A 57,671-nucleotide genomic window follows, 5' to 3' on the forward strand; every position below is an offset into this window, starting at 1 on the left:
ACTGTATCACTGATTGGACCTGCAATCAGCTGTCCAAGCGCAAGTCCAATCAAACAAGCCATGAGACTTAACTGAGACAGCGCCGTGCTTGCTTCAAAGTCACGGGCGATATTAGGTAAAGCAGGTAAATACATATCCATTGCCAGCGGTGCCAGGGCTGTTAAAGAGCCAAGAAGCGCGGCAAGGAGGAATCGATTTTTTTTCGATTCTTGGGGATAAGATAAAGAATTCATATGATGCCACTCCTCGTATACGTCCTCAAATCAGCATAATGAATCAAGCTTTCCATTTCAATCAAAATTTTCAAAGAAGTTTTCGTGCAAAATCATTGATCTTTCGAAGGAGACTCTTTACATTGAATGAGTAGAGAAAAGAATCAGATCATCGGCATGCAATGATTGCATGATTCGTATATCCATTCATAGACAAACAGGAGGTGCTGGCATGGAGCAACAAGAGTTGATCATTCGTCAAGCGGTGAGCGAAGATCATGAGGCGATCACACATGTGTTGATCAAATCATACGCACAGTATGAGCCTCAATTTACAGAGGAAGGCTGGCAAAATTATTCTGCAGCGCTGCGAGCGGCTGTAGATAACCCAAACATGGAGTTGATGCTCGTGGCCGAGCTTGAGGGCAAGGTCGTGGGGACCCTTCAAATGTTTCGATCATCAGAACAGGCATATGACAAGCCGGAGATGGGCATTACTTCAGCGATTGTCCGGTTTTTAGGGGTAGATCCTGATGTGAGAGGAAAAGGCATTGCAGAGTCATTGTTGCGTAAAAGTATAGAACTAACGCAATCGTGGGGCGAGAACGTCCTGTACCTTCATACGTCGGATAAAATGCAGGCCGCCATTCGTTTATATGAAAGAATGGGCTTTGAACGGGCACTTGATAAAGAATTTGTGAATCAAAATGGGACGCATGTGAAGAGCTATCAGTATGTGATCAAAAAAGAACAGCCGGCTGGCTCATAACACGCTGTATAAGAAGAGGAAGAGCATGTCCTGCATGGACGGGGCTCTTCCTCTTTCTCATGATACCCATACGTTCAGTGCCATATATGAAAAGCACCATGAGATTAATCCGAACATGACAAAGAATTTCAACACATGTTCATAAGGGGTCAGCTTTCGATCTCTTTTCGTTTTCACAAGCCGCCAGTAAAGGGCATAGCCACAAAAAACCAAGATGATTTGTCCGAGTTCTGCTACGGTTTCGATGATTGTGATTCCGTTCATTTGTTTTCACCTCACCATATGTCTTCCATAGGCAGCAGCAGTGAACCTTTATTTCTTCAAAAGAAAGCAGTGTATACTAGAATAAGAAGTAGATGCAGAAGGGGTTGTGACCGATTGTTTCCGCTATATGCAAATTCTTGGGAGGACGTCATTGAGAGAAAAATCAAATATGATGATCAGGTTGTGGAACATACGTGTCAGCTGTTAGATGCACAGGAGCAGCAAGTCGTGTTGTTTCATAAAATTCAAGAACCATTTACAATGGTTGCTGGTGATGGCACTGTCACGATTCCAAAAGGGAGTTATACGACCGCCTATTATTGGACGGACCGGCCTTACAATGTCTATTTTTGGCGGGATGATCAAGGCAATGAACTTGGCTCTTATTTGAATATCGTCAGACATACATGGTTTGAAGAACGGGTGGTGATATTTGAAGATTTATTGATTGATCTACTCGTTCTTCCGAATGGTGATTTCTTTGTTTTGGATGAAGATGAACTGCCGGAGAGTTTAGCTTCCTTTGAACACGGCTCGGTTCATCGAGCACTCCGTGATGTCATCCATTCGTTAGCGCACATCCTCGATCAAGTGAGGCTGGATGCGAAAGGGAAGTATCATCACACCCTCTTTCAGAAGATGTTGAAATAGAAAAAACGATTCCTTGCTGAAAGGAATCGTTTTTTTATCAAACCTTGATCCGGTTTAGTCGTTTTTGTAAAGCAGTTTTTGTTTTAGATGCTTTTAGTTGTTTGACCGCACTTTGAGCGGTTGCTTTTGTTTTCTTTGTTCGTTTGGCTTCGGCTTTTTTGACTTTTTGTTTGGCATCTGTCACTTTCTTTTGATAGGCGACTTGTTTTTTGACTTTGTCGAGCCGGTTTTGCAGGCTTGTTTTTTCTTTGCCTTTGGATAGCTTTTTAATGGCCGTTTGGGCACTTTTAATCGAGCCTTGGGTTTTACTTTTTTCAGCTGATTTGACCTTCGCTCGTGCGTCACGAATATCAATGGCTGTTTGGACTTTTTTGACTCGGTCAGTGAGTGCAGTTTTTTGTTTACTAGCAGTCAGTCTGCCAATTTTCGTTTTGGCTTGATCAACATCTGTCTGTTTTTTAGATGTTTCGGCTGTCTTGACTGCGCTTGTCGCAGCCTTTAAAAAGGTTGACTGCGGCACATATTGCACGCGGCCATAGCCGAATTGTGGATCTTTTCCTTTTGCACCAAGATCCACTGTATAGCTGCGCAATAAGGTGCGGAGCTGAACATTTGTTTTCTTAGGATGTAGCTGTTTTAACAGCGCAAGCATTCCTGTGACATGTGGTGCCGCTTGTGATGTACCCGTGGCATACCAATATTCATTTTTCAAATAGGTACTGATGACGTTCTCGCCGGGAGCGGAAAATTCAATTCCTTTCCCCGTATTAGAGATGGAGGCGAGTTTGTCTTTGTCAGTCGTTGCGGAAACAGCAATGACGCTATTGTATGCGGCAGGATAACTAATCCCATTCTTCTTTCCATCATTTCCACTTGCAGCAACGACCAGCAGTCCTTTTTTGTATGCTTCATCAACTGCTGAACGTAAAATCGGAATGTTATCTTCAAAACCTAGACTTAGGTTGATGATGTCCATCTTATTGCTAATTGCCCAATCAATGCCTCGGAGCAGACTGTATAAGTCGCCTTCTCCTTTTCTATCTAATACTTTTACAGCATACAGCTTCACACCAGAAGCGACACCGACCGTACCGTAATCATTATTGAGCGCCCCAATTGTACCGGCGACATGTGTTCCATGTCCTTCATCATCTTTGTAAGAAGACGTGTAATCGACGAATGATTTACCACCGGCTACCTTTAAATCTTCATGTGGGAAAATACCAGTATCCAGAACGGCTACTTTCACATTTTTCCCTGTCACGCCTTCTTTGATTGCTTGCTTTACATTGAGCTTCTGCAAGTTATAAGATTTTTGTACCAAAGCATCCTGACCAGTAGCAGCAGCCGTTTTTTTCACGGTAGAAGCAGCGAGTTTGACCCTAACGTTTTTTGAAACATAAGCGATGTTTGGGTCTTTTTTAAGTGAGGTGACAGCTTGCTCATCTGCTGTCACTGCTACAGCTGGAAGATGTATGTATTGAGCGTTCACTTTTTCACTTTCTTGAATAGCCGTTTGTTTTCCTTTTTGATTTTTATAGACGATGATGACATCTGTTTCTTTTGGTGGTGCAGCTGCCTGCGAATGGAAGGGCAAAGCAGTTGTCAAAGCAAGAAGAAACGCGATGACCACGACGATTTTCTTTTTCAAGGCAATGGCTCCTTGCATATGAGGTGACCTCCGTCTTTTTTTCTTTATTATATCGGAGAAATAAGATAGATGGTTAGAAGAATCATAGTCTAGAAAGAAAGTTTTTTTCACACGTATCCCGAAATTGAATTTCATAGAATTCTAGTAGACAATAGAGAGATCATGATATGAGAAAGAAGGACATGCCGATGAATGTAAAAGAGTATATGACGTATGATGCGACAGGACTGGCGTCACTTGTGCAGAAAAAGCAGGTCACGCCCGAAGAGCTTGTACAAGCTGCATTTACTAGATTGGAAGAAGTGAATCCAGTACTAAATGCGGTGATTCATACTAGACGAGATCAAGTGTTCAAAGACATGAAGTCACTAGATGCGGATCAGACGTTTGCTGGTGTTCCGTTTGTGTTGAAAAATATATCGCAGGGGCTGGAGCATGAACCTTTGACGGCGGGTGCTTTGCTGTTAAAGGATGTAAAGGCGCAAACAGATTCCCACTTTGTCCGTCGATTGAAGCAGGCTGGGCTCCTCATGATCGGTCATACGAACACACCTGAATTCGGATTGAGAAATGTGACAGAACCCTTTTTATATGGTCCGACGAGAAACCCTTGGAATGCTGACTATTCTCCGGGCGGTTCAAGCGGTGGGACGGCAGCAGCTGTGGCAAGCGGCATCGTACCTGCGGGTGGAGCGAGTGATGGCGGAGGGTCTATTCGGATTCCGGCATCCTTTACTGGTTTATTTGGACTCAAGCCAACAAGGGGGAGAACACCGGTCGGCCCGGGTGCAGGAAGGCAGTGGCAAGGAGCTTCCATTGACTTTACGCTCACAAAAACAGTTCGAGATAGTGCAGCCCTGCTTGATTTGCTTCAAGTCATTCAGCCAGAGGCTGCGTTCCAAACGCCATTATATGACGGCAGCTATCAGGAGGATTTGGTGAAACGAACCTCTTCTATGCGAATTGCTTACAGTGTAGACTCTCCAGTAGGCACGAAGGTGAGTGAGGAAGCAAAGCAGGCAGTCTTGAACACTGTGAAATGGCTGAGTGAACAAGGGCATCAAATAGAAGAAGTGAAGCCGGACATTGATGGTGTCCATCTGATGCAGCAATATTACGTCATGAACAGCGGTGAAATGTCTGCCTTATTTACCTCTCTGGCTCGTTCATTCGGGCGTCCGGTGAAGCCGGAGGAGACAGATATTGTGGCATGGGTACTGGCGGAAGCAGGAAAAAATGTGACGGCGGCTGCTTATACAGAAAGTCTTGATGCATGGGATATGGCCGCTGCAAAAATGGCCGCATTTCATCAAACCTACGATCTATATGTGACCCCAGCTACTGCCTATTCGGCTCCAAAGGTTGGCGAGCTGATGCATAACGATCAAGAAATTGCTGCATTGTTACGTGTGTCATCCCTTTCAATGCAAGCACAGCAGGATCTGATTTATGAAATGTTCCTCAAGAGTTTGACCTACACACCATTTACACAGCTGGCTAACCTAACCGGCCAGCCATCTATGAGTGTGCCAGTTCATCTCACAGAAGCAGGCATGCCTTTAGGCGTACAGGTGACAGCACCAAAAGGAAAAGAGGACTGGCTGCTCAGACTGGCGTCAGAAATAGAATCATCCTCATTATGGAAAGGAACGCATCCATTACTGAATCAATAACAATGGCATCGACGTTGGTCTATGGAGGAAAGGAGTGTCACACGTGAGTACGAAGGACAAAATCATTCAAACGGCCGCACTTCTTTTACGTAAACAGGGGTATCATGCGACAGGGTTGAATCAAATCATTAGAGAGAGCGGCACGCCGAAAGGATCTCTTTATTATTACTTTCCAAATGGAAAAGAAGAGCTAGCCATAGCAGCCGTTGAATATATTAGTCAAAGGGTCATCGATCAAATTGAAGAAAGCTTTGCCTATTCTGATGACCCATATGTCGCCGTCGATCATTTTATGACAAATATCATTCGGGGTTTTATGGAGCAAGAAAGTGAAAGAGGGATACCGATTGTCTTACTGGCGGCAGAGTCAAAACCTGAACATACAAAACTTCATGCTGCATGCAAACAAGAAATGATCCGCTGGCAAGAGCTTGTCAAAGAAAAGCTGATGAATAGCGGATATGATGAAACAAAAGCAGATGAGCGGGCATCTCTCCTTCATTCAATGGTCATCGGCGGATTATCAATGACTACTGCATTAAAGCAAACGACACCTTTAGAGCACGTAAAATGTTACCTTAGACACTTATTTATGCGAGAAGAGTAAAATCTCTCGCATATTGCCTATCTATTATATCAATTGGTCTATATAATAAAGATAGTCAATTAGTCATGAGGAGTGATGGGATGTCGGAGCAACCACAATCGATCAAGCAATCCGAAGATACCTCTTTTTATACCGTGTCCGGTTCGGGGGAGCTGTATGGTTTGGAAAATCAGCTTGTACATGTGCTGGCAGAAGCAAATCAAACAAATCAACTGTTTGAGCTTGTCTTAATCACAGGGGGGAAAGGTGCTTACTTTCCGCTGCATTGTCATGAGACGCTATTTGAAACCATCTTTGTGCTGGAAGGGAAGCTGGAAGTGATACTGGACGGTAAAAAGTATATGGTGACGGCCTGTGATTATATTCATATTCCGCCCAAAACAATTCATGGCTATAGAATGCATAGTCACAAAACACGGTTTATTTCTTATGCACTGGGCGGGCAAATGACAGATGTCTATCAGCAAATCGGAAAGAGCCTGTTGCAGAATGAATGGCCGATGACTGATCACCCATTTGATGCAGACAGCTTTCATCAGGCTGAAAAAGAAAGCGATATCATGTTGATGCACGGCATTAGGGAGCTATCCAATACAACCAAGCCAGCTGTTTTGTTTCATAGTCAGCTCCCGCGCGCAGTGCAGCCATATGTGCTGGAGGCTGGTGAAGGAAAGCAATACATGGTCGAAGGTCAGCTTCATGAGCTGATTGCGACAACAGAAACAACAGGAGGCGGATTCAGTTATTTTGTGATTGAAGGGACAAAGGGAAAAGGCTTACGTCCGCATTATCATGAAGTGCATACAGAAGCACTTTATTGTGTTGAAGGCAGAATGAATCTTCAGTTAAACGGAGAAAATATTTGCTTGATGCCGGGGGATTTTACTTATATTCCTCCGAATACCGTTCACTCGTATGAATTAGTGTCTCATTCAAATAAAATGTTGGTTTTGCTGCTGCCTGGCTATATTGAGCAAGTGTTTGAACAATTTGAAGAAGCACAAAGTCCAGGTATGTGCCCTTATTTTATACAGGAAGGGAACATGATGGAGGGTGGGGAGACCTCTGCTCAGTATGATTTGGTGTTTGTCGAAGAAAAATAGCTGTGTAACGCGTTACACATATTGAAGTAAACAACCTGCTGAATCAATCGGCGGGTTATTTTGTTTTCCCTTGTGGAACAGCATCCCTATTCATATGTATGAACCATCCATTCAAGGTGAAGCTATAGACATGATGACCTTAGCTAAAGGAGGAAATGCAGATGAGAGCTGTCACCTATCAAGGGAAAAGCCGCATTGCGGTAAAGGAAGTAGCTGCACCATCTATTCAAGATCGTGAAGATGTCATCGTTCGAATTACATCTACAGCTATTTGTGGGTCAGATTTACATTTATATCAAGGGAATTTCCCGCTTCCTATCGGCTATGTGATTGGGCATGAACCGATGGGGGTGGTAGAGGAAGTCGGGCCGGATGTCACTGCGGTGAAAAAGGGAGATCGTGTCGTCATTCCATTTACCGTGGCGTGTGGTCAATGCCAGTATTGCCATCACCATTTAGAAAGTCAATGCGATCACTCAAATCCCCATTATGATTCAGGCGGACTTTTTGGATACAGTGAGAAATATGGGAATTACCCCGGAGGACAGGCTGAATATTTACGTGTGCCCTTTGGAAACTATACACCATTTAAGGTGCCGGATGATTGTGAGTTAGAGGATGAACAATTGCTGTTTTTATCAGATGTTCTGCCAACTGCTTATTGGAGTGTAGAACACGCAGGTGTAAAAAAGGGGGATACGGTCATTGTGCTAGGATGTGGACCTGTTGGGTTAATGGCACAGCAATTTGCTTGGCAAAAGGGCGCAGAGCGGGTCATTGCTGTTGATTACATAGACTACCGCCTTCACCATGCAAAACGAATGAGCGGCGTAGAAGTATTTGATTTTACAGAAGACCCTGACATGGGAGAAACCCTAAAAGAGCTCACAAAAGGTGGGGCGGATGTTGTCATTGATTGTGTGGGGATGGATGGGAAAAAGTCACCGCTTGAAAAGATTGAACAGAAGCTCAAGCTGCAAGGCGGAACGATAGGGCCCATTCAAATTGCCACAAAAGCCGTGAGGAAATGCGGGACTGTTCAGCTGACGGGTGTGTATGGAGGTCTTTACAATATGTTCCCATTGGGTGCTTTTTTCGCAAGAAACGTCACGCTGAAAATGGGACAGGCGCCAGCGAGAGGGTACATGTCAAAGCTTTATCAAAAAGTGACAACCGGGGAAATTGATCCTAGAGCGATCATCACACATCAATTGCCGCTAGATGACGCAGCTCATGCGTATCACATATTCAATGAAAAACAAGATGATTGTATAAAAGTCATCTTAAAGCCATAAAAAGAAGGCTTAGGATATTTCCTAAGCCTTTAATGTGTACTCGTCCATCATTTTTTCGATTAATTCAAAAAATGTTTTTTTATCTTCTTCTGATAGGTGATTGAACAGTTGATTGACAAGCAGCTGACGATTGTCGATCATTTGTCTGGCGATTTGTTCACCTGATTCAGAGAGTGTAATCCATACCGTACGGCGGTCATTGTTATTTCTAGAGCGGATAATCAGCCCTTCATCTTCTAAGTGATTGAGAGCGGTTGTTGTTGCGGAGGGAGATAATGAAACTTCCTGCAGAATATTTTTCACAGTACATGATTGATGGCGGTAGATGATGCGTAAAATAAACCCTTTTACATTCGTGACGTTTTTCGGGATATTCTCTTCATCTATTCGTTTCGTCGCTTTTAAATACTTTGTCAGTGCATGGTCTAACAAACTTGCCTCTAGCTCGAAATGTTGCATTCTCCATACCTCTTTTCCTATTGCATTCGCATTTTCCGATCAATTACTAGGTCTATCTTATCATAATAAGCATCATCATTTAAACCAAAATGGAAGACGGCTATAAAATTACCTATATTATCAATTAATAAAAGGAACAATTCCAAAATGAAATGATTTTACTTTCACCTTTTTTTATTTTAGAATGTGAATGAGATAAAATCTGCCAATCCAATTCACTGGAAATTGGCTATTGGACATCAAACGTTTGGAGATGAAGATATTGAATACTTTACAGGCATTACTAAACGACAGAATGGAACGCTCTTCACAAATTGAAGCGGTAACTGGCGGAGGTGTGTCTTATACATTTGAAGAATATGCAAAACGCATTGATCAGCTGGCACATTACTTACACCGTAAAGGAATTCGAAAAGGTGACCGGGTGTGCTTTATTTGTCAAAACCATCATCACTTTTCTACGATTATGCTGGCAGCCATTAAAGCAGGTGCAGTCGCCGTACCGCTTAGCTGGCAGCTTACCTCTTTTGAGCTAGAAGGTATCTTGAAAAAAGCAGAGCCAAAGGCTTTATTTTTTGACCGTGAATTCCGTGACATCATTGCGGCAGTGAATGTGTCTTTAGAAGATTGTCTCATGGTGGAATCTGGTGTCAATGCGAAAACAACACAGCTGTTTGAAGACATATTGGCGTCTAATGATGGAAGTGATCTTGCTGAACAGGTATCAGAAGAAGATCTGGCCATGATTTTATTCACCTCAGGTACAACAGGTAATCCAAAAGGCTGTATGGTCGGACATGGACGAATCTATCAATTTTTAACACGACGTGGGAATCGAGGATTTGATCTGAAAGGAAAACGGTACTTGGCAAGTCATCCGCTGTATCATATGAGTTCTATTAATCACTTGATTGCAGCTGCAATTGAAGGGTATACGTTAGTCTTCTTACATGATGCAACACCGAAACGCATTTTAGAAACGATTGAGAAAGAAAGAATTACGTTTATGATGGCTTTCCCATCAGCTTATACGTACATGCTAGAAGAAATGAAGCGTGGTTCGTACGATCTCTCATCTTTTGAAATTGCGATTTCTGGTGGTACGAAGGTACCGGTACGCTTAATTAAAGATTACAAAGAAGTAGGCATTCAGATGATGCATGGCTATGGAAGTACGGAAGCGTGGGTTGTGAGTGCGTGGCATCCAGCGATGGGCGAGGATAAGATGGGCTCTGCTGGTAAAGTGGATCCGGATGTAGAAGTCAAAATCGTGCATCCTGAGACAGAGGAGGCGCTGCCAGCTGGAGAAATTGGCGAGGTCGTCATGAGAAGCCCATTTTATTTCTTAGGCTACTATCATCAACCTGAAGCGACAGAGAAAGTGCTCAAAGATGGCTGGTTCCATATGGGGGATGCAGGCTATCTGGATGAAGACGGTTTTCTTTATATCACAGGGAGATACAAAGATGTGATTCTATACGGTGGGGATAATATTTATCCTGACCAAGTGGAAGAGGTCATTGATCAAATTCCAGGTGTAATTGAATCTGCTGTCATTGGGGTACCAGATGACTTATATGGTGAAGTACCAAGTGCGTATATCGTAAAAGACGAATCTGTCGATTTCTGCGAAGAAGATGTGGTGAATTACTGCAAGGAACGTTTAGCAGATTACAAAGTGCCATCCATTCATTTCACGCAGGATCTGCCAAAAAATAAACTTGGTAAAATCATGAAGAAAGATTTACGTGAATTGGTTGTGAATGCGTAGGACCTATTCTGCTATAATGAAATTTGAATGATTTTTTGTTTTTCTAACGTTTTGGAGGGAAAGGGTTTGCGACATATACTTCGTAAGAAACACATTCACGATTTGTTAGAACAGAGCAGACAGCAAAAGGTAAAGAAAACACTGGGCGGGCTCGATCTCACGCTCCTGGGCATAGGGGCTGTGATTGGGACGGGGGTCATGGTGTTAACCGGAATTACAGCAGCTAAGGATGCAGGACCGGCTGTTATTTTCTCCTTTGCGATCGCAGCGATTGTGTGCAGTTTAGCAGCACTTTGTTATGCAGAAATGGCTTCCGCGCTGCCTGTGTTCGGCAGTGCGTACATTTATTCATATACCACAATGGGTGAACTCGTAGGTCATCTCATGGGATGGACGTTATTATCTGTTTATATGCTGACTGCTTCAGCTGTAGCGAGTGGCTGGTCGAGTTATTTTAACAGCCTGCTGGAGGGGTTTGGAATCTCAATTCCACATCAATTTTTAGCTGGTCCAGAACAAGGCGGATATATGAATTTGCCAGCAATTATCATTGCTTTACTCATTGCGTGGATCCTATCTAGAGGAACGAAAGAAAGTAAAAAATTCAATAATATCATGGTGTTTGTGAAACTTGGCATTATTGTTCTTTTCATTGTAGTAGGTGGTTTTTATGTAGAGCCAGCCAATTGGCAGCCGTTCATGCCGTTTGGTACGGAAGGGATTATTGCTGGAGCCGCTGCTGTGTTTTTTGCCTTTTTAGGATTCGATGCTATTTCGGCTTCTGCAGAAGAGGTGAAAAATCCACAGCGGAACCTGCCAATTGGTATCATTGGTTCATTGCTCATTTGTACGATCATTTATATTGTCGTTTGTTTGGTCATGACAGGCATGGTGCACTATACGAAGTTGAATGTGACAGAGGCAATGTCTTATGTATTGCAAAGTGTCCATCAACATAGCGTGGCTGGTATTATTTCTGTCGGTGCTGTGATTGGATTGATGGCTGTGATTTTCGCCAATAATTATGCGGCAACTCGAATTGCTTTTGCGATGGGGCGGGACGGGCTCTTGCCTAAAGTGTTTTCAAAAACAAACAAAAGTGATACACCTGTTGCGAGTATATGGGTGATTGGCGGGATGACAGCTGTTATTTCAGGGTTTATTGATTTGAAGGATCTGTCCAACCTAGCCAATATTGGTGCATTATTAACGTTTGCGATGGTGAGTTTATCCGTACTCATTTTGAGAAAGACACATAAACAGCTGGAAAGGGGATTCCGGGTTCCGTTTGTACCGGTTTTGCCAATTATCTCGATGGGCTGTTGTGTGTTTCTGATGCTCAATTTACCAGGCCGGACATGGCTGTACTTCGGGGTTTGGCTGATGATCGGTGTCGTCATGTACGCAGCGTATTCTAACAAACACAGTGAATTAGCGAAATCTGCTTGAGAAAAAGGTGCAAATCCGTTGACGATTTGTGCCTTTTTTCATACGATTTGGGATAAGCTATATAAGAGATAATGAACGGAACAAGAGGAGGATGAGGGAAATGATCAGCGTTAGTCCTTATATTGTTGTAGAAGACGTCAAAGAATCTCTTCAATATTATCAAGGAATTTTTGGCGGAGATATTCGTATCTTAAATGAACATCAAGACCGTGTATTGCATGCTGAGCTGCACCTTGGAGAATCACTGCTCCACTTTTCAGATACATTTGGCCGCACACCAAAACCGAAGAATCTTCGATTGATCATGCAGTTTGACAATGAGGAAGAGTTAAAGGCTGTATACGAGGCGCTTGAAGCTGACGGAGATGTCCTTGTGGAATTACAGGATACGTTTTTTGGCGCACTTCATGGACAAGTACAAGATCGGAAGAATGGGCTGATATGGGTGCTGAATTATATGAAATAAATAAAGACCTTCACCCTTGTGAAGGTTTTTTTGTGAGTGTTTTTATTTTCTGAAAAATGGAAAATATGCTATGTTGGAAGAATGATAAGACATGGGGAAAGGGTGGAAAAGGAATGGATCAAGTTGAGTTTCAATATATTCAAACAAACGGCATAAAGCTCCATACGGCAATGGCTGGTCCTGAAGATGGCCCACTGCTGGTTCTGCTGCATGGATTTCCTGAGTTTTGGTATGGTTGGAAAAATCAAATCCTCCCCCTGGCTGAGGCGGGGTATCGTGTCGTTGTTCCTGATCAAAGGGGATACCATCTGAGTGACAAACCGGAAGGAGTCGAATCATACGTCTTAGACAAATTAAGAGATGATATCGTGGGATTAATTAAGGCGCTGAGCCCAAATCAAAAGGCTATTGTCGGCGGACATGATTGGGGCGGAGCGGTTGCTTGGCACCTTGCTTCAACCCGTTCTCAATATGTAGAGAAATTAATCATCGTCAACATGCCGCATCCTCGTGTGATGATGAAGGTCCTTCCGTTTTATCCGCCGCAGTGGAAGAAGAGCTCTTATATCGCGTTCTTTCAGCTTCCAAATGTACCAGAGGCAGCCCTTCAAGAAAATCACTTTCAAAGACTGGATGAAGCCATTGGACTGTCTGCTAGACCTCATTTGTTCACGAAGGAAGATGTCTCAAGCTATAAGCTGGCATGGACGCAGCCGGGAGCCATTACGTCCATGTTGAATTGGTATCGAGGTATTAAAAAAGGCGGCTTTGAAAAACCGATTTCCAAACGAATTCTCGTGCCTGTCCGCATGATCTGGGGAATGGAGGACAAGTTTCTAAGCAGAAAGCTCGCAAAAGAAACGATCAAGATTTGCCCAAATGGACAGCTGATTTTTGTCGATGATGCCACTCATTGGATCAATCATGAGAAACCAGATGTCGTGAATAAGCTCATTCTCGAATTTTTAGCATAAAGGAAAAAGCTCTGATCAGAAGACCAGAGCTTTTTTGTTTTACCCAATTTGATTCTTTTTCAAGGAAACCGGTTCGTCGTCCCAGCATTCAATCTGTTCATTGTTCGGAACGGCGTTTTTATAGAAAACAGGATCTTTGCCTTCTTTTTTCTGTCTCATGTAATCCTTCAGTGCTGCAAAGGCGACTTTGGACAACATGGTAATGGCAATGAGGTTGACGATGACCATGAGACCCATGAATAAGTCGGCTAGACCCCAAACGAGAGGAACAGTCGCAACAGCTCCGAAAAGAACCATGCCAATGACAGCAACACGATAGATGTTGAGCCAAATTTTATTCGCTCCCAAGAACTCAATGTTCGTTTCACCATAGTAATAGTTACCAATTAACGTACTAAAAGCGAATAAGAAAATCATAATGGCTAGGAATCCAGAAGCCCAAGGGCCAATGTGCTGACTTAATGAAGCCTGAGTTAACTCAATTCCTTGCAGGTTGGTTGTTTTATACGCATCAGAGAACAAGACAAGAAAGGCTGTACTTGTACAAATAATTAACGTATCTGTTAATACACCAAATGCTTGGATTAATCCTTGTTTGACTGGGTGGCTCGTGACAGCAGTTGCTGCTGCGTTAGGTGCACTACCCATACCGGCTTCGTTTGAGAAGAGACCGCGTTTAATCCCTTGTAACAATGCTCCACCTAGTGTACCGCCGGCAAACTGTTCAAATCCGAAAGCATGCTTCACAATCGTACTGATGACACCTGGCAGTTCAGTAATATTTGTGACAATCACAAAGAAAGCAATCCCGATGTAAGCAACGGCAAGGACAACGACAATATATTCAGATGCTTTTGCAATCGCTTGGATACCTTTAAAAATAATGGCGGCAAAAATAACAGCCATAATGATGCCGACAGTTAGGCGATCTAGACCAAAAGAGTTTTGAAAAGCAACGGTGATGGTATTTGATTGCACTGCGTTAAAGACAATCCCAAAAGAGATCGTGATCAGAATGGCAAATAAAATCCCCATCCAGCGCTTGTTTAACCCTTTTTCCATGTAATAAGCAGGTCCCCCGCGGAATCCTGTTTTATCTTTTACTTTATACACCTGAGCTAATGTACTTTCAACAAAGCTTGAGGCAGAACCGATAATCGCGACGATCCACATCCAGAAGATTGCACCAGGTCCACCGATCGCAATAGCGATGGCAATCCCTGTGATATTCCCTGTTCCGACACGTGCTGCCATACTGATGGCAAATGCTTGGAACGGTGAGATTCCCTCTTTTTCTTTTCTTCCTTCTTTTAGAACACGCAGCATTTCTTTCAGCATTCTGACTTGCAGGAAGCGTGATCTATATGTGAAGTAGACCCCTACTCCAAGTAACAGAGCAATGACAAGATAAGTCCAAATAAAATCATTTGTAGTTGTTAAATAAGATAGCAAAGCTTTTTCGTTCATAACATCACCTCTTCGAATTCATCACTGTTCTTTTTAAAAAATACTGAGATCCCACTCTTTGGCGAGTTTCTTCAGCATCATGACACCGGTAATACTATTTCCACAATCGTCAATGGCAGGACCATAAATGCCGATCCCGCAGCCTGTCTGAAATGGGAATTCTCTTCTTGCGCTTGGCGGAACGCAAGCCATGATTCCTCCAGACACACCACTTTTGGCTGGAACACCTACGAATGCAGCAAAATTACCAGACGCATTGTACATGCCGCATGTCAGCATCAATGCCTTTGTTAGTCTTGCGATATCTTTTGGGATGACTTGGACTTGTTTAAAGGGATGGTAGCCATCACTTGAAATAATCAGTCCAATCAAGGCGATGTCCTCTGTTGTGACCTCAATGGAACATTGCTTTAAATACACTTCTAACGTGTCCTCGACATCTGATTCTAAGTAATTGGTTTCTTTTAAATAATAAGCAAGTGCCCGGTTGCGGTGTGCAGTTGCCCATTCTGATTGATAAACCTCTTCATTAACAGAAGGACGCTTCCCTATTAAGTTTTCGATTAAATCGAAAATATATGCTAGCTTTTCTGTAGAAGTCTTTCCAGGAAGGATGGAGGATACGGTAATAGCTCCAGCATTAATCATTGGATTAAAGGGCTTCCCTGGTTTATGCATCTCAAGGCGGTAGATGGAATTAAATGCATCACCAGTTGGCTCTACATCTACCCGATCCAAGACGTACGGAACGCCTCTTCCTAAACAGGCAGCTATAAAGCTGATGACTTTTGAGATACTTTGCAGGGTAAAGGGAACGTCCCAATCACCATAACGTACAGATGATCCATCTGGGCCTATCACGCTGATACCAAGTTGAGAGGAATTTACTTTTCCGAGTGCTGGAATGTAGCCAGCGTTCTGCCCGTTTTTGTAATACGGACGTATTTCTTCTGCCCATTGATCAACAGAAGACTGGCATGCGTGTTGTGTATTATTAGAAATTGCTGTTTTCATACGATTCCTCCAATCAAAAATCAAAAAGTACCCTATTGAATTGGCGGATGACAAAAAATGCGATCAAATAGGCACGAAAACATGTTACACATCTTCAAAGAACTTGTCATGCGCTGCTTGTACCACTCCTTTACACCTAAATATATGTTCAAATGAAGGCTTTGGCGGCGAAACAACAAAAAGGGTTTTTAGTGAAAATTCAGAAAACGCTTACATATAGTTTCACTAAAATTGTTCATTCAATTTATCTTGGAAACTACACAATCTGACGAAAATCTACAGAAAAACTTACAAATAAAAATCAGTCTGCATGTAATTGTCTAAACAATTCCCATTATTGTAGACAATCTCCAAATCGTAGAATAGCTGAAAGGTCACCATGCCTTCTCGGAGAATAGTCATAAAAAATGATTTTGAAGAGAGAAGTAGCCGTGAAAATAATTTTTTTGCTCATTGTGAAGCAAAGAGTCTCCTTGTATACTGTGGCTATGTAAACAGGGGAAGGGATGTCAGTCATTTGAGTTTAAACCAGCTTGTCAAAAAAGACGCATTTATTTTGATTTTTATGATCGTCATTGTGCCGCTTGCGGGAGAGCTGAAGTTTTATCCTGTGAATGAAACATTTCGTATTAGTTTTGGGGCACCTGCGTTTTTCTTTTGCTTATTACTTTTAAGAAAATCAAGACCATTGCTGCCAGGGTTTTTAACAGGCGCAGCCATTGTCCTATTTCGGGTAGGTTTAGATCTTATTCAGCAAAAAGCTGATCTGGCTCTGTCATTTTATCAGCAGTTTCCGAGCTTCTTTTTTTACTTTACTTATGCTTTTCTTTTCTTTGTTGTCCGTACAGGACGTTTCAAGCAGCGTTCCATTTTTATTGGGCTGATCGGACTGATGATTGAACTGCTTGCTGATTTTGTTGAGCTGTTTGTACAATTTTTAGTGTTTGATACAACCATGACTTTCTCAAAGCTGAGTGATATGATCCTCATTGCATTTGCTCACAGCTTCGTGGTCATCAGCTTTTTTAATATGATGAGGCTGTATGAGGCACAATCAAGAGAGAAACAAATCATGAAGCAAAATGAGCATATGATGATGGTCATTTCAAATTTATATGAGGAAACAGTTCATTTAAAGAAAACGTTAAATCATACAGAGCACATAACGCAAGAATCCTATCGGCTCTATCGTCTGCTGAATGAACATGAGGCAGGAAAGAAAGTGAGTCAGGAGCTGCTGAAGCTTGCAGGGGAAATACATGAAGTTAAAAAGGACAATCAGCGTATTTACGCTGGGCTTTCAAAGCTGATTTCAAAGGAAAATATGCAAGATTATATGAGGGCAGAGGATCTTGTTCAAATCGTGATTCGCATTCAAGAGAAATATGCGCTATCTCTCGGGAAGAACATTTCCTTTACATCTAATATAAAAGGCATTCACTTGCATGAGTATCATGTGTTCATTTTCTTATCGCTGATTAATAATTTAATGGCAAATGCAGTTGAAGCAATCAAGGATGATGGAGCCATCTCACTCGTATTAAAAGGCAGTCATGATAAAATAGAGATTCGGGTTGAGGATGATGGACCGGGTATTCCTGAGAAATTGAGAGAGATTGTATTTGATCCTGGATATACCTCAAAATTTGATGCATATGGAACACCGTCAACTGGGATTGGCTTATCCTATGTGAGAGAGCTGGTTCAAGAGCTGGACGGTCAAATCCAGATTGAGCAGAAAGAAACGAAAGGAACAGCTTTTCTGCTTGTCCTTCCGATAAAAAATTTAATACAGAGAGGGTGAGTGTATGCGATTTTTCATTGCAGATGATGATCGTGCAATACGCTCGATTTTAGGTCAGATCATTGAGGATGAGGATCTAGGAGAGGTCGTGGATGAAGCTGATGACGGCATTGGATTAGAAGCGCATTCATTGAACCTGAAAAAAGTAGACATCCTTCTGATTGATCTTTTAATGCCAGCTAGAGACGGCATTCAAACCATACGTCATATTCACCCTGAATTCAAAGGCAAGGTCATCATGATATCTCAAGTAGAAGCAAAAGAGATGATGGCAGAAGCCTATGAACTTGGAATTGAATATTATATTCATAAACCCGTCAATCGAATTGAGATTGTCAGTGTCATTCGAAAGGTCATGGAGCGGATCAAGCTCGAAAAATCAATTTACGATATTCAAGCTTCTCTTCGGCATGTGCTGCCATTAGAGCCAGTGATTTCTCATGAGACAGGTACTGGATCAAAGCGAAGAACGATGAAAGAGGCAGGGGAATTCCTCCTATCTGAATTAGGAATTGTCGGAGAGAGTGGCTCTAAGGATTTACTAGAGATATTGATCTACTTACATGAAACGCAGACAGCCAATTCTCATGAGGTGAATTTTCCGCCATTAAAGCAGCTATTTATCAAAACGGCGGAACGAAAGCTTGGTCGTGGTGCGGCGGATGTGGAAGTGATGCGGGAAGTGAAAGCAGCAGAGCAGCGAATTAGACGAGCCATCCATCATTCTTTAAATCATTTCGCATCACTTGGGCTCACAGATTTTTCAAATCCTAAATTTGAGCACTATGCGTCGAAGTTTTTTGATTTCACTGATGTCAGCCAAAGGATGAAAGAAATGCAGAAGACTTCTTCATCTGCAGGGTCAACAGGCAGAGTCAATACGAAAAAGTTCGTGCAAATCTTTTATTTTGAAGCAAAGCAGCTATTCGAAGGGATGAGCTGAGGGAAATCTATTGGAATGATTGGAGAAAATAAACAGAGACAGAGTGCTTTTGACTATGAGTCGCCTTGCTCTTTTAGACGTCTTTGTTATTTATCTGATCATTCTGATTTTTCTTTTTTCTTGAAAATAAAACTCTCCTGTGCAATCGTTTGTTAAAATAGTGAGGTTAGACTAGAATGTCGGAGGTTTTATTTTGGGAAAAATTAAACGAAATGCGCTCTGCCCATGCGGAAGCGGAAAAAAATATAAACATTGCTGTGGTCAAAAGTCAGGCGGAGAACAAACGTCTGAGCTTGTGTTTAAGGAAGCTGTACAAGTTCAAAAGGATTTAATGAATTATGCGTTCTCTAAGCATCAGAGAGCGATCAATCAATTCATTAATGAGTTTTCTTTCCTAGCAGATATGGATAAAGAAACGCAACAAATCTCAGTCTTTCATTTGAGTGTATGGGGCATTTTCTTCCGCCCATTAACAGATAAGAAAGAGACTATCTTCCAAGAATTCCTGACAAAAAAAGCAGAAGATATTACCCGTCCTAAAACAAGACAAGTGGTTGAATCTTGGACAGACATGGAGCCATCTTTGCTTTTATTAAATGAAAAAACGGACGAGTCTCTTTACTTTGAGAATATGGTGACAGCTGAGAAGGTTGAAGTTGATGTGAAGCCGGATCAAACCGTGCTGCCAGAGAAAGGTAGTCTTGTTCTAGGTTTCCCTGTTCAGTTTGAAGAAAAAGCAGAGTTTTTCATTCAATATACGATGTTCGCGAAAGAGTTTACTGATACGCTTCTTCTTCAGGTTCGCCAGCTCGTTGAAGCACATGAGGCAAACGGAGGAGCACGTAGTACATTTATGAGAGAAGCCTTCCCTGAAGTGCTGAAGTGTATGTTTGCGAAGCAAGAAGTTGAAGAAACAGAAGCGCCTGCTCAAACAGAAGGAAGTACAGTAGGACTATCAGCAGATCGGATGGACTGGGCTAGTGACGTTCAGCTGGAAACAGCCAAGCTGATTGAAGACGGGATGAAAGAGCACGGTGACCAAAGCCTGACAGATGGCGCTTTAACCGTTTGGAAAGCTTACTGTGATCAGAAAGCACCTGTGATCCGTAAAGCGGCGTCATTTGCTGCAGGAATCGAATATTATATTCATTCACTTGCAAGCGATGCCCCGCTTTCTCAAGCACAAATTGCTAAAAAGTATGGCATTAGTGCGTCTACTGTATCGAGCCGATTTAAAGATATTGAAAAAGCGGTCAAAGAAGAGCAAGAGACGACTGTATCATAGCATGAAAAAAGACGCGGTACCTTTCAAGGAGCCAGCGTCTTTTTTTCATCATCTTGTTTTAATAAAACCACTCATGTATTGCTCTGTATTATAATCATTGAGGTCAATTTTCCACTGACCATCTCCGTTACGTTTCATTTTCACTTCATACTCAGCAGGGCTTGAGACTGGAGGAAGCTTTTCAAACTCAGATGCGTACATATTCAAGCTTTTCTTATACAATTCTTCTTTCGAACGGATTTTGCCGTTGTAAAACTCATCTCTTTGTTTGTCTAGTTTGTCTTTTAAGTTAGAAGCATCAATACCGGTTACTTGAGCGACAACCTTCGCTTCGTCATCTGAGATGGTTTTCACACTTGTTTCCACTTTCGCTTTATCCTTCATTGTATTTTGCATGCGTTTGTACATGGATAAAATATCGCGGTCACTGACTTCGTTTCCATATATGCCTGCACTTCTCTTAAAGTCTTTCACAAACATTTCGTGATATTTATTAACGACATCTGATTGATTGTCACCTGTTAATTCTGAGAATTGATCATTCTTTTTGTCAAAAACAATGAGATCTGTATAAGCAGATAGTGCTTTTGCTGGGTTATCTAGCTTTTTCGCTGTATCCAGTATCTTTTCGCCATCTAGTTCAATTTCGATCGAATCGCTGTTTTTCTTGATGCTATCTTGGTACACGAACTGATATTTTTTTCCTTTATCTACTAGGAAATAAAGAGCTCCTGATAGTGATTTCCCTTTGTTCAATGACCCAAGATCAAGGCGGTCTTTACTGCCGTAGAATTTTAAATCAGAGACTTTGGCATCGTCCTGATAAAGGGTGAAATCAGAGTTATATAGTGAAAGGGCTTTGTCACCTTTGTTGGTGATCGTCAGGTTGACTTTTAACACCAATTCATTGTCTCGCAAGGTAGTTGTTGAGTCTTCTGGTAACGTATATTCGTAGCTATTCACTTTTACCTCTGCTGTTTTTGTTGATTTTTGGTCAGCCTTTGTTGATTTTGCTGAGCTCTGGCAGGCTGCAGAGATGATCATCACGAATGAAATCATGAGGAGTGCACTTATTTTTTTAAGATTCACAGTTGATGCTCCTTTGCTTTTCTTTCGTCATTTTCTTCCCGCTATCTGACTGAGAAAAAAGAAACAGATAGAATGGTATATTCGGGTGTTAAAGGGGAAAATCTCCTAATGACGATTTGCACTATTCATTCTATCGAATTTCATTCGTGATGAGGAATAGGTTGTATTCCCTATCTTTGATAGATTTTTACACAAATACCTATAAAAAACGGAATTTAATAAGTAAAATATACTAGTTAATAAGAATTAATTTATCTATTTATCATGAGTTTTAAATGTTTTGTGTATAAAAATCTTGAAACAGAGGTAGTTTTCATTTTAAAAGATGTGTTAGGATTCACATCGCAAAGCTTTTCGTTTAAGTATATCTTCATCATACGAATCTTTTTCTTTCAAAGCGTCCACCTCCAGATTGATTTTCAGAGAGCAGAATACTTGAATGTTGAAAATGATTCATGGGAAAATAAGGATGATTAAGCAGATAAGGGGGATGAGCTTTTGAAAAAAGTAACGCTTGGACGAACTGATTTACAGGTGAATCCGATAGGGCTTGGAACAAATGCAGTAGGTGGCCATAATTTATTCCCGAATCTGAGTGAAGATGCAGGGCGGGAGCTAGTAGAAACTGCTCTTGATCATGGTGTCAATTTCTTAGATTCTGCTTTTATTTATGGGCTGGGCCGTTCAGAAGAATTGATTGGTGAGATCATTGCCAAAAGAGGCGGCAGAGACGAACTGGTTCTTGCGACAAAAGGGGCTCATAAAGAAGTAAACGGACAAATCGAACTGGACAATAGCCGTGATTTCTTAAGACAGCAGGTCGAAGACAGCCTGAAGAGGTTGCAAACCGATTATATTGATTTGTACTATATGCATTTCCCAGACGGCCGCACGCCGCTGGATGAAGTGGCAGGTACTTTAAAGGAATTGAAGGATGAGGGGAAAATCCGGGCAATTGGGGCATCAAACCTTGATTTTGAACAGCTTCAAACCTTTAATCGAGATGGACACCTAGACGTGCTTCAATCAGAGTATTCTCTGCTGAAACGTCAGGCCGAGCAAGACCTTCTCCCATACTGCGTGGAGCATGGGATTTCCTTTATCCCTTATTTTCCATTGGCGTCAGGCCTGTTGACTGGGAAGTTTACAAAGGATGCGACATTTGATGATATTCGAGCAAAGGACCCGCTTTTCCAAGGCGATGCTTTCCTTCAAAACCTCGAAAAAGTAGACAAACTGAAGACCATTGCGCAATCAAAACATGCCGAAACAGCCCATGTAGCGCTGGCGTGGCTGTTGGCGCAGGATGGCATTGATGCCATTATTCCTGGTGCAAAACGAGCCGAGCAAGTCTTACAAAACTTGAAAACAAACGATGTTCAATTAACAAAAGAAGAAATCAACGAAATCGATCAGATCTTTTCATAATATAAAAAATAAGGTGCCAAGTAGCACCTTATTTTTTATGCCATTGTGAGAGGAATCTTGATTACGAGCCTCAGGTTTGGAGAACGATACGTAAAATCAAGCGTGCCGTCTGCCTTTTCAACAAGCTGATGAATGATATAAGTACCCATACCTTGATGATCACCGCCTTTTGTCGAGCGGCCAAACGTCTTGAACAGATGATCTAATACGTGTTTTTCCATGCCCTTAGTACTGTTTTCACAATGAATCAAAAAGAGCCCGCTCCGGATGGAAGTCGTGATCGAGATGTTTCCCTCGTTCCCAGCTTGCTTCGCTTCAATGGCGGCATCTAATGCGTTATCAAGCAGGTTGCCAGTAAAACTCACCTGATCCGCCTTAGAAAAAGGAAGAGAAGAAAAGGGTGCTTGAAGATCTAGTGAAAGGGCAATCTCCTCTTTTTCAGCCCGCTGGAAAAAGGAATGAAGGGTGGAGGCCAAATAAGCATTTTCCCCTTTGATCCAAGGGAAATGTTTCACGTATTGCTGAATCAAATCTTTGATCTCATGCTCGTCATTCGATGCGGAAAAGGCATTTAAATGTCTAGCTGTTTCATGGTGTTTACTTCGCAGCTCAAGCAGCAAGTCATTGGTCCTCGACTCAGCATGAATCAGCTCTTGAAGCCGTCCATTTAATCGTTGCTCCGTTTGCATCACCTTGAAGGAAAGGAGATCGGCTGTCAAAATGATGATGACAGTTAAAAGATGGCTTAGTCCATTTCCGTGCGTGAGAAAAAGTGAAATGCCTGAACAGGTGATGAGCACAAAAGCGCCTAATATCACGTAACCACTCATACCTAGCCAAAACCTTTTGTAAATGAAAAAGGTGTAAAGGCACAAGATGCAAAAGGTCAGAAGCCACACCATGCTTGATGACAAAGGCAGAACAGCTTTAGCAGCAGCTTGAACTGCAAGACCGAGCCAGATGAGCGTATATATGCGAAATCCAAGATAGAAAGCGTTCACGTTCGTTCTCCTTAAAAGTAGTATTTCTTAAAGTATTCTAATTGCTGCTTCGTCATCATGGCTTTTTTATCAGTCCCTTCAAAAGACACGATAAATGAATTTTTGGCATACGCCGAAAAGTTCTTAATGTAATGAATATTGATGATAAACGAGCGGTGGGAGCGGATAAAGTCTTTCTCAGCTAAATCACCTTTTAACTCGTTGAGAGTTTGGTATGTTTGAATATCTCCTGTTGTTGTGACAATGGTCGTCGACCTGCCAGTACGTTCAACAAAGATGACATCCTTTTTTTGCAGTACATGGATATTTGATTGCTGCTTGATGAGAAGCCGTCCGTGAATGCTTTTCTCCTGCTTGGTGGACATGTAGCGCTCTAAGGATTTGGCGATTCGATCAGCTTGATAAGGCTTCATAATATAATCATGGACATTCAAATCAAAGGCATGGACAGCATACCCACTGTTTCCCGTCACAAATACAACATCCACATTCAGTGCATGAGAGTGAATAAGGTCTGCTAATTCATAGCCTGACATGCCAGGCATCTCAATGTCTGCAAACAATAGATCAATGTCGCCCTGTTTGACCTTCTCATATGCATCCTCCGCTGACTGCGTCACAAAAACGATGTCAACAGCATCCATTCTGCCGACAATGGCATGCAGCTTTTCTAAATCCACTCGGTAATCATCGACAAGACCTACTTTTATCATAAAAATCACCTATGACTCTTCTTATTATTTGTCTATTTTACCATTTGTTTTTTAAAATGGATCATTTCAAGACAGAAAAAGGACGTTTCGCGACATTTTTATGTCAGACAGGCGGTATTTTTTCTATCATAGACGTAGATAGTCGAAAGGGGCGAACCAAATGATTACTCTCAGCGATTGTAGTTGCTGGTTTACAGATAAGAAAAAAGTCGTAAAGGCGATGAAACATATGACATTCTCCGTGAAGGAAGGAGAAGTCGTCGGCATCTTAGGAGAAAATGGAGCGGGGAAAACCACATTACTACGCGCCGTTGCCACATTATTAGAACCTACGCACGGATCAGTCACTGTCGCAGGCTTTGATACAGTCAAAGAAGCAACTGAAGTGAAGAAGCGAATTGGGGTCTTATTTGGCGGTGAGACGGGACTTTATGACCGTTTGACGGCTCGTGAAAACCTTGAATACTTTGGGAAATTATATGGCTTAGATCAGCATGAAATCAAAGCAAGAATTGAGGATTTGGCAAAGCGATTCGGGATGAGGCAGTACATGGATCGCAAGGTAAAAGGATTTTCAAGAGGGATGAAGCAAAAGGTGGCGATTGCCAGAACATTGATTCATGACCCTGACATTATTTTGTTTGACGAACCGACAACAGGTTTAGATATCACATCGAGTAATATTTTCAGAGAGTTTATTCATCAGTTGAAACAGCAAAATAAAACGATTCTATTTTCAAGCCACATCATGGAAGAAGTCAGCCTGCTTTGTGACAGTGTCATGATGATACATCAAGGGGAGCTCGTGTACAAAGGAACGCTTCCAGAATTATATGCACAGGAACAAAGTGAAGACTTGAATTACATCTTTATGTCGAAGCTCGCAAGGGGGAATGCATAATGTGGAAAACCGTCTTTTTAAAAGAAATGACAGATTCGCTCAGAGATAGGAAAACGTTGCTCTTAACAGTGTTGATCCCTCTTTTGACGATGCTCGGACTCGTGTTTTTCTACGAAAGCATGATCGCTGATCCAGGCGATAAAACGTACACAGTCGCAATCAATGAAAAGCTTCCGTCCGATATGAATGACATGATCAAAGAAGTGAAAAACCTGAAACTTGAAACATTTGATGACCCGCAGCAAGCCGTTAAAGACGGTGAGGCAAATGCTTATCTAGAAATGCCAAAAGATGCAGGCGATATGCTTCAGCATCAAACATCGTTTGCCATTAAAGTCCATGGGTATCCAACAGATGATGATTCAGTGATTGCGGTTCAAATGCTGCAATCGTTGCTGGAGCAATATCAAAATCAAGTCGTAGAAAAGCGTTTGGCACAGGATCAGATCAAATCGTCAGTGATTCATCCGTTTGAGGTACAATCGGTTGATGTGCAAGAAGGAGAGGACGGGGATGGAGAAAACGGGGTGACCACCATGCTGCTGTCGATTCTTCTTCCAATGATTTTAGTGACCTCTGTGATCTCAGGTGCTTTGCCAGCTGCGCTTGATATCGTAGCAGGTGAAAAGGATAGAAAGTCAATTGAAGCTTTATTCCTGACACCGGCCAGCAGACTTCAGCTTTTAATTGGAAAATGGCTAGCTGTTTCTATGTTTGGTATATTAAGTGGCATTGTGGCGATTGGTATGCTGCTGCTCTCTACATTGCTCTTTACAGAAAAACTGAAACAAGCGCTGAACTTCGGAGATCAAGTGTGGAGCATCATCGGTGTTATGTTTGCGGCATTAATTATTTTCTCAATCATGGTATCCATGATTGAACTGCTGCTCAGTGTCGTTTCAAGCTCAGTGAAAGAAGCACAATCGTACATGTCCATGATCATTACACTAGGTGTGATTCCGATGTTTTTTACCATGAGAGCAGGCGCTACGCAGCTAGATACGTATTACTTTGCGATCCCATTCCTTAATATTCATGCACTATGTAAGCAATTGATGTTTGGCATCGTTGACCCAATGTCAATTGCCCTGACGCTCGGCTCCTCGGCGCTGACAGTGATGATCTTGTTTGTCATCGTGAGAAGTTTGTTTATGAAAGAGAAATGGATGCTTGCGAAATAGAAAGAACATTTCATTGATAGAAATGAAGAACTTGTAGATTTTTTCTACAAGTTTTTTGTTTTGTATATTTAAGTGAGTGATAAAAAAGGGATCACAATGTGAATGAGGTGATAGAATAAAAATGCTCAGTCATGTAAAATTGACTTCATTTTACTTAAAAGGGGTTTTGTATATGAGTGATCAATTAGAATATATATGCTCAGCAAACACATCATTTTGAAGCTTTCATTTTAGGGAATAAAAAAGGGCTGATAGAATTGAGAAATGCAATTGATAGAGCTTTAGAAACAGGTAGTTCTGTTGCACATTTATTCCAATCTGACTATGAAGGCGATGAGCAAAGGTTCGAGAAATTAATCACTCCTTATGTAGAGGAATACATACAAGAAGATGATGCAGTTGATCCGATTGACATCATAAAAGGATATGATGCTGAAAAGGGGAATTCATCTTCATAGTATATTGTATCCTTTTGTCAGTATACGCCTTACAATAAGGAGGTGCGAAAATTGCCCGCAGCTTTCAGTTATGGAATCACCTGTTTCATCGCTTTTCTACTAATCATTTTTGTTCTCACCCATAAAAAACTAGAAAAAAAACTAGATCTCACAATTTTGATCGTAGTAGCCACCACAATATTGATGGTGAATGTCTTGTGGGTGTGGGTCACCATTTTCTTCCTTACTTGCTTGTATGTCGGAATCAAATATAGACATCAATCAAAAAAAGACTAAAGAAAACCCCCGGGAACCGGGGGTTTTCTTTAGTTCTTGATGAACTTTTCAACCAATGAGCTTGTTTTGTAGTCGTTCAAATCAAGTTTCCATTGGTCGATATCGTTTTTCTTCATGTTCACTTCTACTGTTTCTTCAGAAGATGATGGTCCTAATTTTTTAAATTCATCTGGATAGATAGAAAGTAGATATTTCTGTGCATCATCATAAGATGCTGTACGGTTTTTGCTGTAGAATTCAGTTGCTTTTTCTTTTAAACGATCGACAAGCGGGCTTGCATCAATTGGTGTAAGTGTCACAGTCACGACAGCTTTATCACCGCTGATTGATTTTGTTTTCGTTGATACTTTTGATTTTTCAGCTAATGTTTCTTTCACAGCTTTTAGAAGCTTATCAAGGTTTTCGTCTTTTGCTGAGCTAGATGAAATACCAGAAGAAGAAATGTAGCCTTGTTTGAATGATTTATCAAATTCGTTTACGACAGTTGATTTGTTATCACCTGTTAGTTTTTCGAAATCGTCATTTTTCTTACCAAAGATCATGACATCAATATAAGAAGAAAGGGCTTTTGCAGACGCTTGAAGTGTATCTGCCTTTTTCATCAAGTCTTTTCCTTTAATATCGAATTCTAGTGTTTTGTCATCTTTTTTCGATCCAGTACCAGGCTCTGTGTAAACCAATTGATAGTCTTTTTCTTTATCAACCACAAAGAAAAGACCACCTTTTGATACTTTACCTGCATTTAGAGAGCTTGAAGATAATACTTCGTTGTAGTCATCAGGAGAGATGGTAGACACCTGAGCGTCATCTTGGTAAAGCGTAAAGTTGCTTTTATCCACATTCAATGGTTCTTTGCTGATGTTTTTTACAGATACATTCACTTTTAGGACATATTGATCATCCTGAACAGATGTATCGTATTGAGGTGGTAAAGTGTACTCAGCACTTTCTACTTTTACTTCAGCTGCATCAAGAGATTTTTTTGTATCGCTTTCTTTCGCAGCAGTTTTGTCTTTTCCACCACTACAAGCAGCAGCGACAACAGTTACACACAAAATCAGAAGAAACAGGGATAATTTCTTTTTAAACATGAGATGTTTTCCTCCTCGGGTTTTATGGTGAATTTCATTGGAAAGCTTTAGTTCATATCGTTCTTTTTGCACAAAAAGAAAAATACTGTATGTTTTTTACTGTAGAATGAAGCGAAAGTACTGTCAATACCTCAGTGCGTTCGAAAGGTTCATCCACTTCAAGTAGTAAAAATGACACTATGTTGAGAGGAGAAATGTGTATTTTATTGTTTGAAATCTCCTGTAAAAACTCAACATTTTATATTTTAAGGTTTTGAGTCGGATTATTGAATAGGTTCAAATGACTGTTTTTGAAGAAGATGTAGCAAATAGAAGGATTTTTATGACTTGTAAATGAGTCGTTAGTAATGAATATTTTTTCCTGTGATGTGTATGATCACTAGGTTTGTGTGTTGTTGACACAGAGACACTTGTCCAGCGAAATGTTGAGGTATTTAGACAGGCTCTCGACACGGAATGTGTCTTTTCCCTTCAAAATGGCAGTCATCTACACAGAAACCCTACATAAAATAAAAGAGAAATGAATGGGAGGTGGATGTATGGCAGTGGTAAGAGCGACAAGCTCTGATATTGATTTAATGGCCAGACTGCTGAGAGCCGAAGCGGAAGGTGAAGGGAAACAAGGGATGCTGCTTGTAGGAAATGTAGGCATCAATCGTTTGCGTGCCAACTGTTCTGACTTTAAAGGGCTGCGTACGATTCCACAAATGATTTATCAGGAGCATGCGTTTGAGGCAGTCACGCATGGCTATTTTTATCAGCGAGCACGAGAAAGTGAAAAGACACTTGCACGGAGGAACATTAATGGTGAACGATTTTGGCCTGCGAAATTCAGTCTTTGGTATTTCAAACCGCCTGGAAATTGTCCATCCACTTGGTACAATCAGCCGTTTGTGGCAAGGTATAAATCACATTGCTTTTACCAGCCCACAGCTGAAACATGTGAGAATGTTTATAACACCTTTTAGCTTGATGAACAGCACAATCCTTTGTATTCAAGAGGATTGTGTTTTTCTTTTTTTCAAAATGGGTAACCATTGTGTATCAACAAGATGAAGCACGTGATTGGAGGAAATGAAGATGTATCAAGATTTAAAAGGGAAAACAGCCATTGTGACAGGTTCTTCTAAAGGAATTGGACAAGCCATCGCCTTGAGATTTGGACAAGAACAAATGAACGTGGTTGTGAATTATAAAGGTGATGAAGAGGGTGCTGAAGAAACAGTACAAGCCATTCAACAGCATGGAGGTAGGGCGGTGAAAGTACACGCAGATGTCTCCAAAGAGGAAGGAATTCAGGCGTTAATGGATGCCGCGCTGGAGAATTTTAACGCACTAGATGTGTTCGTCAATAATTCGGGATTTAATGGTGAAGAAGCAATGCCGCATGAAATGACGTTGGAACAATGGCAAAAGGTCATTGATGTGAATATCACAGGCTCATTTTTAGGAGCAAAGGCAGCGATTGCCTATATGATGGAGCATGATGTGAAAGGATCAATCTTGAATATATCCAGTGTCCATCAAGAGATCCCGCGTCCGTTCAATGTTCATTACTCTACTTCTAAAGGAGGAATGAATATGATGACGAAGACGCTGGCTCTTGATTATGCCGAAGCGGGTATTCGGGTCAATGCGATTGCACCAGGTACAATGGCAACGGAATCAAATGACGACCTTCAAGATGAACAGAAAAAACAAAAGCAGCTTGAGAAAATTCCAATGAGAACGTTTGGCGATCCAAAGGAGATTGGATCCGCCGCTGCATTTCTCGTATCGAAAGAAGCGGCCTATATTACAGGTACTACATTATTTGTTGATGGAGGAATGACACTTTATCCATCTCAATTAAATGATGAATAATAGAAAAACATCCGCCCCATTAGCCGGCGGATGTTTTTTCTTTGTAGCGGTGTGCTGACTTTGCTGGTTTGCCGAGCAGCATAGGATACTTGCTCAAGAAAGAGATACATGGCACCATGAGCAGCAATGTACCGATCGTATAAAAGAGCGTCCAAGAAAGCTGCGTTGTATCAGAGATATTGATGCCTAGTCCGTAATAAACAAATGCCTTCATGATATCGATACCGGCAAATTGCAGGACGAGAATCACAATGGAATGACGTCCGAGATACGTCAATATCGTGGACGTTTTCAATTTGAAGCTTAAATAAATAACAGCAGCTGAACCGAGCAGTGCACAAGCATAAAAAATGAATAGATCCCCATAGTCATTGACCCGCATATCAATTCGTGAATTAAAGCTTTGCATATATGCAGTCAGTACAAGCAGACCTGTACATAACAGAAGGGTAGGATCTGTTTTTAATTCCACAAACCATTGTTTTGCTAAAAATCCGATTGAATAAAACACAACAGCCGTTAACGCAACGTTGGCATTCCAAGGGAGACTCTGGTTTAACAATAGCGTGGAAGCATATCCGGCTCCGCCGCAAAGGACGGTCAGTAAAATCAATACAGCTGGTTTTCCTTTTGTCAGACGATGCATCAAGAAAAACAACATTTCCACTAAAAAGAGCGTCGTTAAAAACCAGATGGCTGGGTTATGCGTCAGTCTTGCTTCATCGGCATTTGAAATGAAAATCCCTGTAAAAGGAACGAAGGGATCAATATCTGTTTGCCCCTTAAAGGCGAAAAATCGGGTTACCGTGAACCAGAAAACGTACGTAATAATGGAGAAATAGAGATAAGGTAAGAGCAAGCTTTTTGCTTTTTTCTGTATAAATGACATAGCAGGTTGTGAGGATGATCGAAACATCATACCTGATAGTAAAAAGAAGAGTGGCATATGAAAAGAATATATAAATTGCTTGAATGAATCAGGAATGGGTACATGTGCCATAACGACGAGCAGAATGCCGATTCCTTTAGCCGCATCCACCCAGTCGAGTCGCTTATTCAAGGCCAGTCATCTCCTTCCTTCTCAGCATTGTAAACCGTTACTTCATATGTACCTCTACTATATAAAAGGTACACCTACCATGCGTTTACAGTTCGCTAACGATTAGAAGACACATTTGCGATCAGATGACAGAAGGAAGCTTTTTGACATCTCGATGTTACATTTCCCATTTTTTATAACAATGTAAAAAAAGAAGCCAATGAAAGATTGGCTTCAAAATAGTTCTGCGATTCGTTCAAAGGAACGCTGTTTTTCCATTGGATCAAATGAATTGTTTAATATCATGATCTCGTCCGTTTGATAGCGGTCCATTAAGATTTGTAGCTGTTCTTTCACTGTTTGCTTTGAGCCAACAATCATTCGCTGGCGGTTTTGTAACAATTTTTTCTTTTCTTGCTCAGTGTAATGATAGTTCTCTGCTTCTTCTATAGAAGGAACGCGACTGTCCAGCCCTTTTTCAACCCGAAGTAGCCATAAATCTGTACTGGTGGCAATGCGGCTTGCTTCCTCGTCTGTGTCTGCGCAGATCACAAAGACAGCAAACATAGACTGAGGCTGACGTGAGAAAACGGATGGAGAAAAGTGTGACCGATACGCTTCAAAAGCTTGCCGGCCTCGTGCAGGATGAATAAAATGTCCGAAAATATAGTTGATTCCAAGTGATGCCGCTTGGATGGCACTGTTTTCCCCGAGTCCAAGCAACCAGACTGGCGGATAAGAATCAACGAGCGGAGCCGCTTTCACTCCTGCATGCCGATGACCAGAAGGCAGGCTGTCAGATAAGTAAAAAAGAAGGTCCTCCAGCTGGCGGTCAAATTGAGATAGTTCTTTCTTCACGCCGTCTGTCAAAGCGAGTCTCGTCCGTTCAATTCCGCCTGGGGATTTACCAACCCCAATCTCAATTCGTCCAGGGTAAAGGGCTTCAAGCTGGCGGGTGACTTCTGCTACTTTAAAAGGGCTGTATTGCGGGAGTAAAATCCCCCCAGAACCTGTGCGCAAAGTCGATGTGTGTGAAGCAATATGTGCCATTAATATTTCAGGCGCTGTACTCGCGAGTCCTCTCGTGCTGTGGTGTTCAGCAAACCAATATCGCTCATACCCCAGTGTTTCCGCAAGCTTGGCCAGCTCTGTCGTATGAACCAATGTTTCTTGTGCGGATTGGCCTTTAGGGATGGCGACTTGATCTAATATATGAAGTGATGGCATCATCAACACCCTTTCATCAATACGTTGAATTCTATTCATAAGTATAAAGAAAGTCATGAACGGAAGGAAATGAAAGGGTTTATCACAGCTATGTACATGAATTTTCTATATCAACATATGAAGTGGATGCGCGCCCTGTTTTTAAGCGAGAGGCTGTGTAACGGGAACATTCGACAATGTTTCACATGAAACACTTCTTTTACGACATGAATCATTTTTGTCATGGATCTTTCTTTAAAAAAATATCATCATATTGAAACCTCTTTTATACATAGATCGTATATACTAGTAAATAGAAAAAAGAGTAAGAGGCTCCAATGTCATTTCATGAATTTTGTCGAATTTTCATGTATGATGATTTTAATAGGGTCCATCGCTTAATAAATAGATTTTTATTATGCTGGAGGAGTGATTGATTTGGCGATTACATTAGAAAAAGGTCAACGTATTGATTTAACAAAAGGAAAAGCAGGACTAACCAATATTCTAGTTGGACTTGGCTGGGACCCTGTGTCACAAGGCGGCGGTTTTTTTGGAAAGCTGTTTGGCGGCGGAGGCGGCGCTGATATTGATTGTGACGCTTCAGTGCTGATGCTGAAAAATGATAAGTTTGTTGAAAATAAAGATTTGATATACTTTGGTAACTTGAAAAGCAAATGCGGTAGTGTTGAGCATACAGGTGACAACCTGACAGGTGAAGGAGACGGAGATGATGAACAAGTCCTCGTCAACTTAAGCAAGGTGCCAGGCAATGTGAATAAATTGGTGTTCGTTGTGAACATTTATGATGCACTTAGAAGAAACCAACACTTTGGTATGATTCAAAATGCTTACATCCGAATTGTTGACCGTTCAAACAATCAAGAGTTAGTGAAATATAATTTGAAAGATGAATATGCAGGTAAAACATCATTAATCGTTGGAGAGCTTTATCGCCACGAGAATGAGTGGAAGTTTGTAGCTGTAGGAAATGGTACAAACGATGCGAAGCTTGCCGATATTACGAGAAACTACATTTAATTAGAAGGGAGAGGTTCCTAGTGGGAATTTCTTTAGCGAAAGGTCAAAAAATTGATTTAACAAAAACGAATCCAGGTTTAACAAAAGTAGTCGTAGGTCTTGGCTGGGATGTAAACAAGTATGATGGCGGACATGACTTTGATCTAGACGCAAGCGTATTCCTTTTAGATGCAGCAGGGAAAGCAAACTCTCCATCTGACTTTGTCTTCTACAATCAAACAACTGGCGGTGGCGGAAGTATCGTACATACAGGCGATAACCGTACAGGTGAAGGAGACGGAGATGACGAGCAGGTCAATGTTGATCTTTCAACTGTACCAGCAAGTATTGAGAAAATCTCCTTCGTCATTACAATCCATGATGCAGAAGCACGCAGCCAAAACTTTGGACAGGTGTCTAACGCTTACGTCCGTATTTTAAATGCGGCATCAAATGAAGAGCTCATTCGCTATGATTTGGCAGAAGACTTTTCAATTGAAACAGCGATTATTGTAGGTGAATTATACCGTCACGGCGGAGAGTGGAAATTTTCAGCTGTTGGATCAGGCTATCAAGGCGGACTTGCCCGCATTGCAACAGACTTCGGCTTAGATATCGGGTAATGCCCGTTTTCATATTTTCAGGAGATAGGAGAGATACGAATATGGCGATTCAGCTTTCAAAAGGACAACGTGTCGATTTAACGAAAACCAACCCAGGGCTGACAAAAGTGATGATCGGACTTGGCTGGGATACGAATAAATATTCAGGCGGAGCCGAATTTGATTTGGACGCTTCGGCTTTCTTAGTAGATGCAAACAATCGTTGTCAACAAGATACAGACTTTGTGTTCTATAATAATCTGCAGCATCCAAGCGGCAGTGTCACTCACACCGGTGATAACCGTACGGGTGAAGGAGATGGAGATGACGAGCAAATTCTCGTTGATTTCTCGAAAATTCCTGCTAACATTGATCGTATCGGAATTACAGTTACGATTCATGAGGCAGAGGCGCGCAGCCAGAATTTTGGACAAGTCTCTAATGCATTTGTTCGTGTTGTAAATGAAGAGGGCGGGGAAGAATTGATTCGTTTTGATTTAGGGGAGGACTTCTCAATTGAAACAGCTGTCGTCGTATGCGAACTATATAGACACGGCAGCGATTGGAAGTTTAACGCAATCGGAAGCGGATTCTCTGGCGGACTTGCAGCTCTTTGTCAAAATTATGGGTTAGAAGTGTAAAGAGAAGAAACAACTTCATTCAAGAGGCGCTGCCAATGACTCATATGAGGGTATTTTCCAAAGTGAGAAAGAAACAGCGATCAAGAATAACAGCAGGCGAAAGCCTGCTGATGCTTCTACACTTATAGGAGGAAAACCAGTTGGACATTTTGAAACATATGTTGGACACGTATGCTTCGTTTTTTGATTGGCATATGTGGGCAGAGGTATTAACAGACCCTGTCTCTTGGGGGCTTATTGGGACCCTTGTCGTGCTTGAAGGTTTGTTGTCAGCGGATAACGCACTTGTATTAGCTGTTATGGTGAAACATTTGCCTGAAAAGCAGCGTAAAAAGGCATTAACCTACGGATTAATTGGCGCTTATTTCTTCCGTTTTCTATTCATTGGCGTAGGGATGCTGCTTATTAAGTTTTGGTGGATTAAGGTACTAGGCGCTGCATACTTAGCTTGGCTGGTCATTAAGCACTTCTGGTTAGGTGACGGAGATGACGAAGCGAAGGAATTGAAAAAAGAAGGCTGGATGATTCGTGTATTTGGCGTCTTCTGGGCAACTGTTATTTCTGTAGAAATTATGGACCTTGCCTTCTCGGTAGACAGTATTCTTGCTGCATTTGCTGTATCTGAGGAAGTATGGATTCTTCTTTTAGGTGGAATGCTTGGAATTCTCATGATGCGTACAGTGGCACAATTATTCCTTGTGCTCATCGACCGTATACCAGAGCTTGAGAATACGGCATTTATTCTCATTGGAATTATTGCCATCAAAATGGGCTTAAGTGCTGCTCATATTGAAATCCCGCATCTTGCATTCTTTGCGATTATTATCCTAGCGTTTATCGGAACGTTTATTGTTCATAAAATCAATAAGAAGAAGCATCAAGGTGTAACAAACGAAGCTGCGGCTTCAAAAGAAGAATAGGACGATCAAAAAGGAATGGAGTTGACTAGCGGCTCCATCCTTTTTTGAATCATCAAGTCATTACAACAGGAGGTGGCACTGCATGCGATATTTTCGTTTTTTATCAGAGACGAGGCAGCACGATATTTTTTTAAAGCGGCCGGCGGCAGTTCATTCATTGACGCCAAGGCATGTACTTGCGCATGCATTAGGTGCTACTTTGTATATGCCTGCGACAAGACAGGATGTAGCAGACATGCTGCTTTCGCAGAAATATGAAGCGCTTTGCTCTGTTGTGTTTTGCTTGGAGGACGCCATTGGTGATCAGGAAGTGGACATGGCTGAACAGAATATAGTGGCACAATTGACCTGCCTTTCTGAGACAATTCATCACTCTCCAGAAATAGCTGAGCATTTGCCGCTTTTATTTATTCGGGTTCGTTCGCCCAAACAGTTGCTCAAAATGGCAGATTTGCTCGGTCCCTCTCTTCATTTACTGACTGGTTTTGTGTTTCCAAAGTGCTCCGTTCACAATGCAAAGGAATATGTGGACAGTTTGAAACAGGCTTCAGCACAAACTCAGAAAACACTATACGGAATGCCCATTTTAGAAACACCAGATTTATTAGAAAAAGAAACGAGATATCAGGTGTTGTCTGAATTAAAGCAGATCATGCTGAATGATGAGGAATATATTTTGAATATTCGCATTGGGGCAACGGATCTGTGTGGATTATACGGCATTCGCCGTGATCGCGAGACCACCATTTATGAGATCAGAGTCATTGCTGAGTTGATCACAGATATCATCAATTATTTTGGTCGTTCTTTTGTGATATCAGGAGCTGTATGGGAGCATTTTGGACCGGCACGAAAAGAACAAAATCCATTCATCCGTGCAATTTCTAAGAGCGGTGAGTCTTCCTCATCTGAACTCGATCATATGCAAGGTCTGCTCAAAGAGACAAGGCTGGATGTGGTAAACGGTATTCATGGCAAGACAGTCATCCATCCAACGCATCTCAAGCCAGTTCAAAGCATGTACGTTGTCACAAAAGAAGAGTACATGGATGCATTAAGTATTTTAGAGCATGCAGATGGTACAGTCGGCGTGATGAAGAGTACCTTCTCTAATAAAATGAACGAAACGAAGCCGCACTATCGCTGGGCGGAAAACATTTTAATGAAGTCAGACATTTACGGGGTGTTTCATGAAAATAGAAGCTATATCGACATACTCACAGAATCAGAAGCCGCATACGCTGAACATCTTGGAACATATGGAGGTGGAGCTTAACCTCAAAGGGGGTACGCTTCAGCTTGAAAAAGAACATCTTTTTGACATGGCGGCACGGGTGAACAAAAAGAGAGCCTTTTTATTTGTTAGTAAGGTGCTCGGGAAACATATGCCTGGTCACCCGTTGAAACCACTCCTCGTCTCAGGTCTTTTGGCAATGGCTTATGCAAAAGAACAAACAGGTAAGACGCCCCCGCATCAAGACGATATAGTAGAAGCACTAAAAACGAATGATCATGTTAAGTTAACCGAAGCCTATGCTGTGCTCAAAAAAGAGAAGCTTTCTGCGGTAAACGAGCCGATTGTGATCGGCTTTGCTGAAACGGCAACTGCGCTTGGTCATGGTGTGTATGACGTCATAGAAGGAGCATCTTACATTCATACGACACGTGAACAGCTGTTGGATCTTGATCCTTCACTCGTATTTGAAGAGGAACATTCTCATGCGACAGATCAGCTTTGCTACGCAGACGACGCCTTACTTCGGACGGATCGCCCGATAGTGCTAGTAGATGATGAGGTCACGACAGGCCGGACAAATATGAATATCATTCGGGATCTGCACGCAAAGCACCCTAGATCCTCTTATACGATTCTATCCATTTTAGATTGGAGAACAGAGGAGCACGAGGAAGCGATGCTTCAGCTTCAAGAGGAGCTAGGTGTAAATATCACATCATTATCTTTATTAAAAGGGCAGATGATGTTTCGGGGGACAACGCTGGATGAGCCTGCTTATTCGTATGAAATTGCTGCGCAAGAGAAAAGACCTGAACTCTCTTTTCATTCTCTTCAATCCTTCTTTAAGCAAGTGCCATATTCACTTTCCCATGCAGTCAATCCGGCGGGGCATTCGCCGTATATCCATGAAACAGGTCGTTTCGGTTTAAGCGCAGCGGACACGGATGCCATTGATCAAGCAGCTGCTGAGGCTGGGCTGAAGCTTCAGCGAGAACGAAAAGGAAAACAGACACTCTGCTTAGGAACAGGAGAATTGATGTATGTGCCGATGAGACTTGCAGCTCATATGGGCGAAGGTGTCCTTTTTCATTCGACGACAAGAAGTCCGATTCATCCGGTTGAAAAGGAAGGGTACGCTGTTCAAAACGGATTCGCATTTTTGAGTCCAGAGGATGCCCGCATTCAGCACTACGTTTACAATATCCCTAAAGATCAGTACGATGATGTCTTTTTGTTTTTTGAGAAAAAGGTGTCTCAAGAAGCTTTGATGCCGCTGATCCACTTATTTGCTGAGCGGCATGTGAAGCATGTGCATATTGTGACTTTATCAGATGAGGTGAAGGTGAATGGCTAACGTGTATACAAAGATGGGAAGCTATCCAGAGCAGGACGTAACCTTCTTACTCAAGGATTTATCGTCGATTGAGATGGAGAAAAGTACAGAAGAGCGGGAGCGCTCTATTCAGAGCGGTGCCCATTACTCAGAAATGCTGCCAATTGAATATAAGCCGACGGCATCTTATATGGACTTATTCTATCAATCTCTTGAAGAAAGTAAGCAAAAGGTAGCGGAAGCCGTAGCGGTTGTCGCAGAACAAATTGTGAAAAAGCGAGGCTTTCAAACCGTTCTGTGCAGCTTGGCACGGGCTGGGACACCAATCGGGGTACTCATTAAACGGTATATCAGAAAGACGTATGGTCTCGATTTGCCGCATTATAGCATCTCTATTATTCGTGACCGTGGAATAGATGAAAACGCGCTGCATTATATCCTCAAAGAACATCCAGGTTTTGAGATTGCCTTTATTGACGGTTGGACTGGAAAGGGTGCTATTTCCAAAGAGCTTCAAAAAGCGGTGCTTGATTTTGAACAGAAATATGGAATTCGTCTTTCGAGTGAGCTAGCTGTGCTTGCTGATCCTGGTTATTGTACGAGTGTTTACGGAACGAGAGAGGATTTCCTCATTCCAAGTGCCTGCTTGAATTCAACGGTCTCTGGCCTAGTTAGTCGAACGGTGCTAAACAACCGCTGGATCCATGCCGATGATTTCCATGGGGCCAAGTATTATGAAGAGCTCATTGATGAGGATGTCTCTAATCTGTACGTGAATACAATTGAAGAAGCATTTTCTGAACTTAAGGCAAATGTACAAGAGAAAGCAGAGACTCTGCTCGCACAAGGAACGCCTCCTGACTGGCGGGGGATGACCTCCATTGAAGCAATTGGTCAGGAGTTCAAAATAGACAATACACATTTGATTAAGCCGGGTGTCGGTGAGACGACCCGTGTGCTGCTCAGAAGAGTCCCTTGGAAAATACTCATTCAGCCTGGATCTCGGGAGAAGCTCAAGCACATTTTACTACTCGCAGAGGACAGAGGCGTGCCCGTCATTGAATATGCCAACATGTCCTACACATGCTGCGGACTCATCCGCCCGTTGGAGCAATCGTCATGAAGAATATCGCATTTGCCAGTGATTTAGACCGGACACTGATATACTCACATCGAATGCTTGAGCAGTATGCATACAAGGGAGCATACGAATTAATTGAGGTGCTGGACGACCGGCCGCTTTCCTATATGTCTATTGAAACGAAAGCCTCCTTACAGGCAATTCATCAAGCAGGCTGGTTTATCCCAGTGACGACAAGAACGACAGCACAATTTGAACGAATCACTCTCTTCCAGCAAGAGATCAAACCAGAGTATGCCGTCACGACAAACGGCGGCTGTATCCTTCATCACGGCAAGCCGCTTGAGGAGTGGCAGGCGATTGTAGATGAGAGACTGCAAGAGTGTATGCCGGTGAGAGATATGCTGCGGGCGATCTCTGAACTTCCGGTTGCCGCTTGGGTGAAACGTACTCGAACAGCTGAGGGAAGATTTCTTTATTTAATTATGAAAGACGAGTTTCTTTCTCATATTCCGCTCGCTGAATTAAGGCTGTGGGGTGAGGAGAGAGGCTGGCAAGTTTCCCTTCAAGGCCGGAAACTGTATTTTATTCCAAAGCCGCTCAATAAGTGGGCTGCTGTTGCTTTTCTAAAAGAAAGGCTACACCTTGAATATGTATATGGTGCGGGCGACTCCTTGTTAGATGCTGATCTCATACGTCAAGCGGATAAAGGCTTCGCTCCGAGTCATGGGGAAGTCTTAGATGTTGATCTATCGCTTGAACCGACGACAGCCTCTGGCATGGCGGCGGCAGACGAAATCGCCGCTTCTGTCGCAAAGAAGATGAACACAGCAAAAAAGCCTTCGATTCGATAGCAGAAGTAGAAGGCTGAATGATATGATAGTAGTAGCTTTCGAGAAAATATAGGAGAAAGGAAGGAGCGGCGTGAGCTATAAAGAAATCAACGTAACCCAGACACGGGCGAAACAGGAAGCCTGGAAAAACCTGCTGAAAAAGCCGCTCCCTGAACGAGATGGCTACGTCAAGGACGAGCACACTTTATCCTTGCCGCGTCTCGCTGCCCGCGTCCTTGGAACTCCGCATGATGCAACCGATTATTTTATTTATTTACATGAATTATACGAAACTGACGGCATGCATATTTTAAGTGAAACCCTCAACCGGCATATTGAGCCGGAGCACTTTCAAGCGCTCCAGCGGATTCATATGATCAATCAGGAAGAAAAGGGATTGTCCGTGAATCGATTTGTGGCTTTCTTAGACGGTGAACAGCTCATTGTCCGTCATCCAAACCCAGTGATGAACCGGCATATTCGCCTTTCGTTAATCCAGGTGTTTGAACATTTCAAGCAGCTGCATGAAGGGGGATTCCAGCATCCTGATTTCCGCCGCGTGCTGCTAGATGTAGTGAAGTTTTCAAATAATCATCTAGGACCATGGCTGAAGGAAGGCAATTTGGAAGAAAAAATGCCAGCTGTCATTTGGTATGGAGAGGCGAATAAAAGTCAGCTTTATTTTCTTTACTATGTCATGCTGATTGGCTGTGATGTGGTGCTGTTTCATCCAGAAGGCAAGGATCAATTTCGTGAATTAGATTCAGAAGAAAAGCTGACTTTTATTGATCAGTATCCAGGGACGTCAAAGCTTGAACCGTTCCCTACTGAAAAGCCTGAGAGGAAATCAACGGTGGCATATCGTTCGACAAGAGAGCTTGAAGAGGTACTTCACACAGAAGATTCCATGCTGTATAAGCCATGGCAATTTAGAGATCATACCCCTCATTCTATTACGCTAAAGACAACGTATGATGAGCTGTTTTTAATTGCAAAGGAACGGTCGTTTATCCGCCCGAATTTCAAAGCAGACCGTGACACCATACAGATTCCGAATCTTTTTGCGAAGATGATGGGGGTGACGAGAGACAAGCGAGAATATTGGGACCGTATCCATACGCTAATGGAGGGGAAAGAAACGAAAACGATCCGTCATTTCCCTTTCACACAAGAAGTGTCTTCGAATTATCAATTTCATTATCAGCATGCACTTTCTAAAGCAGGAGAAGTTGACCCTGATTTGTTAATGAAAAGCAATGTGTGGCAGTTCTCGCATTTGTATGAGGGCACGCAGCGTGCGATCGCAGAGGCCATTTCTCGAATTTGTCAGCATCCGAAGCTGTTAAAAGAAGGTCATGAGACCGAATTAGATGTGCGTATTTATTTATTCAAGCAGCTTTTGCATATGAACCAAGATGTAATTGAACTCATTCAAACCTTTGATTATGCCCAGACTGTACCGAAAGTGATTTTATACCATACGGAATATAATGGTGAGCTGACTCGTTCTGATGCGGCTGCCCTGATTTTCCTAAATGAAATGGGTGTGGATCTCTTCGTCTATCATCCCGCCGGCTATCAGTGTATAGAGCGGTATATAGACGATCAATTATTTGATACACATTGGCTTGATGAAATGGTCATGAACCAAGAGTTTAAAGAGCCGTCCATTGTGAGAAAGTTATTTCAATCCATTAAAAACCGATAAGGAGATCAAAGCTAATGACAAATACAAACGGAAATGACATCATTTCAATTGATAAAGAGGAAATCACGATTGAAAAGGCAGACGATATTCGCGTTCAGCTGCGCAATGAACCAGAAGTCCAAAACATTGCGAGACAGATTGATGCCAAAAATCAGCTTGAACTGCTTGAATACGGAAAACAGCCGGCTGTCGAAATCTCTAAGTTTTCTGACCGTATCCTCTCTATGATGCGTTCAACAAGTGTCACAGACTCAGGAACGATGCTTACACAGCTTGGAAAGATTATGGATCGTTTTGATAAAAATGATTTTGACGAGCCAAAGGGCGGTTTGTTATCAAAAATCTTTAAACGCGGCGGCAGCATGATTGAGAAGATTTTCAGCAAATATCAAACGCTCGGTGCAGAAATTGAAAAAATCAATGTGGAAATTAGTAAATACAAAGATGAAATGACCAAATCGACGGTTACGCTTGAAGAAATGTATGAGCATAACATTCAATACTATATGGAGCTTGAAAAGTATGTCGTCGCAGGGCAAATGAAGATCGAAGAATTAAAACAATTGGTTCCTTCTTATGAAGAAAAAGCGGCGGGGGGAAACCAGCTGGCACAAATGGAGCTGGATACGCTTCGTAATGGGATTCAAGCGCTTGAAGAACGTGTATATGATCTTGATATGGCACGGATGGTGGCACTTCAAACCGCACCGCAAATCCGTTTGCTACAGCGTGGTAATACGAAATTAATCGGGAAAATTAACTCTGCCTTCATCATTACGATTCCAATTTTCAAAAATGGAATCATTCAAGCGGTAACAGCGAAGAGACAAAAGCTTGTGGCTGATTCCATGAGTGAGCTGGACAGAAGAACGAATGAAATGCTGAAACGAAATGCTGAAAATATCTCAAGTCAAAGTGTTGAGATTGCTAAATTATCAGGTCGTCCAAGCATCGACATTGAAACGATCGAATCATCCTTTAATACGATTGTACAAGGGATGAAAGAGACGAAGCAGATTGAAGAAGAAAACAAACGATTACGTGAGGACGGAACAAAACGTATGCTTGAACTTCAAGATAATATTAAGAGAGCTGCCCTAGAGTCCTAAAAAAACAGGCTGTCTGTAACGAAAGTTGCAGGCAGTTTTTTCATGAATTTGATTAAAATTTGAGAAAAAAGGTTTTTATGTGACCTTTTTCGGGTAAATCCTGTTCAGGGGCATGGTTCATCCATGAAAGAAAAAGCCCGCTACCACAAGGATTCGACTTATTTTTTAGCACAATAAGGAATTTCCAGTAAAATATTGTCTGGTGAGAGAAAATACCCCGTAAAATATGTAGTTTATGAAGCATTCTATAGGATTTACGAGTAATACGGCGTATAAACTGTAATCACCAGACCTCTATATGGAATTCATACATATTGTACGGAAATAAGCGAATTCTAAAGATTGTTCGCATCATAACGCTTATGTTACGGTTATAAAGATGCTAATTTGGAGGGAAAAAATGAATTCTGAAGAGAGAAAGATCAAAATCAAGATAAATAATGTATCTAAAATTTTCGGTAAAAATGCTAAAAAAGCATCTCAAATGCTTGAAAAAGGGAAGACAAAAAGAGAAATCCTAAAAGAGACCGGCGCAACAGTTGGTGTCAATCGAGCAAATTTTGATGTGTATGACGGCGAGATATTTGTCATCATGGGGCTATCAGGGAGCGGAAAGTCCACACTTGTGCGGCTGCTGAATAGGTTAATCGAACCAACCTCCGGCGAAATTTATATTGATGGGGATATGATAACAAATATGTCAAAGGATCAATTGCGTGAAGTCAGACGGAAAAAGATCAGCATGGTCTTCCAAAACTTCGCATTGTTCCCGCATCGTACCATTCTGGAGAATACAGAATACGGGCTTGAATTGCAAGGTGTAGAGAAGGATCAGCGCCGCTCTAAAGCGCTTGAATCTTTAAAGCTTGTTGGACTTGAAGGTTTTGAAGAGCAGTACCCAAATCAATTAAGTGGCGGTATGCAGCAGCGTGTTGGATTGGCACGTGCACTAGCTAATGATCCTGATATTTTGTTAATGGATGAAGCGTTCAGCGCACTAGATCCATTAATTCGTAAAGACATGCAGGATGAATTGCTTGAGCTTCATACGTCTGTAGGAAAAACAATTATTTTCATCACGCATGATTTAGATGAAGCGCTTCGTATTGGCGACCGCATTGTCCTCATGAAAGACGGGAATATCGTTCAAATCGGAACACCAGAAGAAATTCTGATGAACCCATCGAACGAGTATGTTGAACGTTTCGTTGAAGATGTAGACCTTTCTAAAGTATTAACCGCTGGTCATATTATGAAACGTGCAGAAACAGTTCAGATTGATAAAGGGGCACGTGTTGCGCTCACGCTCATGAAGAACCTTGGTATTTCGTCTATCTATGCAGTAGATAAGAAAAAGCATTTATTAGGTGTTATTTCTGCACAAGCAGCGAAAAAAGCGGCAGAAACGGGTGCGTCGCTAGAAACTGTTCTCGATAAAGAATTTACGACAGTATTGGAATCAACGTATTTAACAGAGATCTTTGATGCAGTATCTGATGCGGCAAATATTCCAATTGCCGTTGTAGATGAGAAAAACAGAATGAAGGGTATTGTGGTCAGAGGTGCATTGATTGGTGCATTATCAGGAAATGATGAATATATCAACATGTCTTCTAACAAACTAGAGGAAATTAAAACACAAGAGCCTTCTGCACAGGAGGTAGAATAAGATGTTTAGTATGAGTGATTTACCTAGAATTCCGTTCGCGGATTATATCGATCAATTTGTTGACTGGTTAACATTAACCTTTGGTGGTTTCTTTGATGGCATCACAAATGGATTAGCTGGAACAGTAAATGGTATTGTAGCTGCACTTGGCGTCATTCCATCTATTATTTTAACGCTTATCTTTGCCGGCATTGCTTGGTGGATCAGTACAAGAGGAGTTGCTCTTTTCACACTTATTGGATTCTTACTGATCGACTATTTAGGCTATTGGCAGCCAATGTTGCAAACACTTGCGCTCGTTCTGACAGCTGTGGTCATTTCTATCGTGATCGGGGTTCCGATCGGTATTTGGGCATCACAGAAGGAAACGGTGCGTAAAATTGTCACACCTATTTTAGACTTAATGCAGACAATGCCTGCATTCGTATACCTTTTACCAGCGATCTTCTTCTTTAACATCGGAGTAGTACCTGGGGTTGTGGCATCGGTTATTTTCTCTATGCCGCCAACGATTCGTATGACCATTCTTGGGATTAAACAAGTACCATCTGATTTAATTGAAGCAACAGAAGCTTTTGGTTCAACGACATTCCAGCGTTTGTTCAAAGTTCAGCTTCCACTTGCTACAAAAACCATCTTAGCTGGGATTAACCAAAGTATCATGCTTGCTCTATCCATGGTCGTCATTGCGGCAATGGTTGGTGCACCAGGACTTGGTTCGGAAGTATATAGTGCAGTAACGCAGCTGAAAACAGGGATTGGTTTTGAAGCTGGTATTGCCATTGTTATCGTAGCGATTACACTGGATCGTATTACACAAAACATTAAAACGAAAAAAACCAGGGGGAATGCTTAATGTGGAAAAAGTCTCTCTACATTGGGATGACCGCCCTGCTTGTCTTTTTACTAGCCGCTTGTGGTGCACAATCAGATTCAAATGCAAGTGCAGCACAGCAAGTGAATAAAACGATTATCGGTATTGATCCGGGTTCAGGTATTATGGCGCTGACGGATCAAGCGAAAAAGGACTACGGTTTAGAGGATTGGACGGTTGTGTCTGCCTCAAGTGCAGCGATGACAGCGACATTGAAGAAATCGTATGACCGTAAAAAACCGATTATCATCACTGGCTGGAATCCTCACTGGATGTTTTCCCGCTACGATTTAAAATATTTAGATGATCCGAAAAAATCATATGGTGAGGAAGAAGAAATTCACACCATTTCACGTAAAGGATTTGCGAAGGATCAGCCGGAAGCAGCCAAAATGCTCAGTCAATTTAAATGGTCTCAAGATGATATGGGCGAAGTGATGCTTGATATTCAGGATGGCGTCAAACCGACGGATGCTGCTGTTAAATATGTGAAAAAGCATAAAGATCAAGTAGCGAAATGGACAAAAGGCGTGAAAAAGTCAAACGGTGACAAAATCAATCTTGCCTACGTTGCGTGGGATAGTGAGATTGCAAGTACCAATGTGGCCGCAGAGGTATTGCGTGAACTTGGCTTTAAAGTGACCTTGACTCAGGTTGAAGCGGGCCCAATGTGGACAGCAATTGCAACCGGAAGTGCTGATGCATCATTATCTGCATGGCTTCCAAATACGCATAAAACGTATGCAGCGAAGTTTAAAGGAAAATATGATGACCTCGGTACAAGTATGAAGGGTCTTCGCATGGGTCTCGTTGTTCCGACTTATATGAAAAACGTCAACTCGATCGAAGATTTGAAAAAATAGCCAATTGTATAACAGTTCCCTTATAATAGAAGGGAGCATATGGAAAAAGCAGTCTGCTCAAAAAGCGACTGCTTTTTCTTATATATAAGGATGGTGGATGAGTTGTCGATGGTGGAAAAACCAATGATGATTTTCCTGCACGGTGGAGGCGTAAGCAGCTGGATGTGGCAGGAGCATATGGAAATATTCAAAGAAACGTATGAATGCTATACCCCTGATTTTATCGGTCACGGGACAAGAGCAAATGAAACGTCGTTTTCCATGCGAGAAAGTGCTTTTGAAATCATTTCATGGATAAAGGAGCATGCACATGGTCGTACAGTCATTCTAATTGGCTTCTCTCTAGGTGCACAGGTAGCCGTTGATGTGTTATCGAGAGAGCCAGACATCGCAGACATCGCCATTATCAATAGCGCCCTTGTGTTGCCATTACCATGGCTCTATTTGATGGTAAGGCCCATTTTACCTCTTACATATCCGTTATTAAAGAAAGATTGGTTCATCCAGCTGCAAGCAGAAAAGATGGGACTTCCAAACGATGTACTGGATCATTATGCAGCGGATTCCAAACAATTGCAGAAGAAGACGCTGCTTACGATGTTTCAAGAAAATCTTCATTACAAGCTCCCTGAGACGTTTCAACAAGCGAAGGCACGGATTCTTGTGACAGTGGGAGAAAAGGAAAAGAGCATTATGACTAGGTCAGCAGAAAAAATCACGAATGCACACCCGAATGCAGCCGGGTTCATCGTTCCTGACATTGGACATACGTTTACTTTTGAAAAGAAAGAACTTTTTGTCGACATGATCAAAAGCTTTATAGAAGAGCGTGCGTTACCAGCGGAATTAAAGGAAATAAGGAAGCTAGGCCATTTAGAAAGTGAAGATGAGCATAAAAGGGGCAGGCATGTATAAGACATTGTATGATATAGGTATAAAACGCTTACAGATGAATGGGTATATGGATGGAAGCTTGTAAGTGAGCCATGAAGGAGGAAGCATGAGTAAAAACTATATCATATTTGGTGCGAGTCAAGGATTAGGGGATGCCTTTGTAAAAGGTCTTCCTTCAAGTGGAGATACAGTATGGATTGTGTCACGAAGTGAACCAAGCAGTTTGAACATAGACGATGGAGTGCGTAGAATTTGGCTGAAGATCGATTTATCAAGCCAAACTCATATCCCTTTTATGCTCGAAGCATTGAAGGATCAGACAATTGATGTACTCATTTATAACGTCGGTTTATGGGAGAAACGCGGCTTTGAAGATGATTATTCTTTCGATCTTGATCAACCGGAGGATATCGCTCATTTAATCAATGTGAACGTTACCTCAACGATTACCTACATCCAAGCTCTGCTTCCGCACGTAAGGACATCTGAGAATGGAAAGATCATCGTCATTGGTTCTACTGCGGGACTTGACCATACGAATTTGTCTCAGGTTTCTTTTGTTGCTTCTAAATTTGGGCTTCGTGGTATTGTGAACGCACTAAGAGAGCACGTAAGGAAAGATAAAATATCCGTTACCTGTATCAATCCAGGAGAGCTGGCGGCAGAAGTTCCGTACGAAGATGGCGCTGAAAAAGCCATTGCTCTGTATGATGAAACGAGAATACCTGTACAAGATATTGTCGAGCTGGCGAGATGTGTCATTCATCTATCCAGGGTGTCCTGTGTGAAAGAAATCAATGTACCGGCAATGACAGATGTGAATGCGTAAAATAAAGGAGGCCACCCGCTTCAGGAAAGACGGGTGGTTTTTTTATTTTACGATGAATGCTGCTGAAGTGTTTCGTATACAGCTTCCGTCAAAATCTCAATGCCGGTCAAAATCGCAGAGCGATCGAATGTCATATAAGGGTGATGAAGCCCAGGTTTTAAATCACAGCCTAAACCGAGCATCGTCGATTTAATATGAGGAAGCTTTGCTGCATAAAAATGAAAGTCCTCTCCGCCTGTCGTCACGATCGGTGGATCGAGCTGTTCTTTACCTAGCACTTGCTCTATAGCATGTGACATGATCTCCACAGCTTCTTCATTTAATGTCGCAGCTGGAAGACGATGATCAGTTGAAAGTGTGATAGAGGCGCCAAAAGCATCCGCTACAGAATGGCATGCTCTTTCAATTTCCTTTTCTAATTCATCCATCACTTCGTTTGTCTGTGCCCGAACGTCGAGTGTAAAAGAGGCCTTGCCAGGGATGATGTTGGAGCTGCCGCCGCCTGCATTTAAATTGGTCATTTTCACAGAATGGGCGACTCGTGGATCGACATGGATATGTGCCAGTCTCTGCACAAGCGTAGACGCAACTTCGATGACGTTGACCCCAAGGTGCGGGCGTGCACCGTGTGCTTCCTCCCCTAGAATGGTCCCGACGTAATGATTACTTGATCCGTGCAAAATGGCAGGAGCGCAGCGTCCGTTTAAGGTTTCTTGAATTGGGCGCACATGCACCCCGTATAAATAATCGACGTCAGCTAACACACCTTTTTCGATCATCTTTAAAGCGCCGCCGCCTCTTTCTTCGGCAGGCTGAAAAATGAATCGGATCGTGCCACTTGGAAGTTCTTTTTCTTTCAATGCCATGAATGTACCAAGTGCCATCGTCATATGTGCATCGTGTCCGCATGAATGGTTGGCTTGAAATACACCATCTACTTCCTGCCACAGTGCGTCAATATCGGCTCTCACAGCAACCACTGGTGCGCCTTCCCCAATTTCACCGATTACCCCTGTACAGTCTTCAAATGTTCTCGTTTTACAGCCTAATTTCTTTAATAGAGCTTCAATATAAGCTGTCGTATTTGTCTCTTCCCAGCTGATTTCTGGATGGGCGTGCAGATGTTCAAAGATGTCTGTCACGGTTTGTTTCATCTCGTTTGTCAAAGTTGTCATGAGAAGCCTCCTTGCTGACAGATAATCTGCCAAAACATTCTTTTAGTGAAATAATATTGATCTTAAATATCATCAGTGTTTATAATATAACACATCATTTGATTATTCAGAAAATTAAGTGAAATTCCGATCGGGACAAAGGGGTTTTGACAGATGAAAACAGCGACAGTATCAGCACCTGAGAAACAAAAAAGAAAACTTCAGATGCCGGATGCGTATGTACTCTTATTTATGATTGCTTTAATTTGTACGATCGCAACGTATTTTGTACCAGCAGGTGAATTTGATCGGAAAACGTCAGGAGAGATCACAACAGCTGTTCCTGGCAGTTATCACCGTATTGATCAATCACCAGTTAGTCCGGTTGGTTTTTTTACAGCGATTCAAGAAGGGATGGTTGGTTCATCCTCTATTATTTTTCTGATTCTTTTTACTGGCGGAACCATTGCGATTTTGGAAAAGACAGGTGCCATTAACGGGATGATTCACAATGTCATCAGCCGGTTCCAAACGAAACAGCTATTGTTTATTTGTATTGTTGGCGGATTGTTTTCTGTACTTGGGACGACCGGAATTGTGGTGAACTCGGTCATTGGCTTTATTCCTATTGGGATCATTGTGGCACGTTCTTTAAAGTGGGATGCAGTGGCGGGAGCGGCGGTTATTTACATCGGCTGTTATGCAGGTTTTAACGCAACCATTTTGTCTCCATCTCCTTTAGGTTTATCACAAACGATTGCAGAACTGCCGATTTTTTCTGGTATTGGGCTGCGTGTCATCATTTATCTTTGTTTTCTTCTATCTAGTATTGTGTACATCTATTTGTATACAAAACGCTTGAAAAATAAAGAAAAGGGAAGCCTTCTTGGTGACGAGTGGTTTCCAGCTAAAGGGCTAGGAGGAGCTGATGCGGAATCTGTGGACAAGCCTGAATTCACCGGTAGACATAAGCTGATTTTAGCGGTGTGCGGTTTGTCGCTTGGGGGTTTTTTATATGGTGCGCTTCAGCTCGGCTGGACCGATAAGGAAATGGCTGGTGTGTTCATTTTCATGGCAATTGCTGCTGGCCTGCTTGGGGGATTAGCTGCCAATGATATTGCAAAAACGTTTATTGTCGGCTGTCAAAGCCTTGTATACGGCGCACTCATTGTCGGCATGGCACGCTGCATTTCAGTCATTTTGGAAAATGGCAAGCTGCTTGATACTGTGGTGAATGGGCTTGCGAGTATGCTGACAGGGTTTAGTCCAATCGCTGGTGCGATCGGCATGTATATCGCCAGTGCGCTCCTTCACTTTTTGATTTCATCAGGATCAGGAGAAGCGGTTGTCTTTATACCGATTCTTGCGCCGCTTGCTGATTTAATGGGTATCACGAGACAAGTAGCGGTAGAAGCAGTGATGCTCGGTGAAGGGGTGGTCAACTGCGTGAATCCGACTTCAGGTGTGTTGATGGCTGTCTTGGCTGCAAGTGGGATTCCTTACGTGAAATGGCTGCGTTTTATGGTACCGCTTGCGCTCATTTGGTTCGTCATCGGCCTTGTCTTTATTTGTATCGGTGTCATGATCAATTGGGGACCTTATTAAATAAGAGAGAAGCTGCCAAAGAGTGTTTGGCGGCTTTTTTCTTATGAGAAAATGTATGAGGACAGCGGTTTAAAACCACAATAAGAGTGTTCACAAAATGGCTACATTATTTTTTTGAGCAATCCCCTTGCAAAAGTTTGTGAAGTATTGCACAATAAGAATGTGAAATACTTCACATATGAAAAACAACCTAGTTTTACTCAGGAGGATGAGATAAATGACAAACGAAAAAGTAAACAAAGTAGCACTTATTGGAGCAGGTTTTGTCGGCAGCAGTTATGCCTTTACATTAATAAATCAAGCAATCACAGATGAATTGGTAGTCATCGATTTGAATCAAGACAAAGCAATGGGTGACGTCATGGATTTAAACCACGGGAAAGCATTCGCCCCGCATCCTGTGAATACTTGGTATGGAGATTATGAGGATTGTCAGGATGCTGACATTGTATGTATCTGCGCTGGTGCAAACCAAAAGCCAGGTGAAACGAGACTTGATCTTGTTGAGAAAAATTTAAATATATTTAAAGGCATTGTAGACAATGTGATGAAAAGCGGATTCGATGGTATTTTCTTAGTTGCTACGAACCCAGTTGATATTTTGACATATGCGACTTGGAAATTCAGTGGACTGCCAAAAGAACGAGTGATTGGTAGTGGAACAACGCTTGATACGGCAAGATTCAGATACATGCTTAGTGAGTACTTTGAAGCAGCGGCGCACAATGTGCATGCGTACATCATTGGAGAGCATGGGGATACAGAGCTTGCTGTTTGGAGCCATGCGAATATCGGAAGTGTACCAATCACAGAATTAATGAAGAGAAATGACCAATACAAACAAGAAGATTTAGACGACATCATGGAAAATGTCCGTCATGCCGCTTACCAAATCATTGAGAAAAAAGGCGCGACTTATTACGGTGTAGCGATGAGTTTAGCCCGTATTACTAGAGCCATTTTACACAATGAAAACAGCATTTTGACTGTCAGCACTTATTTAGATGGAGAATACGGAGCAGAAGATGTCTACATTGGTGTACCTGCCCTTGTGAACCGAAATGGTGCAACTGAAATTATGGAGCTTGCACTGAATGACACAGAAAAAGAAAAGTTCGCACACAGTGTGAATGTGTTAAAAGAAATTTTAGCTCCTCATTTTTAATCAATCAAAGGCAACCTATCTGAGCAGAAAAGGATGAATCACTATGTGGCAGCAAATATATGATCCGTTTGGTAATGAGTTCGTCAGTGCATTGGTGGCCATGCTTCCAATCTTGTTTTTTCTACTTGCATTAACTGTATTTAAGTTAAAAGGTGTATTAGCCGCTTGTTTTACCTTGATCGTCAGTTTTGTAACAGCTGTTTTCTTCTTTCATATGCCAATTGAAAAAGCATTATCTGCTGTGGTGCTCGGTGTATCTAATGGGCTGTGGCCGATTGGATATATCGTCATCATGGCCGTATGGCTCTATAAAATTGCTGTGAAGTCTGGAAAGTTTGATGTCATTCGTTCTAGTATTGCAGGAATTTCTCAAGATCAACGGTTACAGCTCTTATTAATTGGTTTTAGTTTTAACGCATTTTTAGAGGGAGCCGCTGGATTCGGTGTACCGATTGCGATTAGTGCCGCTCTTTTAACAGAGCTTGGGTTTAAACCACTGAAAGCCGCCATGCTCTGCTTGATTGCAAATGCTGCGTCTGGCGCTTTTGGTGCAGTAGGTATTCCGGTTATTACAGGGGCGCAAATGGGAAATATGACGCCGCTTGAGCTGTCTCAAACCCTTGTGTACACCATTCCGTTTATTTCTTTCTGTATCCCGTTTCTGCTTATTCTCATTGTAGACGGCTTTAAAGGGATCAAAGAAACGCTTCCGGCCTTGCTTGTTGTGAGTGGAAGCTACGCGATTCTGCAGGCTGTTACAATGGTCACGATGGGCCCTGAGCTTGCCAATATTATTTCAGCTTTAGCGAGTATGGGAATTTTGGCTTTATTTCTTCGAAAATGGCAGCCGAAACATATTTATCGTGAAGCAGGGGCACCAGCCATTGAGAAGAAACAAACGTATAGCGGGGTTGAGGTGCTGAAAGCATGGTCTCCGTTTTATATTTTAACTGCCGTCATTACTGTATGGAGCCTACCAGCTTTTAAAGCATTATTTGCTGAAGGAGGACCGCTCAACTGGACAACCATTTTAGTGAAAATGCCGTTTCTACATCAGCAAATTGTGAAATTACCACCTATTGCTCAAACAGAAACACCGATTGATGCGATCTTTAAAATTGATGTTATTAGTGCAACAGGTACCGCCATTCTAATTGCAGTGATGCTGACAGGATTGTTCAGCAGACATATTACATTAAAAGAAGGGGCTACCTGCTTAAATGCAGCGGTCAAAGAGCTTTGGGTCCCTGTTCTTACAATTTGTTTTGTTATGGGCTTTGCCAATTTGGCGAACTTTGCAGGTCTAAGTTCTGCTATCGGACTAGCGCTTGCTAAAACAGGCGATTTATTCCCGCTTGTCAGCCCAGTGCTTGGCTGGATCGGCGTGTTTATTACGGGGTCTGTTGTGAGTAACAATGCCTTATTCGGTAACCTTCAAGCAGTCACCGCTTCTCAAATTGGCTCTCAGGCAGGTTTGTTAATCGGGGCAAATACGACCGGTGGTGTGATGGCGAAATTAATTTCTCCACAATCCATTGCCATTGCAACAGCAGCTGTTGGAGAAACAGGTAAAGAATCTGAGCTCTTCCAGAAAACAGTGAAGTACAGCTTCATTTTGCTCGGCATCGTATGTATATGGACATTCATTCTTGCTCAATTTATATAGGTTGATCGATTGATTGAAAAATGGAAGACTGAGAGATTTCTCAGTCTTTTTTTATGTGGATTCTCGTGTGACAAGCCGAGTAGGTAGCTGAATATGTTCACGTTGTAATGGTTTTTGATCTTGTAGCAGCTGAATCATTTGTTTTACAGACTGCTGGCCAAGCTCGACGATGGGGATGTCGATGGTCGTGATCGTTGGTGCTGTCACCTCGCAAATGTCTTGATTGTCATAACCGATCACCGCTAAATCCTTAGGAATGTGATATCCATATGAAATGGCTTGTTTAATGAGGCCTGCTGCCACTTGATCATTGCCGGTGAAAATCGCATCCGGCGCATCCGGCATCCGGTGGATTAAGTCCATCAAACGAAAGCCGTCCTCAATGGTAAAAGCCTCGCCGAACAGCCAATCTTCTTTAAGCGGCAAACCGTGATCAGAAAGCGCATCAAGATAGCCTTGCTTTCTTTGTTTTTGCGCTTCACTGCTTTCTGTATCAAAGCAAAATCCAATGGATGTACGCCCTGATTGAATCAAGTAGTCAACCGCTTTATAGGCAGCTTCCCGCTCATCATATCCGATAATCGGAATGTCTGCTGTTTGATGAAATTCATTTGCCATGACGATCGGGCCGTTTGCTAAAAATGGCTCGATTGTTTCCCACTTATTTTCTAACGCCCCCAATATGACACCATCTACTTCTTTTCTTTTTAATAATTGAAGCCCTTCAAGTTCTACTGATTCTTGATAAAACGTCTGTAGCACGATGGCTTTATACCCTTGATCCAGCGCTTCCTTTGAAATGCCTTTAATCAATTGTGCAAAAAAAGGATGGTCCACAGCTGGAACAGACACAGCAATGGTTTTTGTCTGATGTGACCGAAGGGTGCGGGCTGCTGAGCTTGGTGTATACTCCATTTCCTTCATCACCTGTAAAATGTGCTGGCGTTTTTCTTCGGATACATATGGATGGTTGTTCAGCACCCGAGAAACAGTGGTCGTTGAAACCCCGCAGCGTTTGGCAATTTCATAAATTGTACACATATTAACAAATCCTTTACACAAAGTTATTGTTCTGAAATCGATAACATCATTTACAATGTGAAACAAGTTAAATATTAACAAATGGAATTGATTAATTGGAGGGAATGGAATGCAAATATTGACGAAGATATCAGGTAAAAGCAAGGATTATCTACCGTTGCTGGATATGATCAATCAAGGTGTTCAAGTAAAGGCTGATTCAGTTGAAAAGAATCTAGCGAATGATAAGCTTGCTGCGTTCCTTGAGCAAGATATTGCGCGTACAGGTTTGGAAAAAATTCTCTTCCATTATAAACAAAATAAGGAAAAAAAGATACCGTTCCTGCCGGTCGATAAACTGATTTCGGAGGATGAGATCGATGACATTATGCAGGTGCTGAAAGAAGTATTAAGTTCAGGCCGTTTTACATCAGGCCCTTATATTCCAAAGTTTGAAAAGACGCTCGCAGCATACTTAGGGAAAAAATATGTCATTGCCACATCAAGTGGAACAGATGCCTTGATGATCAGTTTAATATCAGCAGGCGTCCATCCTGGAGATGAGGTCATCCTGCCTGCCAACAGCTTTGCTGCAACAGAAAATGCAGTGCTTGCGATTGGTGCGGTTCCAGTCTATGCCGATATTGATCCAGACACCTACTGCCTAGCGCCGAATGAAATAGAAAAGCATATTACAGATAAGACAGTATGTATTCTCCCGGTTCATTTGTATGGAAAGCAAGCGGATATGAAGGCCATTTCGACGATTGCGAAACGGCATGGTCTATCGATCATTGAGGATGGCTGTCAGGCGATTGGCAGTAGCGGGCTTGGGGAATTTGGGGATGGACTTGTTCTCAGCTTTAATCCTTACAAAAACCTTGGAGTTTGCGGAAAGGCAGGAGCCATCGCGACAAATGATGAAGCCCTAGCCGAAAAATGCATGGAAATCAGCTATCACGGCTTTGAAGCAGGAAAGAAAAACGTGAAGCGCAGTGACTATGGCTTTAATTCTAAGATTGATAACTTACAGGCCGCAATCGGGCTAGAACGAATGAAATATTTAGGTTTGCAAAACTTTAAACGCTTTTACTTGGCAAAGAGATACATAGATCAGCTGCAAACGCTGGAAGACGAAGGCTATATAAAGCTTCCGAAGCTGACAGAGGATCATGTATGGCATCTATTCCCGATCAGAGTGGTGAAGGGAAGCCGAGATGAGCTGGCAGAGAAATTACTGGAAATGGGCATAGAAACAGACGTCTATTACCCAATTTTATCGCATCAGCATCAAACGAATCTTGTTTCTCAAAAGTATAAACAAACGGCACTTCCACATACGGAAAAAGCCGTACAGCAATTACTCCATTTGCCGCTTTATCCAGGTATGCCGCTGCAAGATCAGGAGAAAGTCATCGAGGGGGTCCATTATGTTATCAAATCTTCCATTCAATAAAAAGCTTTTGCATCAACCGCAACATCCGCAGTGGATCGTCTTCTGTGATTTCGATGAGACCTATTATTCTCACGGAATGACCGAGGAGCAGAGAGAGGATGTAAAACGGTTGGAAGCTTTTGTGGCAGAAAAGAGCGAAGCCGGACAGCTCATGCTGGGCTGGGTGACGGGAAGCAACCTCGATTCTGTTACGAGCAAAATGGAGAAAGGCGGTTTCTATCAATTCCCGCATTTTATTGCGTCGAATTTAGGAACTGAAATCGTGTATACATCAGATGGGAAATTTGGACAGCCGGATGCAGAATGGATGAAACGGCTTGATGCACAGGGCTTTTCAGACGAAAAAATTGAAGATATTCTGCAAGCCATACGTGAAAAGGGGATCACCCTTAGGCCGCAAACGCAGCTAGGCAGCTCTGGGTATAAAAAGAATTTCTATTATCAGGAGCAGGATGAACGAACAGATCTCCATCATCTATCGTTCATCCAAACACTTGCGAAGGAGCGGGGAGTGGCGGTGAACATCAACAAATGCAACCCACTTGCGGGTGACCCTGCGGATTGTTATGACGTTGATTTTTTACCAGTGGGAACAGGGAAGGATGAAATCGTTCGTTTTATGCTGAATCAATATAACCTGTCAAAAGATAAGGGTTTTGCTTTTGGTGATAGTGGGAATGATCTGCGGATGCTTCAATCCGTCACGCACGGCTTTCTTGTCCAAAATGCAACAGCCGAAGCCAAACGGCACCATCATCAAATTTGTCATCATGGGTATGCAAAAGGAATCTATGAAACATTGAAAACAGTGATGTATAAACATGAGGAGGCACATTCATGAAGAAAATTGGAATTGTTGGAGCAGGGAATATTGCAAAAGCACATGCTAGAGCATTATCAACGATCAAAGGTGCAGAATTATCTGGGGTCTATGACTTGCACGAATCCGTGGCACAAGGGTTTATTAAACAGTACGGCGGACGGGTGTATGCCAGTATCGAAACACTAGCGGATGCATCAGATGGATTGATCATTGCTTCCCCTAACTTCTGTCACAAGGACCATGCCCTTCAGGCGCTTAGAGCAGGACAGCCGATTTTATGTGAAAAACCGATGGCTGTATCGTTAAAAGAAGCGAAGGAAATGGTGGAGACAGCCAAACAGTTCCAGGTTCAAGCCAGTATGGGCTTTAACTATCGCTATTTATCCTTTGTGAATATTTTGAAGAACTTGATCGCCAATGGTGAATTAGGACGCGTTTTGACAGTACGGACACATTTTAAGAAAAATAGTGCCCTTAGAAGAAAGACATTTTCGTGGAGAGACAGCGGCGAAAGTCTTCGTACAAGCGGTGCTTTAGGAGATTTAGGGATTCATTTGATTGATATGCTGTGGTACTTATTTGGCAGTGAAATGAAAAAAGAATCCCTTAATACGAAGATGCTGACACATGTAAAGGAAAAAGAAGAGAAAAAGGTACAGGTTGATGACCATACCGAAATTTTTGGGCAAATGGAGAATCAAGTGTTCTTTCATTTGGTGACGTCCAAAAGTACGCAGCCGGAGGAATGTGGATTTAGTGTAGAAGTGGTGGGGCATGACAAGGTTTTTAAATACCATACAAACATGAAAAACGAATATGAGATCAGTGATGGCTTGTGTGTAGAGCGTCATCAAATGCCGCAAACATTGCTGACAGATCCGCCGAATGAATTTTATGGATGGTCTGATACATTCCGTGATCAGCTGATGCATTGGGTAAATACAAACTCATATCCATCTCATATGAAGGTAGCTGATTTTGCAGATGGTTATCGCGCGCAGGCTGCGCTGAATACGTGCTTCGAGAGGGAAGAGGCTGTCGTCTCTGCCCGCGCATATTAATGAAG

General features: G+C 42.2%; 54 protein-coding genes (1 of these 54 cut by a window edge). 40 read left to right on the forward strand and 14 right to left on the reverse strand.

What is annotated here, in order from left to right; genetic code table 11:
* A protein-coding gene (locus NSQ70_RS01520; protein ID WP_024719029.1) for a multidrug effflux MFS transporter crosses the window boundary here: on the reverse strand, positions 1 to 233 show its beginning. Its footprint begins 985 nt before the window's first position; the window shows 233 of its 1,218 coding nt (coding positions 1-233); its start codon is at positions 231 to 233; its stop codon lies beyond the left edge, outside the window.
* A 211-nt stretch (positions 234 to 444) separates the two neighbouring features.
* Here NSQ70_RS01520 and NSQ70_RS01525 point away from each other — a divergent pair, with 211 nt between their 5' ends.
* Positions 445 to 981, forward strand: coding sequence for a GNAT family N-acetyltransferase (locus tag NSQ70_RS01525; protein WP_008342165.1), 537 nt, complete (start codon positions 445 to 447; stop codon positions 979 to 981).
* A 57-nt stretch (positions 982 to 1,038) separates the two neighbouring features.
* Here NSQ70_RS01525 and NSQ70_RS01530 read toward each other — a convergent pair whose 3' ends face one another.
* The gene (locus NSQ70_RS01530) at positions 1,039 to 1,245 is read right to left on the reverse strand and encodes a hypothetical protein (protein WP_008342164.1); all 207 of its coding nucleotides are present in this window, start codon (positions 1,243 to 1,245) and stop codon (positions 1,039 to 1,041) included.
* 114 nt (positions 1,246 to 1,359) lie between these two features.
* Between NSQ70_RS01530 and NSQ70_RS01535 the strand changes: the two genes are divergently transcribed.
* The gene (locus tag NSQ70_RS01535; RefSeq protein WP_342501767.1) at positions 1,360 to 1,896 is read left to right on the forward strand and encodes a DUF402 domain-containing protein; all 537 of its coding nucleotides are present in this window, start codon (positions 1,360 to 1,362) and stop codon (positions 1,894 to 1,896) included.
* A gap of 37 nt (positions 1,897 to 1,933) precedes the next feature.
* Here NSQ70_RS01535 and NSQ70_RS01540 read toward each other — a convergent pair whose 3' ends face one another.
* Positions 1,934 to 3,547, reverse strand: coding sequence for a S8 family serine peptidase (locus tag NSQ70_RS01540; protein WP_342502387.1), 1,614 nt, complete (start codon positions 3,545 to 3,547; stop codon positions 1,934 to 1,936).
* A 188-nt stretch (positions 3,548 to 3,735) separates the two neighbouring features.
* On the opposite strand from NSQ70_RS01540, the gene NSQ70_RS01545 reads away from it, so the two are divergent.
* From NSQ70_RS01545 to NSQ70_RS01560, 4 genes are all read left to right on the forward strand, one after another.
* Positions 3,736 to 5,220: an amidase gene (locus tag NSQ70_RS01545; protein ID WP_326111491.1), complete on the forward strand. Its 1,485-nt coding sequence runs from the start codon at positions 3,736 to 3,738 to the stop codon at positions 5,218 to 5,220.
* 43 nt (positions 5,221 to 5,263) lie between these two features.
* Positions 5,264 to 5,827, forward strand: coding sequence for a TetR/AcrR family transcriptional regulator (locus NSQ70_RS01550; RefSeq protein WP_024719023.1), 564 nt, complete (start codon positions 5,264 to 5,266; stop codon positions 5,825 to 5,827).
* An 80-nt stretch (positions 5,828 to 5,907) separates the two neighbouring features.
* On the forward strand, positions 5,908 to 6,930 hold the full coding sequence (locus tag NSQ70_RS01555; protein WP_342502388.1) for a quercetin 2,3-dioxygenase: 1,023 nt from the start codon (positions 5,908 to 5,910) through the stop codon (positions 6,928 to 6,930).
* A 161-nt stretch (positions 6,931 to 7,091) separates the two neighbouring features.
* The gene (locus NSQ70_RS01560) at positions 7,092 to 8,225 is read left to right on the forward strand and encodes a zinc-dependent alcohol dehydrogenase (protein WP_035390568.1); all 1,134 of its coding nucleotides are present in this window, start codon (positions 7,092 to 7,094) and stop codon (positions 8,223 to 8,225) included.
* A 21-nt stretch (positions 8,226 to 8,246) separates the two neighbouring features.
* On the opposite strand, the gene NSQ70_RS01565 is transcribed toward NSQ70_RS01560, so the two are convergent.
* Positions 8,247 to 8,684, reverse strand: coding sequence for a MarR family transcriptional regulator (locus NSQ70_RS01565; RefSeq protein WP_024719020.1), 438 nt, complete (start codon positions 8,682 to 8,684; stop codon positions 8,247 to 8,249).
* A 262-nt stretch (positions 8,685 to 8,946) separates the two neighbouring features.
* Between NSQ70_RS01565 and NSQ70_RS01570 the strand changes: the two genes are divergently transcribed.
* The 4 genes from NSQ70_RS01570 to NSQ70_RS01585 all read left to right on the forward strand — a co-directional run bounded on the left by NSQ70_RS01570 (position 8,947) and on the right by NSQ70_RS01585 (position 13,344).
* Positions 8,947 to 10,455, forward strand: a complete 1,509-nt coding sequence (locus NSQ70_RS01570) for an AMP-binding protein (RefSeq protein WP_072367539.1) — start codon at positions 8,947 to 8,949, stop codon at positions 10,453 to 10,455.
* 66 nt (positions 10,456 to 10,521) lie between these two features.
* Positions 10,522 to 11,904 (forward strand): amino acid permease, encoded by a 1,383-nt coding sequence (locus tag NSQ70_RS01575; protein WP_017358611.1) that lies wholly within the window; start codon positions 10,522 to 10,524, stop codon positions 11,902 to 11,904.
* Positions 11,905 to 12,004: 100 nt separating this feature from the next.
* The gene (locus NSQ70_RS01580; RefSeq protein WP_342502389.1) at positions 12,005 to 12,370 is read left to right on the forward strand and encodes a VOC family protein; all 366 of its coding nucleotides are present in this window, start codon (positions 12,005 to 12,007) and stop codon (positions 12,368 to 12,370) included.
* Between the two features lie 113 nt (positions 12,371 to 12,483).
* Positions 12,484 to 13,344 (forward strand): alpha/beta hydrolase, encoded by an 861-nt coding sequence (locus NSQ70_RS01585; protein WP_024719018.1) that lies wholly within the window; start codon positions 12,484 to 12,486, stop codon positions 13,342 to 13,344.
* 39 nt (positions 13,345 to 13,383) lie between these two features.
* On the opposite strand, the gene NSQ70_RS01590 is transcribed toward NSQ70_RS01585, so the two are convergent.
* Together NSQ70_RS01590 and NSQ70_RS01595 are read right to left on the reverse strand one after the other, a co-directional pair.
* Positions 13,384 to 14,811, reverse strand: coding sequence for an alanine/glycine:cation symporter family protein (locus NSQ70_RS01590; RefSeq protein ID WP_047945837.1), 1,428 nt, complete (start codon positions 14,809 to 14,811; stop codon positions 13,384 to 13,386).
* A 33-nt stretch (positions 14,812 to 14,844) separates the two neighbouring features.
* A complete protein-coding gene (locus tag NSQ70_RS01595) occupies positions 14,845 to 15,825 on the reverse strand; it encodes a glutaminase (protein ID WP_008342152.1) in 981 nt (326 codons plus the stop codon).
* A gap of 517 nt (positions 15,826 to 16,342) precedes the next feature.
* Here NSQ70_RS01595 and NSQ70_RS01600 point away from each other — a divergent pair.
* From NSQ70_RS01600 to NSQ70_RS01610, 3 genes are all read left to right on the forward strand, one after another.
* A complete protein-coding gene (locus NSQ70_RS01600) occupies positions 16,343 to 17,629 on the forward strand; it encodes a sensor histidine kinase (protein WP_335352226.1) in 1,287 nt (428 codons plus the stop codon).
* A gap of 4 nt (positions 17,630 to 17,633) precedes the next feature.
* Entirely contained in the window at positions 17,634 to 18,572 is a 939-nt protein-coding gene (locus NSQ70_RS01605) for a response regulator (RefSeq protein WP_024719015.1), read from the forward strand.
* Between the two features lie 193 nt (positions 18,573 to 18,765).
* Positions 18,766 to 19,857 carry an SEC-C metal-binding domain-containing protein gene (locus NSQ70_RS01610; protein WP_125590023.1) on the forward strand — a complete coding sequence of 364 codons (1,092 nt, stop codon included), beginning with the start codon at positions 18,766 to 18,768 and terminating at the stop codon, positions 19,855 to 19,857.
* Between the two features lie 48 nt (positions 19,858 to 19,905).
* On the opposite strand, the gene NSQ70_RS01615 is transcribed toward NSQ70_RS01610, so the two are convergent.
* Positions 19,906 to 20,946 carry a DUF4352 domain-containing protein gene (locus tag NSQ70_RS01615; RefSeq protein ID WP_008342147.1) on the reverse strand — a complete coding sequence of 347 codons (1,041 nt, stop codon included), beginning with the start codon at positions 20,944 to 20,946 and terminating at the stop codon, positions 19,906 to 19,908.
* 498 nt (positions 20,947 to 21,444) lie between these two features.
* On the opposite strand from NSQ70_RS01615, the gene NSQ70_RS01620 reads away from it, so the two are divergent.
* Positions 21,445 to 22,374 (forward strand): aldo/keto reductase, encoded by a 930-nt coding sequence (locus NSQ70_RS01620; protein ID WP_061417810.1) that lies wholly within the window; start codon positions 21,445 to 21,447, stop codon positions 22,372 to 22,374.
* A gap of 35 nt (positions 22,375 to 22,409) precedes the next feature.
* Here the strand turns inward: NSQ70_RS01620 and NSQ70_RS01625 are convergent, their stop codons facing one another.
* Together NSQ70_RS01625 and NSQ70_RS01630 are read right to left on the reverse strand one after the other, a co-directional pair.
* Positions 22,410 to 23,375, reverse strand: coding sequence for a GHKL domain-containing protein (locus NSQ70_RS01625; RefSeq protein ID WP_342502390.1), 966 nt, complete (start codon positions 23,373 to 23,375; stop codon positions 22,410 to 22,412).
* 11 nt (positions 23,376 to 23,386) lie between these two features.
* Positions 23,387 to 24,088, reverse strand: coding sequence for a LytTR family DNA-binding domain-containing protein (locus NSQ70_RS01630; protein WP_024719011.1), 702 nt, complete (start codon positions 24,086 to 24,088; stop codon positions 23,387 to 23,389).
* A 160-nt stretch (positions 24,089 to 24,248) separates the two neighbouring features.
* On the opposite strand from NSQ70_RS01630, the gene NSQ70_RS01635 reads away from it, so the two are divergent.
* From NSQ70_RS01635 to NSQ70_RS01645, 3 genes are all read left to right on the forward strand, one after another.
* Positions 24,249 to 24,989 (forward strand): ATP-binding cassette domain-containing protein, encoded by a 741-nt coding sequence (locus NSQ70_RS01635; RefSeq protein ID WP_041508193.1) that lies wholly within the window; start codon positions 24,249 to 24,251, stop codon positions 24,987 to 24,989.
* Entirely contained in the window at positions 24,989 to 26,170 is a 1,182-nt protein-coding gene (locus NSQ70_RS01640) for an ABC transporter permease (protein ID WP_342502391.1), read from the forward strand. Before NSQ70_RS01635 ends, NSQ70_RS01640 begins: the two co-directional genes overlap by 1 nt.
* Before the next feature lie 257 nt (positions 26,171 to 26,427).
* The gene (locus tag NSQ70_RS01645; RefSeq protein WP_234833527.1) at positions 26,428 to 26,628 is read left to right on the forward strand and encodes a hypothetical protein; all 201 of its coding nucleotides are present in this window, start codon (positions 26,428 to 26,430) and stop codon (positions 26,626 to 26,628) included.
* A 305-nt stretch (positions 26,629 to 26,933) separates the two neighbouring features.
* On the opposite strand, the gene NSQ70_RS01650 is transcribed toward NSQ70_RS01645, so the two are convergent.
* Positions 26,934 to 27,995, reverse strand: coding sequence for a DUF4352 domain-containing protein (locus tag NSQ70_RS01650; protein WP_024719008.1), 1,062 nt, complete (start codon positions 27,993 to 27,995; stop codon positions 26,934 to 26,936).
* Between the two features lie 539 nt (positions 27,996 to 28,534).
* Here NSQ70_RS01650 and NSQ70_RS01655 point away from each other — a divergent pair.
* Together NSQ70_RS01655 and NSQ70_RS01660 are read left to right on the forward strand one after the other, a co-directional pair.
* Complete coding sequence (locus NSQ70_RS01655; RefSeq protein WP_008342138.1) at positions 28,535 to 28,963, forward strand: cell wall hydrolase; 429 nt, start codon at positions 28,535 to 28,537, stop codon at positions 28,961 to 28,963.
* 112 nt (positions 28,964 to 29,075) lie between these two features.
* Positions 29,076 to 29,858 carry a glucose 1-dehydrogenase gene (locus NSQ70_RS01660; protein ID WP_017366553.1) on the forward strand — a complete coding sequence of 261 codons (783 nt, stop codon included), beginning with the start codon at positions 29,076 to 29,078 and terminating at the stop codon, positions 29,856 to 29,858.
* A 19-nt stretch (positions 29,859 to 29,877) separates the two neighbouring features.
* Here the strand turns inward: NSQ70_RS01660 and NSQ70_RS01665 are convergent, their stop codons facing one another.
* Both NSQ70_RS01665 and NSQ70_RS01670 read right to left on the reverse strand, forming a co-directional pair.
* Positions 29,878 to 30,918, reverse strand: coding sequence for an acyltransferase family protein (locus NSQ70_RS01665; protein WP_017366554.1), 1,041 nt, complete (start codon positions 30,916 to 30,918; stop codon positions 29,878 to 29,880).
* A 213-nt stretch (positions 30,919 to 31,131) separates the two neighbouring features.
* Positions 31,132 to 32,124, reverse strand: a complete 993-nt coding sequence (locus tag NSQ70_RS01670; RefSeq protein WP_340940493.1) for an LLM class flavin-dependent oxidoreductase — start codon at positions 32,122 to 32,124, stop codon at positions 31,132 to 31,134.
* Positions 32,125 to 32,541: 417 nt separating this feature from the next.
* Between NSQ70_RS01670 and NSQ70_RS01675 the strand changes: the two genes are divergently transcribed.
* The 15 genes from NSQ70_RS01675 (at position 32,542) to NSQ70_RS01745 (ending at position 47,716) form a co-directional block, all read left to right on the forward strand.
* Positions 32,542 to 33,144 carry a TerD family protein gene (locus NSQ70_RS01675; protein WP_039166394.1) on the forward strand — a complete coding sequence of 201 codons (603 nt, stop codon included), beginning with the start codon at positions 32,542 to 32,544 and terminating at the stop codon, positions 33,142 to 33,144.
* A 20-nt stretch (positions 33,145 to 33,164) separates the two neighbouring features.
* On the forward strand, positions 33,165 to 33,746 hold the full coding sequence (locus NSQ70_RS01680) for a TerD family protein (RefSeq protein ID WP_008342133.1): 582 nt from the start codon (positions 33,165 to 33,167) through the stop codon (positions 33,744 to 33,746).
* A 41-nt stretch (positions 33,747 to 33,787) separates the two neighbouring features.
* Complete coding sequence (locus NSQ70_RS01685) at positions 33,788 to 34,366, forward strand: TerD family protein (RefSeq protein ID WP_268421041.1); 579 nt, start codon at positions 33,788 to 33,790, stop codon at positions 34,364 to 34,366.
* Between the two features lie 140 nt (positions 34,367 to 34,506).
* Positions 34,507 to 35,286, forward strand: coding sequence for a TerC family protein (locus NSQ70_RS01690; RefSeq protein ID WP_008342130.1), 780 nt, complete (start codon positions 34,507 to 34,509; stop codon positions 35,284 to 35,286).
* A gap of 82 nt (positions 35,287 to 35,368) precedes the next feature.
* Positions 35,369 to 36,562 (forward strand): HpcH/HpaI aldolase/citrate lyase family protein, encoded by a 1,194-nt coding sequence (locus NSQ70_RS01695; RefSeq protein ID WP_058336319.1) that lies wholly within the window; start codon positions 35,369 to 35,371, stop codon positions 36,560 to 36,562.
* On the forward strand, positions 36,546 to 37,877 hold the full coding sequence (locus NSQ70_RS01700) for a phosphoribosyltransferase family protein (protein ID WP_326111586.1): 1,332 nt from the start codon (positions 36,546 to 36,548) through the stop codon (positions 37,875 to 37,877). Before NSQ70_RS01695 ends, NSQ70_RS01700 begins: the two co-directional genes overlap by 17 nt.
* Complete coding sequence (locus tag NSQ70_RS01705) at positions 37,870 to 38,979, forward strand: cysteine protease StiP family protein (protein WP_163116265.1); 1,110 nt, start codon at positions 37,870 to 37,872, stop codon at positions 38,977 to 38,979. Before NSQ70_RS01700 ends, NSQ70_RS01705 begins: the two co-directional genes overlap by 8 nt.
* Entirely contained in the window at positions 38,976 to 39,791 is an 816-nt protein-coding gene (locus NSQ70_RS01710; RefSeq protein WP_034647502.1) for an HAD family hydrolase, read from the forward strand. Before NSQ70_RS01705 ends, NSQ70_RS01710 begins: the two co-directional genes overlap by 4 nt.
* A gap of 70 nt (positions 39,792 to 39,861) precedes the next feature.
* The gene (locus tag NSQ70_RS01715) at positions 39,862 to 41,478 is read left to right on the forward strand and encodes a YceG family protein (protein WP_342502392.1); all 1,617 of its coding nucleotides are present in this window, start codon (positions 39,862 to 39,864) and stop codon (positions 41,476 to 41,478) included.
* A 14-nt stretch (positions 41,479 to 41,492) separates the two neighbouring features.
* On the forward strand, positions 41,493 to 42,587 hold the full coding sequence (locus NSQ70_RS01720) for a toxic anion resistance protein (RefSeq protein ID WP_024719000.1): 1,095 nt from the start codon (positions 41,493 to 41,495) through the stop codon (positions 42,585 to 42,587).
* 400 nt (positions 42,588 to 42,987) lie between these two features.
* A complete protein-coding gene (gene opuAA / locus NSQ70_RS01725; RefSeq protein ID WP_135010189.1) occupies positions 42,988 to 44,256 on the forward strand; it encodes a glycine/proline betaine ABC transporter ATP-binding protein OpuAA in 1,269 nt (422 codons plus the stop codon).
* A 10-nt stretch (positions 44,257 to 44,266) separates the two neighbouring features.
* On the forward strand, positions 44,267 to 45,112 hold the full coding sequence (gene opuAB, locus NSQ70_RS01730; protein WP_024718999.1) for a glycine/proline betaine ABC transporter permease subunit OpuAB: 846 nt from the start codon (positions 44,267 to 44,269) through the stop codon (positions 45,110 to 45,112).
* Entirely contained in the window at positions 45,112 to 45,993 is an 882-nt protein-coding gene (locus NSQ70_RS01735) for a glycine betaine ABC transporter substrate-binding protein (protein WP_041091220.1), read from the forward strand. The genes opuAB and NSQ70_RS01735 overlap by 1 nt, the downstream gene beginning before the upstream one ends.
* A 39-nt stretch (positions 45,994 to 46,032) precedes the next feature.
* Positions 46,033 to 46,908: an alpha/beta hydrolase gene (locus NSQ70_RS01740; protein WP_024718997.1), complete on the forward strand. Its 876-nt coding sequence runs from the start codon at positions 46,033 to 46,035 to the stop codon at positions 46,906 to 46,908.
* An 85-nt stretch (positions 46,909 to 46,993) separates the two neighbouring features.
* Positions 46,994 to 47,716: an SDR family oxidoreductase gene (locus tag NSQ70_RS01745; RefSeq protein ID WP_058336326.1), complete on the forward strand. Its 723-nt coding sequence runs from the start codon at positions 46,994 to 46,996 to the stop codon at positions 47,714 to 47,716.
* Between the two features lie 47 nt (positions 47,717 to 47,763).
* Here the strand turns inward: NSQ70_RS01745 and NSQ70_RS01750 are convergent, their stop codons facing one another.
* Positions 47,764 to 48,891: a M20 peptidase aminoacylase family protein gene (locus tag NSQ70_RS01750; protein ID WP_135010187.1), complete on the reverse strand. Its 1,128-nt coding sequence runs from the start codon at positions 48,889 to 48,891 to the stop codon at positions 47,764 to 47,766.
* A gap of 153 nt (positions 48,892 to 49,044) precedes the next feature.
* Here NSQ70_RS01750 and NSQ70_RS01755 point away from each other — a divergent pair, with 153 nt between their 5' ends.
* The 3 genes from NSQ70_RS01755 (at position 49,045) to NSQ70_RS01765 (ending at position 53,306) form a co-directional block, all read left to right on the forward strand.
* Positions 49,045 to 50,475, forward strand: coding sequence for a YfcC family protein (locus NSQ70_RS01755; RefSeq protein ID WP_007498311.1), 1,431 nt, complete (start codon positions 49,045 to 49,047; stop codon positions 50,473 to 50,475).
* 217 nt (positions 50,476 to 50,692) lie between these two features.
* Positions 50,693 to 51,640, forward strand: a complete 948-nt coding sequence (locus NSQ70_RS01760; protein ID WP_025206699.1) for an L-lactate dehydrogenase — start codon at positions 50,693 to 50,695, stop codon at positions 51,638 to 51,640.
* Positions 51,641 to 51,683: 43 nt separating this feature from the next.
* Positions 51,684 to 53,306: an L-lactate permease gene (locus NSQ70_RS01765; RefSeq protein WP_024718992.1), complete on the forward strand. Its 1,623-nt coding sequence runs from the start codon at positions 51,684 to 51,686 to the stop codon at positions 53,304 to 53,306.
* A gap of 51 nt (positions 53,307 to 53,357) precedes the next feature.
* On the opposite strand, the gene NSQ70_RS01770 is transcribed toward NSQ70_RS01765, so the two are convergent.
* Entirely contained in the window at positions 53,358 to 54,347 is a 990-nt protein-coding gene (locus tag NSQ70_RS01770) for a LacI family DNA-binding transcriptional regulator (RefSeq protein ID WP_017358581.1), read from the reverse strand.
* A 109-nt stretch (positions 54,348 to 54,456) separates the two neighbouring features.
* Here NSQ70_RS01770 and NSQ70_RS01775 point away from each other — a divergent pair, with 109 nt between their 5' ends.
* The 3 genes from NSQ70_RS01775 to NSQ70_RS01785 are packed head-to-tail and all read left to right on the forward strand — an operon-like array spanning position 54,457 to position 57,666.
* Positions 54,457 to 55,782, forward strand: coding sequence for a DegT/DnrJ/EryC1/StrS family aminotransferase (locus NSQ70_RS01775; RefSeq protein WP_342502393.1), 1,326 nt, complete (start codon positions 54,457 to 54,459; stop codon positions 55,780 to 55,782).
* Positions 55,757 to 56,623, forward strand: a complete 867-nt coding sequence (locus NSQ70_RS01780) for an HAD-IIB family hydrolase (RefSeq protein WP_342502394.1) — start codon at positions 55,757 to 55,759, stop codon at positions 56,621 to 56,623. Before NSQ70_RS01775 ends, NSQ70_RS01780 begins: the two co-directional genes overlap by 26 nt.
* Positions 56,620 to 57,666, forward strand: coding sequence for a Gfo/Idh/MocA family oxidoreductase (locus NSQ70_RS01785; RefSeq protein ID WP_017358578.1), 1,047 nt, complete (start codon positions 56,620 to 56,622; stop codon positions 57,664 to 57,666). Before NSQ70_RS01780 ends, NSQ70_RS01785 begins: the two co-directional genes overlap by 4 nt.
* The last annotated feature ends 5 nt before the right edge of the window (positions 57,667 to 57,671 follow it).

The sequence above is a fragment of the Bacillus sp. FSL R5-0397 genome, assembly GCF_038593395.1.
GTDB classification, from domain to species: Bacteria; Bacillota; Bacilli; order Bacillales; family Bacillaceae; genus Bacillus; species Bacillus altitudinis.

Bases quoted from the DNA above. Each gene is read 5' to 3' on its own strand.
- NSQ70_RS01525 (WP_008342165.1), top strand. From the start codon at position 445: ATGGAGCAACAAGAGTTGATCATTCGTCAAGCGGTGAGCGAAGATCAT.
- NSQ70_RS01530 (WP_008342164.1), bottom strand. From the start codon at position 1,245: ATGAACGGAATCACAATCATCGAAACCGTAGCAGAACTCGGACAAATC.
- NSQ70_RS01545 (WP_326111491.1), top strand. From the start codon at position 3,736: ATGAATGTAAAAGAGTATATGACGTATGATGCGACAGGACTGGCGTCA.
- NSQ70_RS01555 (WP_342502388.1), top strand. From the start codon at position 5,908: ATGTCGGAGCAACCACAATCGATCAAGCAATCCGAAGATACCTCTTTT.
- NSQ70_RS01560 (WP_035390568.1), top strand. From the start codon at position 7,092: ATGAGAGCTGTCACCTATCAAGGGAAAAGCCGCATTGCGGTAAAGGAA.
- NSQ70_RS01565 (WP_024719020.1), bottom strand. From the start codon at position 8,684: ATGCAACATTTCGAGCTAGAGGCAAGTTTGTTAGACCATGCACTGACA.
- NSQ70_RS01580 (WP_342502389.1), top strand. From the start codon at position 12,005: ATGATCAGCGTTAGTCCTTATATTGTTGTAGAAGACGTCAAAGAATCT.
- NSQ70_RS01585 (WP_024719018.1), top strand. From the start codon at position 12,484: ATGGATCAAGTTGAGTTTCAATATATTCAAACAAACGGCATAAAGCTC.
- NSQ70_RS01590 (WP_047945837.1), bottom strand. From the start codon at position 14,811: ATGAACGAAAAAGCTTTGCTATCTTATTTAACAACTACAAATGATTTT.
- NSQ70_RS01595 (WP_008342152.1), bottom strand. From the start codon at position 15,825: ATGAAAACAGCAATTTCTAATAATACACAACACGCATGCCAGTCTTCT.
- NSQ70_RS01605 (WP_024719015.1), top strand. From the start codon at position 17,634: ATGCGATTTTTCATTGCAGATGATGATCGTGCAATACGCTCGATTTTA.
- NSQ70_RS01630 (WP_024719011.1), bottom strand. From the start codon at position 24,088: ATGATAAAAGTAGGTCTTGTCGATGATTACCGAGTGGATTTAGAAAAG.
- NSQ70_RS01635 (WP_041508193.1), top strand. From the start codon at position 24,249: ATGATTACTCTCAGCGATTGTAGTTGCTGGTTTACAGATAAGAAAAAA.
- NSQ70_RS01640 (WP_342502391.1), top strand. From the start codon at position 24,989: ATGTGGAAAACCGTCTTTTTAAAAGAAATGACAGATTCGCTCAGAGAT.
- NSQ70_RS01650 (WP_024719008.1), bottom strand. From the start codon at position 27,995: ATGTTTAAAAAGAAATTATCCCTGTTTCTTCTGATTTTGTGTGTAACT.
- NSQ70_RS01655 (WP_008342138.1), top strand. From the start codon at position 28,535: ATGGCAGTGGTAAGAGCGACAAGCTCTGATATTGATTTAATGGCCAGA.
- NSQ70_RS01660 (WP_017366553.1), top strand. From the start codon at position 29,076: ATGTATCAAGATTTAAAAGGGAAAACAGCCATTGTGACAGGTTCTTCT.
- NSQ70_RS01670 (WP_340940493.1), bottom strand. From the start codon at position 32,124: ATGCCATCACTTCATATATTAGATCAAGTCGCCATCCCTAAAGGCCAA.
- NSQ70_RS01685 (WP_268421041.1), top strand. From the start codon at position 33,788: ATGGCGATTCAGCTTTCAAAAGGACAACGTGTCGATTTAACGAAAACC.
- NSQ70_RS01695 (WP_058336319.1), top strand. From the start codon at position 35,369: ATGCGATATTTTCGTTTTTTATCAGAGACGAGGCAGCACGATATTTTT.
- NSQ70_RS01700 (WP_326111586.1), top strand. From the start codon at position 36,546: ATGGAGGTGGAGCTTAACCTCAAAGGGGGTACGCTTCAGCTTGAAAAA.
- NSQ70_RS01705 (WP_163116265.1), top strand. From the start codon at position 37,870: ATGGCTAACGTGTATACAAAGATGGGAAGCTATCCAGAGCAGGACGTA.
- NSQ70_RS01710 (WP_034647502.1), top strand. From the start codon at position 38,976: ATGAAGAATATCGCATTTGCCAGTGATTTAGACCGGACACTGATATAC.
- NSQ70_RS01720 (WP_024719000.1), top strand. From the start codon at position 41,493: ATGACAAATACAAACGGAAATGACATCATTTCAATTGATAAAGAGGAA.
- opuAA (WP_135010189.1), top strand. From the start codon at position 42,988: ATGAATTCTGAAGAGAGAAAGATCAAAATCAAGATAAATAATGTATCT.
- opuAB (WP_024718999.1), top strand. From the start codon at position 44,267: ATGAGTGATTTACCTAGAATTCCGTTCGCGGATTATATCGATCAATTT.
- NSQ70_RS01735 (WP_041091220.1), top strand. From the start codon at position 45,112: ATGTGGAAAAAGTCTCTCTACATTGGGATGACCGCCCTGCTTGTCTTT.
- NSQ70_RS01740 (WP_024718997.1), top strand. From the start codon at position 46,033: ATGGAAAAAGCAGTCTGCTCAAAAAGCGACTGCTTTTTCTTATATATA.
- NSQ70_RS01745 (WP_058336326.1), top strand. From the start codon at position 46,994: ATGAGTAAAAACTATATCATATTTGGTGCGAGTCAAGGATTAGGGGAT.
- NSQ70_RS01750 (WP_135010187.1), bottom strand. From the start codon at position 48,891: ATGACAACTTTGACAAACGAGATGAAACAAACCGTGACAGACATCTTT.
- NSQ70_RS01755 (WP_007498311.1), top strand. From the start codon at position 49,045: ATGAAAACAGCGACAGTATCAGCACCTGAGAAACAAAAAAGAAAACTT.
- NSQ70_RS01760 (WP_025206699.1), top strand. From the start codon at position 50,693: ATGACAAACGAAAAAGTAAACAAAGTAGCACTTATTGGAGCAGGTTTT.
- NSQ70_RS01765 (WP_024718992.1), top strand. From the start codon at position 51,684: ATGTGGCAGCAAATATATGATCCGTTTGGTAATGAGTTCGTCAGTGCA.
- NSQ70_RS01770 (WP_017358581.1), bottom strand. From the start codon at position 54,347: ATGTGTACAATTTATGAAATTGCCAAACGCTGCGGGGTTTCAACGACC.
- NSQ70_RS01775 (WP_342502393.1), top strand. From the start codon at position 54,457: ATGCAAATATTGACGAAGATATCAGGTAAAAGCAAGGATTATCTACCG.
- NSQ70_RS01780 (WP_342502394.1), top strand. From the start codon at position 55,757: ATGTTATCAAATCTTCCATTCAATAAAAAGCTTTTGCATCAACCGCAA.
- NSQ70_RS01785 (WP_017358578.1), top strand. From the start codon at position 56,620: ATGAAGAAAATTGGAATTGTTGGAGCAGGGAATATTGCAAAAGCACAT.